General features: G+C 53.2%; 35 protein-coding genes (1 of these 35 running past the window's edge). 5 read left to right on the top strand and 30 right to left on the bottom strand.

The window, feature by feature from the left end; genetic code table 11:
* Together K7397_RS08480 and K7397_RS08475 are read right to left on the bottom strand one after the other, a co-directional pair.
* Window positions 1-199, bottom strand: partial view of an ArsR/SmtB family transcription factor gene (locus tag K7397_RS08480; RefSeq protein WP_223067512.1) — the 5' portion only. The gene continues 128 nt to the left of window position 1, outside the view; the window shows 199 of its 327 coding nt (coding positions 1-199); its start codon is at window positions 197-199; its stop codon lies beyond the left edge, outside the window.
* 143 nt (window positions 200-342) lie between these two features.
* Window positions 343-945, bottom strand: coding sequence for a TetR/AcrR family transcriptional regulator (locus tag K7397_RS08475; protein WP_223067511.1), 603 nt, complete (start codon window positions 943-945; stop codon window positions 343-345).
* 346 nt (window positions 946-1,291) lie between these two features.
* Between K7397_RS08475 and K7397_RS08470 the strand changes: the two genes are divergently transcribed.
* Window positions 1,292-2,776 (top strand): MDR family MFS transporter, encoded by a 1,485-nt coding sequence (locus tag K7397_RS08470; protein ID WP_223067574.1) that lies wholly within the window; start codon window positions 1,292-1,294, stop codon window positions 2,774-2,776.
* Window positions 2,777-2,857: 81 nt separating this feature from the next.
* On the opposite strand, the gene K7397_RS08465 is transcribed toward K7397_RS08470, so the two are convergent.
* The 6 genes from K7397_RS08465 to K7397_RS08440 all read right to left on the bottom strand — a co-directional run bounded on the left by K7397_RS08465 (window position 2,858) and on the right by K7397_RS08440 (window position 7,867).
* Window positions 2,858-4,144 carry a DUF4179 domain-containing protein gene (locus K7397_RS08465; protein WP_223067510.1) on the bottom strand — a complete coding sequence of 429 codons (1,287 nt, stop codon included), beginning with the start codon at window positions 4,142-4,144 and terminating at the stop codon, window positions 2,858-2,860.
* A complete protein-coding gene (locus tag K7397_RS08460; RefSeq protein ID WP_223067509.1) occupies window positions 4,137-4,676 on the bottom strand; it encodes a sigma-70 family RNA polymerase sigma factor in 540 nt (179 codons plus the stop codon). Before K7397_RS08460 ends, K7397_RS08465 begins: the two co-directional genes overlap by 8 nt.
* Before the next feature lie 322 nt (window positions 4,677-4,998).
* Window positions 4,999-5,733, bottom strand: coding sequence for an SDR family oxidoreductase (locus K7397_RS08455; RefSeq protein ID WP_223067508.1), 735 nt, complete (start codon window positions 5,731-5,733; stop codon window positions 4,999-5,001).
* A 19-nt stretch (window positions 5,734-5,752) separates the two neighbouring features.
* Window positions 5,753-6,952, bottom strand: a complete 1,200-nt coding sequence (locus tag K7397_RS08450) for an MFS transporter (protein WP_223067507.1) — start codon at window positions 6,950-6,952, stop codon at window positions 5,753-5,755.
* A gap of 79 nt (window positions 6,953-7,031) precedes the next feature.
* Entirely contained in the window at window positions 7,032-7,418 is a 387-nt protein-coding gene (locus K7397_RS08445) for a MerR family transcriptional regulator (RefSeq protein ID WP_223067506.1), read from the bottom strand.
* 59 nt (window positions 7,419-7,477) lie between these two features.
* The gene (locus K7397_RS08440; RefSeq protein WP_223067505.1) at window positions 7,478-7,867 is read right to left on the bottom strand and encodes a winged helix-turn-helix transcriptional regulator; all 390 of its coding nucleotides are present in this window, start codon (window positions 7,865-7,867) and stop codon (window positions 7,478-7,480) included.
* A gap of 116 nt (window positions 7,868-7,983) precedes the next feature.
* Here K7397_RS08440 and K7397_RS08435 point away from each other — a divergent pair, with 116 nt between their 5' ends.
* Window positions 7,984-9,006 (top strand): zinc-dependent alcohol dehydrogenase family protein, encoded by a 1,023-nt coding sequence (locus tag K7397_RS08435; RefSeq protein WP_223067504.1) that lies wholly within the window; start codon window positions 7,984-7,986, stop codon window positions 9,004-9,006.
* A 108-nt stretch (window positions 9,007-9,114) separates the two neighbouring features.
* Here the strand turns inward: K7397_RS08435 and K7397_RS08430 are convergent, their stop codons facing one another.
* Window positions 9,115-12,246: an S-layer homology domain-containing protein gene (locus K7397_RS08430; RefSeq protein ID WP_223067503.1), complete on the bottom strand. Its 3,132-nt coding sequence runs from the start codon at window positions 12,244-12,246 to the stop codon at window positions 9,115-9,117.
* Window positions 12,247-12,528: 282 nt separating this feature from the next.
* On the opposite strand from K7397_RS08430, the gene K7397_RS08425 reads away from it, so the two are divergent.
* Window positions 12,529-13,902, top strand: coding sequence for a hypothetical protein (locus tag K7397_RS08425; RefSeq protein ID WP_223067502.1), 1,374 nt, complete (start codon window positions 12,529-12,531; stop codon window positions 13,900-13,902).
* Between the two features lie 318 nt (window positions 13,903-14,220).
* Here K7397_RS08425 and K7397_RS08420 read toward each other — a convergent pair whose 3' ends face one another.
* Together K7397_RS08420 and K7397_RS08415 are read right to left on the bottom strand one after the other, a co-directional pair.
* Window positions 14,221-15,333 (bottom strand): NADH:flavin oxidoreductase, encoded by a 1,113-nt coding sequence (locus tag K7397_RS08420; protein ID WP_223067501.1) that lies wholly within the window; start codon window positions 15,331-15,333, stop codon window positions 14,221-14,223.
* A gap of 105 nt (window positions 15,334-15,438) precedes the next feature.
* Window positions 15,439-15,771, bottom strand: a complete 333-nt coding sequence (locus tag K7397_RS08415; protein WP_223067500.1) for an ArsR/SmtB family transcription factor — start codon at window positions 15,769-15,771, stop codon at window positions 15,439-15,441.
* A 547-nt stretch (window positions 15,772-16,318) separates the two neighbouring features.
* Here K7397_RS08415 and K7397_RS08410 point away from each other — a divergent pair.
* Window positions 16,319-17,011, top strand: coding sequence for a transposase (locus K7397_RS08410; RefSeq protein WP_223067499.1), 693 nt, complete (start codon window positions 16,319-16,321; stop codon window positions 17,009-17,011).
* 96 nt (window positions 17,012-17,107) lie between these two features.
* Here the strand turns inward: K7397_RS08410 and K7397_RS08405 are convergent, their stop codons facing one another.
* A complete protein-coding gene (locus K7397_RS08405) occupies window positions 17,108-17,701 on the bottom strand; it encodes a TetR/AcrR family transcriptional regulator (RefSeq protein WP_223067573.1) in 594 nt (197 codons plus the stop codon).
* Window positions 17,702-17,954: 253 nt separating this feature from the next.
* On the opposite strand from K7397_RS08405, the gene K7397_RS08400 reads away from it, so the two are divergent.
* The gene (locus K7397_RS08400) at window positions 17,955-19,202 is read left to right on the top strand and encodes an MFS transporter (RefSeq protein ID WP_223067572.1); all 1,248 of its coding nucleotides are present in this window, start codon (window positions 17,955-17,957) and stop codon (window positions 19,200-19,202) included.
* Window positions 19,203-19,288: 86 nt separating this feature from the next.
* On the opposite strand, the gene K7397_RS08395 is transcribed toward K7397_RS08400, so the two are convergent.
* The 18 genes from K7397_RS08395 to K7397_RS08310 form a co-directional block, all read right to left on the bottom strand.
* On the bottom strand, window positions 19,289-20,035 hold the full coding sequence (locus K7397_RS08395; RefSeq protein ID WP_223067498.1) for a 4'-phosphopantetheinyl transferase family protein: 747 nt from the start codon (window positions 20,033-20,035) through the stop codon (window positions 19,289-19,291).
* Complete coding sequence (locus K7397_RS08390; protein ID WP_223067497.1) at window positions 19,998-21,323, bottom strand: MFS transporter; 1,326 nt, start codon at window positions 21,321-21,323, stop codon at window positions 19,998-20,000. Before K7397_RS08390 ends, K7397_RS08395 begins: the two co-directional genes overlap by 38 nt.
* Before the next feature lie 30 nt (window positions 21,324-21,353).
* Complete coding sequence (locus K7397_RS08385) at window positions 21,354-21,980, bottom strand: TetR/AcrR family transcriptional regulator (protein ID WP_223067571.1); 627 nt, start codon at window positions 21,978-21,980, stop codon at window positions 21,354-21,356.
* A gap of 67 nt (window positions 21,981-22,047) precedes the next feature.
* Window positions 22,048-22,815, bottom strand: coding sequence for an ABC transporter ATP-binding protein (locus K7397_RS08380; RefSeq protein WP_223067496.1), 768 nt, complete (start codon window positions 22,813-22,815; stop codon window positions 22,048-22,050).
* A gap of 15 nt (window positions 22,816-22,830) precedes the next feature.
* Complete coding sequence (locus K7397_RS08375; RefSeq protein WP_237690779.1) at window positions 22,831-25,149, bottom strand: ABC transporter permease; 2,319 nt, start codon at window positions 25,147-25,149, stop codon at window positions 22,831-22,833.
* 32 nt (window positions 25,150-25,181) lie between these two features.
* Window positions 25,182-25,928: a thioesterase II family protein gene (locus tag K7397_RS08370; protein ID WP_223067495.1), complete on the bottom strand. Its 747-nt coding sequence runs from the start codon at window positions 25,926-25,928 to the stop codon at window positions 25,182-25,184.
* A 15-nt stretch (window positions 25,929-25,943) separates the two neighbouring features.
* Window positions 25,944-26,777: a hypothetical protein gene (locus tag K7397_RS08365; RefSeq protein ID WP_223067494.1), complete on the bottom strand. Its 834-nt coding sequence runs from the start codon at window positions 26,775-26,777 to the stop codon at window positions 25,944-25,946.
* Entirely contained in the window at window positions 26,770-27,036 is a 267-nt protein-coding gene (locus K7397_RS08360) for an acyl carrier protein (RefSeq protein ID WP_223067493.1), read from the bottom strand. The genes K7397_RS08365 and K7397_RS08360 overlap by 8 nt, the downstream gene beginning before the upstream one ends.
* Window positions 26,999-28,099 carry an HAD-IIIC family phosphatase gene (locus tag K7397_RS08355; protein ID WP_223067492.1) on the bottom strand — a complete coding sequence of 367 codons (1,101 nt, stop codon included), beginning with the start codon at window positions 28,097-28,099 and terminating at the stop codon, window positions 26,999-27,001. Before K7397_RS08355 ends, K7397_RS08360 begins: the two co-directional genes overlap by 38 nt.
* 15 nt (window positions 28,100-28,114) lie before the next feature.
* The gene (locus K7397_RS08350) at window positions 28,115-28,966 is read right to left on the bottom strand and encodes a 3-hydroxyacyl-CoA dehydrogenase family protein (protein WP_223067491.1); all 852 of its coding nucleotides are present in this window, start codon (window positions 28,964-28,966) and stop codon (window positions 28,115-28,117) included.
* A 35-nt stretch (window positions 28,967-29,001) separates the two neighbouring features.
* A complete protein-coding gene (locus K7397_RS08345) occupies window positions 29,002-30,321 on the bottom strand; it encodes an aspartate aminotransferase family protein (RefSeq protein ID WP_223067490.1) in 1,320 nt (439 codons plus the stop codon).
* A 46-nt stretch (window positions 30,322-30,367) separates the two neighbouring features.
* The gene (locus K7397_RS08340) at window positions 30,368-31,318 is read right to left on the bottom strand and encodes an ACP S-malonyltransferase (protein ID WP_223067489.1); all 951 of its coding nucleotides are present in this window, start codon (window positions 31,316-31,318) and stop codon (window positions 30,368-30,370) included.
* Window positions 31,315-32,487, bottom strand: a complete 1,173-nt coding sequence (locus K7397_RS08335; RefSeq protein ID WP_223067488.1) for an acyl-CoA dehydrogenase family protein — start codon at window positions 32,485-32,487, stop codon at window positions 31,315-31,317. The genes K7397_RS08340 and K7397_RS08335 overlap by 4 nt, the downstream gene beginning before the upstream one ends.
* Window positions 32,484-32,738 (bottom strand): acyl carrier protein, encoded by a 255-nt coding sequence (locus K7397_RS08330; RefSeq protein ID WP_223067487.1) that lies wholly within the window; start codon window positions 32,736-32,738, stop codon window positions 32,484-32,486. The genes K7397_RS08335 and K7397_RS08330 overlap by 4 nt, the downstream gene beginning before the upstream one ends.
* Window positions 32,735-37,024 carry a beta-ketoacyl synthase N-terminal-like domain-containing protein gene (locus tag K7397_RS08325; protein ID WP_223067486.1) on the bottom strand — a complete coding sequence of 1,430 codons (4,290 nt, stop codon included), beginning with the start codon at window positions 37,022-37,024 and terminating at the stop codon, window positions 32,735-32,737. The genes K7397_RS08330 and K7397_RS08325 overlap by 4 nt, the downstream gene beginning before the upstream one ends.
* Entirely contained in the window at window positions 37,017-53,735 is a 16,719-nt protein-coding gene (locus K7397_RS08320) for a non-ribosomal peptide synthetase/type I polyketide synthase (protein WP_223067485.1), read from the bottom strand. The genes K7397_RS08325 and K7397_RS08320 overlap by 8 nt, the downstream gene beginning before the upstream one ends.
* Before the next feature lie 64 nt (window positions 53,736-53,799).
* Window positions 53,800-54,282, bottom strand: coding sequence for a DUF6790 family protein (locus tag K7397_RS08315; RefSeq protein ID WP_237690778.1), 483 nt, complete (start codon window positions 54,280-54,282; stop codon window positions 53,800-53,802).
* Window positions 54,283-55,533: 1,251 nt separating this feature from the next.
* Window positions 55,534-56,772, bottom strand: coding sequence for a hypothetical protein (locus K7397_RS08310; protein ID WP_223067484.1), 1,239 nt, complete (start codon window positions 56,770-56,772; stop codon window positions 55,534-55,536).
* Window positions 56,773-57,671 lie beyond the last annotated feature (899 nt).

Raw genomic sequence — 57,671 nt, 5'->3', positions numbered from 1 at the left:
GACCCTGTTTGTTCTCTTTGACGATACCTTGAGCTTTCAGCTTCCTCAAATGTTGGCTGACGCCTGGCTGGGAGATATCCAGAATGTCGACAAATTCGCAGACACACCATTCCCGTTCCTTCATGAGGGATAACATCGTCAAGCGTGTCTTGTCTCCTAAAAGCTTCAACTTTTCAGCCGCATCATGAAGCCGCTCCATACATGCCCCTCCTTTAACAGCTTAATTATATAATCGTATGCTTATATAATAATTTTATTTTCTATTAAAATCAATCCGAAATAAACAACACAAATAAACGCACCGAAAGGAGCGTTGACTTGTGTACTTCTAAGAAAGAAATTTCAATCTGGATACTGCGAAAAATAATGCTCAAATAAAATATCGATTTGTTTATCCACAGGAATACGCTCTGGAACGTCCGAAATATCTTTAATGCGGCGGGTCATCAGGATCGGGAAAAAGACAGCGGAATTGAGGTGCATCATCATGATCATAAGAACTTCCGGATCTTTCTCTCCTGTAATTTCCGTGAGAATCGCTTCAATTTTGTTAATTCCCAACGTTTTCATATACTTCATGTATTCATATTGCGATTCAAAGTATACGTTTCCTTTTCCAAGCAGCTCCTGCAGCAGGTCAGGCACATCGAGTATGGAACCCGCGTATTTCTTCATGAAGTTTTTCAGTCTTTCCTTTGGCGGGATGGACGTATCATCCAATATTCGAAAGTGTTCTTGAAATGCACTGAGAAGCACTTTTAGAGCTTCATTAATCAATTTATCTTTTGAACCAAAATAATAATTAATCAGCGCAAGATTTGAATTCGCACACGAAGCAATTTTGCGCAAAGTTATATTATTAAGGCCTTCCGTTTTAATAAGTTCCATAGTTGCATTCAAAATATTTTCTTTTGTTGTCAGGTCTTTATCGGAGCTATTGAACATATTGCAACTCTCCTAGCTGGTCATTCAGAGAAATTTGGTTATGTTAAATTATGAATTTAACTGTGTTTAATCCAACATAATACTCATATTTATGCGATGTCAAGATAAACGCTTGCTTCTATGGTATCGAAAAATTGCCAAATTTATGGCTTCAACATTTATGTTGACAATTAATTCCGGGAGCGATAACGTATGTATTAAACAACGTTTAAATCAATGATTAATTATTGCGAATGAAGGCTTGATGCCGAATTAACGGGGAGGTGAATTCTTTTTCGTACAACGTAAATCCCTGATTTTTCTAATTTAAGGTATCTTATAAAGAGAAAGCGGTGTGAGAAAAACCATGTCTGTTCCAACTGTACAGCAAAACTCCGTCCAGCCGGACGAATTCTCGATTAAGACAATCATTGGGCCGTTACTGGCCATCATTGTCGGCATGATTATGGTTATTTTGGACAGTACCGTAGTCAATGTTGCTATACCCAAATTGGTTGATTACTTCAAGACGGACCTTAAAACCATTCAATGGACTATTACGGGGTACACCTTGGCATTATCTGCCGTAATTCCGCTGGCCGGTTGGATGACGGATAAATTCGGAGCAAAACGAATATTTCTAATAACAATTACTTTGTTTACGATAGGCTCCGCCCTGTGCGCACTTGCACAAACGCCGGAGCAATTAATCATTTTTCGTGTCTTGCAAGGTCTTGGGGGAGGAATGGTTTCCCCGATCGGGATGGCCATGGTCTTCAAGCTTGCCCCTGCGGACAAGAGAGGTTCCATCATGGGTGTACTTGGCGTGCCAATGCTTTTGGCGCCGGCGCTTGGACCTGTACTATCCGGCTGGCTGGTCGATTATGTCAGCTGGCATTGGATTTTCCTGATTAATTTGCCGATCGGAGTTATTGCCATATTGATTGGAATGAGGTTCCTGCCTAAACCTGAACGCCATCAAACGCCGCATCTTGATATTATAGGGATGATTATTGCTCCAATTGCCTTTGCCATGCTGACTTATGGTGTTAGCGAAGGGGGAACCAGTTGGACTTCAAGTTCCACGATTACAGGACTAAGTATTGGCGGAGGAGCCTTGATTATTTTCATTATCGTTGAACTGTTGCAAAAACAGCCATTGCTCGAGTTGCGCGTTTTTCGTTCTTCCGACTTTACGCGCGGCATCTTCTTACTCTGGATTGCTCAGGTTGCATTGTTCGGTTCGATGATTTTAACGCCTCTGTATCTGCAGCAAGTAAAAGGATATACCGCTCTGGAAACAGGCTTGATCCTGCTTCCGCAAGCATTGGCCTCGGCTGTCTTCATGCCGGTCGGAGGACGATTGTTCGACAAACTGGGGGCCCGCCCTCTTGCTTTTACGGGACTCGGCATTATCTCCGTTGCCTTATATCTTTTCTCGCGGATTACGGTCGATACCAGTTTGGGAATGATCTTGCTGTCTCTAGGTTTAATGGGATGCGGCATGGGGCTGACCATGATGCCGCTTAATACTCATGTACTGAATGCCGCCCCGCCTAAATTGGTAAACAGGGTGACACCTTTGACCACAGCTGCCCAGCAGGTCGTCGTTTCTTTTGCCGTGGCCGGCTTGACAGGCTATTTGACTTCCCGAATCAATAGCCACATGACAGAAATCGCCCAAGGGCATACCCCAGGTCAGGCTCTAACTGCCGGGTTCGGGGATACGTTTTTTCTGGCGACATGCCTGGCCATTGCCGGCTTTGTCTTAACTCTTATTCTTCGCAAGCCGAAAGTACAACCGCAGGAACAGCCCAATAAAGCAGGGGCGGCCGTGAAAGTGGACTATTAAACGTAATCGCGATTTGAAGCACGAACAAAACCTCCAACACCACCGGGATAGTGGTTTTGGAGGTTTTTGGTCCAATCCTATTCATTTTACTTTGATATGAATGTTGCCCTGGATACGGGCCGGATAATCATCGATCTTGAGCGTCAAGGGACTTAAGTAAACATCTCTGGGAATATCATACTGGATATCCTCATTTGAAAATCCCATCTGCGAGGAATGAAACTCCTTGCCGGAAGCATCCGTGAACAGGCTTGAGAAGACACTGTACCTTCTCCCTTCATCAAGCGAGTCATCCTTGTGGAGCCGGAAATGCAGAACCGTATCCGTCATCCCCTCCAAGCTTAAACGGTCATCCGGTTTGGTTAGCAGCCGCTTCTTCTTCAGGTCGATCTTGACCTCGAGTTTGTTTTTGTCCAGCGCGCGCATGCTGCCTCCCTCAATGTACAATTCCTTGGGTTTCAGAAAATAATTGCTTTGGAAATACAAAATGATCGAGTCCTCGCTTTTGTGCGAAGCCGTTACGCCATTCATGATCGTCCCAAACTTTTCCCCGTGCTCATCCACGATTGCGATATCGTCAAAGCTCAATATTTTCTTTGTATTGTGCGGATCGAAATTAACCTCGACACCGATCCGGGTCGGATAAACCGTCATCGTTCCGAAAGTGATCCGCTGCCCTTCCACCGTGGCCGATTGGTTGATCGCATAGGTTTCCTTCATGCTGCTTAATTTGCTTTTGTCTACCGGTATCTCGAACTTCCATCCCGGATCCGCCCTTGCCTCTTTCGCTTCACCCATGCCCAACAGCCGCAGGTTCAGCCTTAACCGGTCAGGAACGGCAGTGCCATCCTGAAAGGAGAAGTCAATCTGTCCCTGCTTGGTCTTCCAGTCTTCCCGAACATCAGTGCTGCCATAGCTGACGGAGTATCCGTCAAGCCAGTTGCCTGCTCCATCTTCTAGTTTGACACCATTGATATCCACATTGCCTTTCAGGGCAGCCTTGTTGTTAAGCGTATAGAACAGGATGACCCGGGATTCGTCCGCCAGCATGCCGTCCATAACCAGTTCAATTCCGTCTTTCTCCTGAGACATGCCCAACGGTTCGATGAAATCATTTTTGAGGGCAAGCTGCAGCCCCTTGTCGTAATGAAGCATCTCGACCAGCGCCTTCAGACCCGGGATGCTCCCGACATATGCCGCCACGGCCGGAGAGAAGCGCACGGACAACAAAGCGGCCAGAATGAACAAGCAGCCCGTTCCTATGGCAATCCGCGAGCGGATTCGCTTCTTTCTGTACCTGCGCCCCTTCTCGATTCCCAGCAAGATAGCGCGATCCATCTCTTCAGGTATCCTTATTTGTTCAGTCATGCCGTTCACCGTCCTTAACCAGTCGAAGCCGCAATCCCCGCAGCGCTTTATGCAGCCAAGTCTTGATAGTACCCTCAGGGTGATCCATCCTGCGGGCAATTTCCGTAATCGTCAAATCCTGATAATATTTCAGCCGAATGACCTGCTGATAAGGATCTACAAGCTTGCTGACCTCCGCTTCGAGCAGCACCTTGTCCAGATAAGCCGATTCATCGTTATGCTCGTATGCAGACTCTTTCCCGCCAAGCAACTCTCCCGCAGCATACCGCCTGCTTCTCCTCTTCCGCTCGTCCGCGCAATAATGAAGGAGAATCCGAACGATCCAGGTGCCAAAATATTTGGGTTCCCTAAGCTTGCCAATCCGCAAATAAGCCCGGTAAGTGACCTCCTGCATCGCTTCAAGAGCGTCTGCCTCATTTCCCAGACAGGCGAATGCAATTTTGTACATCTGCACCTTATGCCTTTGCATCAGCTCGTAAAATGCGGATTCGTCGCCTCCTTTGGCCGCGGCGGCCAGCTGGTCGTTATCCATATAACCCCTCCCTGCCTGCCGTCTTAATCAGGCCTCTTGTTGCTGACTATCTTATTATTAGACTGGGAACCGGCGCAAACGGTTTTAGCGAAATTGGCGGCACATAGATGAGCCGCATACATAATCGGCTGCAAAAAGTAGTTCCGGCCCGAGGGCTGCCTGCCAAGAGAAAAGGAGCTGTCCTCCAGTAGCCAAAAACTACCTTTGAGACAGCCCCTTATTTTGACGGATATACAAAAAAAGCTTATTCGTGGCTTTGACACAGCGTATCATTGTAACTCTTTCCCCACTCGCACATCACTTCCAGAACAGGGATCAGCTTTTAGACAAGTCTGGCCCCGCCGTCAACGGTCAGCGTTATTCCTGTTGTATTGGCGTTCTCCATCAGAAACAATACCGCGCCCGCAATATCATCCGCTGAGGCAATGCTTCGAACCGGCAGCGTAGGGGCCGTTTGTTCAAACCAGGCTTGCTTCTGTTCCTTTGACATCCAATCGTGCATAGGCGTGTCGGTGTACCCCGGAGAGACGACGTTCACCCGCACCGGTGCCAGTTCAACGGCTAAAACCCGGCCCAAATTTTCAAGCGCGCCATGCACAGCGGAAGGCACAGCCGCCCCCGGTACCGCCTTATCGCCGAAAAATCCCGTGGTAAGCGTAATGGAGCCTCCTTCCCGAATCAGTGCCGCCCCATAGCGTACGGCCAGATACGGGCCCCAAAAACGGCTCTCGAATTGTTCTCTGGCGTTGGAGGTTTCGATTTCCGCAACCTTGCCGAGACCATGCTTCATCTCCCCCGCCGTTATGACAAGATGATCGAATTCCCCTGCTTCGGCAAAAAAAGTACGGACATCGTCCTCCGACCGCAAATCCAGGACCGCTTTCCGCACGATCCCCTTCAGGCTTTCAGCCGCTTGTTCCAGCCGTTCTGCCGATCGCCCGGCAATCGTTACCTCCGCTCCAAGCTCCGCAGCTCGCCTGGCCGCCGCCAGTCCGATCCCGGAGCCCCCGCCAATCACGATTATGCGCTGCCCTTGCACTAAACTCCTTGTACTCATGAGATTGGTCTCCCTTCAATTAATTTAATTGAGCCGCCCTTATTCCATCGTCGTTCGGCATGCGTTTCGCGCTCCATATCGTGACGGTTGCCGCTGCGACCATAATCGCCGCGAGTGTCCAGCATAAAGCCGCGAATCCAAAAGGCATAAGTGTTGTAGCCATAATGGGGCCTAAGCTGGCTCCGACAAATATAAAAAATCCGTAAAGCGCGATGGCCATCCCCCGGGCTCTGGCGCCGAGTATTCCAATCCGGGAAACGATCGAAGGCACGGCCAAAGCGATTCCCGCTACGAAGACAACCGTCGAAGCAACAAGCAGCGGTATCGGAGCACTCGACAGCACCGCTTCACAAGCCAGACCGGCCGCTGCAACGAGAAAGCCCGCTGTCAGGACGTAAGCCGCCCCGAACCGCCGAATCCATGTCCCGCAGAACAATGCGCACACGATTCCCAGCATGCTGATCAGCCTGATCCATAACAGTTGCCCGGCTTCCAGGTTTAAATGCTTCACCGCGTATTCGTTCAAGCCCGTGTACATCGCGACAAAGCTCATCAAGATGCTTATCGCTGCCGCGTAAGCCACTAACAGCGCCGGAATTTTAACCAGGATGCGAAAATGATCCAAAACGGCCGGGCGAGTCTCGGTCCGGACCGAATCCGCTTTTCCTTTTGGCAGCCAGATCGAGACGATAATAAGCAGGGCGTATACAGCGCTCAAGCCCCCGAATACCGCGGCCCACCCCCATTTTGCAGCAACTTGTGCAGAAAAGATCTGACCGATCGCGCCCGCAAGCAGAAAACCGCTGCTTATGTAAGAGATGACGGACGGTCTATGGGATGCAGGGATTACGTCGCTTACGTAAGCCAGAGCCACAGGCGGAAACGAAGCGGCGAGAAAACCTTGCACGGCTCGAAGGGTAAGGAACATCGCAAACGAGGATGCGAACTCGATTAATATGCTGCATACCGTAAGAAGGACGAGTCCGGATAATATCAAATACTTTTTGGGAACCCTGTCGGACAATGTGCCGAAGAATAGATTCCCGACGGCAAAAGCCAGGCTGAATGCGCTGCTTGCCCAAGCCGTCTGAACCTGGCTCACACTAAATGCGGCGCCCAGATACGGAGTCAGCGGAATCAACACGTAGAGCAGTGAAACCACGGCAATCCCCGTGATGGTCAGGACCGCCGCCGTATAGGTCAGACCAAGTTTTTTCATCAGAAAAGACCTCCTTCTTACACTAATATGACGTTGACGTTAACGTAATGGTATGGTGAAAAAAATGGAGCGAATTCGCTCATGACGAAATTTCATCGATCATAAGCTGAATCCGGGCCATGCTCGCCACAATCTCTTCTCTGAATTGAGCCAGCGCCTCCATTTTTTTATCGGTTTCCTCCAAATGCTTCGCCAGAATTTCCAGCACTTTTTGCTTCCCTTTAATCATCGTCGGCTCTTTAAAATACAAATCGATAACGGACTGAATTTCTTCCAAACTAAGGCCCAGTTTTTTGAGCATATCGATTTTGTACAGACGCTTTAAAGAGTCCTCCGTATAATAATGAAATCCATTGCCTTGTTGCTCGACGTTTCCGAGTAATCCCAGCTGTTGATAGTGGCGAACAGTCCGAGGCGTGACACCGGCTCTGCGAGCCAGCTCACCGATCAGCATTTTTTGCTCCATTTGAACCCCCAACCATTACGTTAACGTTATTGTTAGTATAGAGAGTGAAATCCGGATTGTCAATCTTGCTCTTGTGCATTTATGTGGTCATAAGCTCTTCTTGCCTGCTCCACCAGCGGATAATGGGCGTTCGTCCACTGTCTGAAGCCTCGTATGTGGGGCATCAGCGTTTCAGCGAGCGGGGTAAGCTCATATTCGACCGTCGGGGGCACCGAAGGAAGGACACTCCGCTTGACAAAACCGTCCCGCTCCAACTGCCGCAGCGTTTGGGTCAGCATTTTTTGCGATATCCCCTCTATGCGCTTTCCGATCTCTCCGTAACGCATTCTTCCGTCATCCAAAGCGTGCAGGACCAGTACGGTCCACTTGCTTGAGATGATTTCGAGAACTCTTCGATAACCGCATGCGGATATCGAAAGATCGGGTTTGAATACCGCTTCATTGGCCATTCATGTTCTCTCCTTCCGCACCAAAAGGTTTGTTTTGCACCAAAAAGTGCCTCCTTACTTAATTTTAGTTATTGCATTATTGTGTGTCTATACCCAAGTAAAGGAGAGATTTCACCATGAAATCCTTTGTCATTCAAAATGGCTTCGGGCTGGAGCATGTGTCGCTGGCGGAACGTCCGGTACCTGTTCCGGGACCGGGAGAAGCATTGATCAAACTGCGGGCGGCGTCGCTCAATTCTCGGGACCTGGGCGTGGTTGGCGGGTTTTACTTCCCTAAGGATAAGCTTCCGCTCATTCCTGTTTCGGACGGCGTGGGCGAGGTCGTGGCGTTGGGGGAACAGACGGCGCGGCTGGCGCGGCTGCGAATCGGCGACCGCGTCAACGGGACATTCTCGCAGCGCTGGATTTCCGGCGATCCGACGGAGGAATGGCTTTCCGGAACGCTCGGCGGACCTCTGGATGGCATGCTGACCGAATATGCCGTCCTGCATGAAGACGGGCTGGTACGCGTTCCGGAGCATTTAACGGATGAGGAAGCCGCAACGCTTCCCTGTGCAGGCGTGACAGCATGGCAGGCACTGGTTGCAGCAGGCCATATAAAAGCCGGCGACACGGTTCTCGTGCAAGGAACCGGCGGCGTCTCCCTCTTTGCGATCCAATTTGCAAAGATGCAAGGCGCCAAAGTAATAGTAACATCGAGCAGCGACGACAAGCTGGAACGCGCGAAACAGCTTGGCGCCGATTTCGGTATCAATTACCGCACAACCCCTGAATGGGACAAAGCAGCGCTGGAGTGGACTAACGGGCGCGGGGCCGACCACGTTGTCGATCTTGGCGGGGCGGCTACGCTGAACCGCTCGGTTGGAGCCGTCCGGTTTGGCGGACGGATCAGCCTCATCGGCATCCTGTCGGGTGCGGCGGTGGAAGACTTTCAGCTTATTCCCGTTTTCCAGAAAAGAGTCCGGCTGCAAGGCATTAACGTCGGAAACCGCGATATGTTCGAAGCGATGAACAGGGCCATCGAACATATCAAGCTGCGGCCCGTCATCGACCGCGTATTTCCGTTTGAACAATCGATCGAAGCGCTAAGATACTTGGACAAGGGGACGTACTTCGGAAAAATATGCATCAAATTTTGACTGGAAACTTTCTCTTGTTGTCCCAACCCAGGCCCAAGCGTAAAAAAAGCGGCACAGCTGTGGATCGTCTTCCATAGGAGCGATTCGCGCTATGCCGCTTTTTTTCATCTATTGCTGATCCGTTTGAATCTGTTCGCTTAATGAGAGCATCCGGAGCAGCAGTACGGCCGCTTCCGCTCGGGTAACCGCTTCATGCGGCGCAAACCGGCTGCCGCTTCTGCCAATCATCAATCCATTCTGCTGTGCTGCCGCCACTTTATCCTTCGCCCACGCCGGAATGCTGTCCGCATCGGCAAAGGCTAAGCCATGCACGGCGACCAGTCCCAGAGCGCGGGCCGCTATAACCGCCATTTCGGCGCGGCTGACCTGCGCATTTGGACGAAATGTACCGTCCGGATAGCCGTTTACAATGCCTGCCTTGATGGCCAGTCCCGCCTCGGCGGCCGCCCAGGAAGGGATATCGTCTTGAAAAGGAAGGCTCACCCCTTCCCCGTGCAGCTGCAGGCCACGAACCAGCATGACCGTGAACTCCAGGCGGGTCACGTGAAGGTCAGGACGAAACGTGCCGTCCGGATAGCCGGTCACCAGACACTTTTGCGCGGCTTGTTCGATATCCTTCGCGCCCCAATGCCCTTTAATATCGGTAAAAGCGATAGCAGATACGCGGCAGGCAGCAGCGGCCCGGGTCACTACAACATGGTAGCTCTTGCTTGATCCGTTCTCAGCCGTAACCGTGATCCGGATCTCGTTATCCCCCTCATTCAGGGGAATCGCTCCCGAGGGCTGGCTGCTCTTGACGGGCTGTCCATTGACTTGCACTGTTGCCTTTGCGTCCGCTGTTTCCGGTGTGACCGTTACGAAATCGACGTTACCCGCGACCTCTGCCCTATAGCTCGTAATGTCAGGCGTAAAATCCGGTGTTAATTTCGGTGTCAAGTCCCCGGCCGATAACTTCAATCCGCGCAGATCGGCATTATTCGATCTCACGTATTCCCGTTCCTTTGGACTTGGACTGCTCGATGCGGCAGCCCGAATCACATTTACCGTGTATACGTTGGCCGATCCGTCCTCAGCCGCAACGGTTATCGTAAAGACGTTATTTCCTACTGATAACTGCGGATCGCCTTCCACTTTTACAGTCGAGGCCGGGTCATACACCGCAGCCGTTACCGTCACATGGCTCCTTCGATACGGTAAATTGTAGGTGTAGCCGGTTACAGTCGGTTCAAAGCCGGGCAGCTCCTCTCCGTCAATAAAGATGCCGCTTAATGTCGCATTGCTGCTCATCGGGGCGGCCCGTACCACATTCACCGTATATACGTTTACCGATTCGTCCTCCGCCGTAACGGTCAACTTGAAGATGTTATCTCCTACCGCTAACTGCGGATCGCCTTCCACCTTCACAATCGAGGCCGAATCGTACACTACAGCCGTTACCGTCACATGATCCCTTCCATTCGGTACGTTGTACGTGTAGCTTGTCACAGTCGGTTCAAAGCCGGGGAGCTCCTCCCCATCGATATAGATGCCGCTTAAGGTCGCATTGCTGCTGGGAATCCCCTTAACCTCCACCGTTTGTGAGCTTGTCACTCCATTTACCTTGGCAGCTGCTGTCAGGGTGACCTTTCCCGGCGACGACGGTGCCGTAAATGTAGCATGAAAATTCCCGTCTTGATCCGTTGTGACGGTATTGGGTTCGAAGCTCCCTGCGTCCGCCTCCAGGTTGAGGTCGGCCCCGAAGACTGCTTCACGATTGCTGTCATATACGCTGCCGGTGACCGAAACCTGACCGCCCGGCACAGTACTGTCCGGTACACCCTCCAGCGTGATCGCCGCGGGAACCCGGAACACTGGCGTCTCTGCCGGATAGCTGACCCGATCATCCTTGCTCGTTGAAATACCGAATTGGTTAGGCAGGTAGTTCTCTCCGTCAGGATTGATCATCCCTTTGACGGCGAGGGTTACGGGTGAAGATGCGTCAATATTGACCGGAGTCGTGACCGTTACAGCGCCCGCCCCAGCCTGTACGATATCTACAGCAGGCTGCCCATTAACGGAATAAGCGGAGGCCTGTTCCGGGAAATGCGTTCCCGAAGGCGCCCGGAGCGTGATCGTATCGCTGCCGCCCGTTAGTCCGCCGATCGGGCTCGTATTAAAGCGGGCGGTCCATACCGCGGTTCCTCCTGCCGCATTAATATCCGATTCGATCCGGACATGAGTGACCATCGGCAGCTGCGCTGTCCAAACCTCTCCGTTGACCAGCACCAGCTGCTTCCGGTCATCGTCCAGCGCCATGGCCAAGCCTGCCCTTTTCACCGGCAGCAGGCCTGGGACTTTACTCCAGGAGTCACCGTCCCAGCTCCAGGTTTCGTCGGTTGATTGCCCCCTTAACATCCCGCCAAACAAGCTTACGTTGTAACCGTCATATGCCGCCCCCATATAACTTCGGGCAGAAGGCGGATTGGTCGGCTGTTTCTCCGTCCAATTTGACCCGTCCCATACCCAAGTATCGTTATAATAATTACTGTGCTTCGTATCGTCTCCACCGAACAGCACCACTTCGCGGTGTGCCCCGTCATACACCATCCCCGAAGCCTGGCGCGGACTGGGAGCGTTCTCAGGAAATTTTTGAATCCAATCCGTTCCGTTCCACACCCACGTTTCATTGACGACATCGCTATTGGCGATCATGCCCCCGAACATGACAACTTCTCCATTCGCCCCGTCATAGGTGATGAGCGGACTATCGCTCGGAGTCGGAGTATGGGCGGTTATTAACCTCTCCCACTTTTTCCCGTCCCATTTCCATGTATCGCCCAGCCTATTGTTGTCTTGGCCAAGACCGCCAAACATCAATACATATCCATGAGCTTCATCGTAGACCATTCCGGGATAGGCCCGGGCGGATGGCCAGTTAGCCGTTCCGGCATCGGTCATACCGGGAGGCGTCACATTTGTCCAAGTCTGATGGTCGCCGTCCCAAATCCACATTTCATTGAAGCATTTGTCCCTGCAGAGGTAGCTTGTGCCGGGAATGCCTCCGAACAACCCGATTTGCCGATTGGCTTTGTCGTACACGATTCCCGGGAAAAATCTCTCCGAAGGGATCGTTCCACTTACCTTCGTCCAACGATACGTCTCGCCTGCATCTGCCGCGAGCGCCTGCGTGGGCAGCAGCGTTACTGCGCCGATCCAGAGAGCCAGCAACAGGATCAAAAAACGGCGGCTCATGGCCATCATAGTTTCACCTCCTTTATTAATCCGTACGATTATTACTTTAAAGGATAAAAGGACATTAACAATCACCCTCCGGGTATAGAGGGGGATAGATTTTTAAACATTTTTATTTGAAATTCAGTTCGTTTCGTTGGCCCCCTGAATCGTCTCGTGCATCTCGCCGCCGATAGATAGAGGCGCACTATTCCATAGGCCATAAAAAGTTCCGGTCCATGCGCCTATCAGCCCAGTTCCGAATATACTGCACCTAAAGAACGTTTGGTAAAGCTTGAGGAGGGTATATTCATGCAAAATATAGAGACATCGCGGCCGGACGGGACCGGAGCGATAGCCTATACGTCTAACCGCGGAGGGACTTTTGAAATTTGGCTCTATCTGCCATTGACCGCTTCAACCTATCCGCTTACCCGCGGGATCGGAGAAGATTTTTCCATTCCTTATTGGTCGCCGGATAGCCGGAAAATAGCCTTTATCGGGAAACGCAGCCTCATTTATCTGGTGGATGCGAGGACAGAATCCGTGGCACAAATCGATCAGATTGAGCCGTTCACACTCCTTGACTGGTCACCGGACAGCCGGCTGCTCAGTTATGTAAAAGACGGACGGATTATCATTTACAATACGATCTCCCATACCAGCAGCACGATCTTTCAGGAAGGGGCCTCCGATGTCCAGTGGTTTCCTTCAGGCAGAGAGCTATTGTTTGCCGCGCCGGATTCATCCGGGATCAGCCAGCTCTACCGAATAAACCTAGACGGAACGAATAAAAGACAGCTGACCCGGAACACGGAAGGCCCGATGCATAACGTCAGACTATCGCCTGACGGCAGATTCGCACTCTTCACTTCGCCCGGCGTCAGCATTTCCATCATCACGACGGTTGATCTGGCTTCGGGCCAAACCTACACGCTGGAAGGCGGACCGCTTGCCAAAAATTATTTTCCGGAATGGTCCCCTGATTCTTCGCTGATCGCCTACAGCGCTACCGCAATGTCTCAAAATACGTATTATTCTCTCATCCAAACCGATGCCAAAACGGGCGGGCAGATGCGGACGCGGGCCGTCTCGAATTGCTTCGCTACCCCTGTAACCTGGTCCCCGGACGGAAACCGCATCGCTTATTTATCCGGATGCGGAATCCAAGAACCGGCTAGTCAAATGTGGGTTGTCGATCTTCGTAATCCGGTGCCGTTCAAAATCGTTGAAGGAGGACGCATTTCGGCCCTGCAGTGGTCCCCGTCTGTATTTGCCTTCCCGAGGTTTAACTTATTCGCCAGTCCAACATACCGGGTATCGTTCTTCTATCCGGCAGGCTGGCGCAAAGTGACGGAGGAACGCTACGAAGGACCGGACGGCTTTTTCCAAATTTCCGCGATCTCTTCAGAGGATCCACTGAATGAAGTATGCCGTGCGGAAGCTTTTCACCCTTTAAGGCCCTACGGCTCCTCCCCTCGAATCATAATGACAAGGATCCAATCCCAGGAAGCCTGCTTCATATTCCCGTCGGCCGACCAACCGGCAGAGATGAGAAATCAGGCCGCTCTGATCGCCAAATACCCTCGCCCCGTTCCGATCCAAGGGACCTTCTACCAATATTTCGTCCTGTGGGCGGACCGTGAACACATCGTGGCGCTGGCCCGAGGGCTTAGGTTTATTTGAGACATATATCTCGGGCACGTCATCAGCGGCCAGCTGAATTTGGTATGGAACGAATGCAATGCGTTTGCCCCCTCATATCTCTGCCTATCTGAACGGCAGGAAGAACTTTGCCCCGACATCGGTACCGGCCCCGCTATATCGCCATGAGTGATGAAAATGAAGCCGAGGATGCGGTAGTCCCTGCCCGGAAAAAAGCGGCTCCGCCTGCATAACGCAAGGCAGAGCCGCTTGTTTATATTGAAAAAGGCCTTTTCGGACTAAGGTCCGAAAAGGCCTTGATACTTAAGCAGGCTGTGCTGCCGGGCACTCAGCGCCCGATCAGTTCAGCGTGGCGAGAGACTCCCGCGTGAACGGCAGCAGTTCTTCAGTTCGGCCGTCGCGGATCTTGGCCGCCCAGGCCGGGTCGCTCAGCAGCGCGCGACCTACGGCGACGAGGTCGAACTCTCCGCGCTCCAGACGCTGGAGCAGGTTCTCGATGCTGGCAGCCTTCGCGCCCTTGCCCTCCTCGAACAGACTTGTTAAATCGGAGTCCAAGCCGACGGAACCTACGGTAATAGCCGGCTTGCCGGTCAGCTTGCGCGTCCAACCCGCCAGGTTGAGGTCCGAGCCCTCGAACTCCGGCTCCCAGAAACGGCGCGTAGAGGCATGGAAGATATCGACGCCTGCCGCAGAGAGCGGTGCTAGGAAGCGCTCCAACTCCTCTGGGTTCGCTGCCAGCTTGGCGCCGTAATTAACCGGCTTGAATTGGGAGAAGCGGAAGATTATCGGGAAGTCGGGGCCGACCGCGGCTCGCACCGCCTCGATAACCTCCACCGCGAATCGGGTACGGCCAACCAGATCGCCGCCATACTCATCCGTGCGCTTGTTGGTGACGTCCCAGAAGAACTGGTCAATCAGGTAGCCGTGCGCGCCGTGGATCTCTACCGCGTCAAAGCCGATGCGCTTCGCGTCGGCAGCGGCCTGGGCATAAGCCTGCACGAGACCGCGAATCTCTTCTACCGTCAGCGGCTCCGATACCGGCTCCCCGGTTAGGCTGAGACCCGACGGCCCGATTGGATCGTCATTCGAGTCCGGGAATTTCTCCCTCTCCCGGGCCGTGCCGGTATGCCAGATCTGCGGAGCGATTTTGCCGCCGGCTTCATGCACTTCGCGGACGACGCGGGCCCATCCTTCCAGAGCTTCCTCCCCGTAAAAATGCGGCACGTCCTGGTCAGCCGCCGCAGCCGGATGGTTAATGACCGTTCCTTCGGTAATGATGAGGCCGACGCCGTTTTCCGCTCTCCTACGGTAATATCCGGCCACGCCGGGACCTGGAATGCCTTTCGGCGAAAAGCTGCGGGTCATCGGAGCCATGACAATTCGATTTTCAAGCTTCAGTCGGCCGCCTTCAAAAGGCTTGAACAGAGCCGCCGCTGTTTTGGATACAGTCATCTTATTCTCTCCTCCTGTTTAGACAAGGATTATACGTTCATCTATAAATATAAATATATAGATTAATAAATGTAAATGCAAGCCATTTGGAGAAAATTTTTGGAGCTACTTCTTTTCGGCCTGCAACCTGGCGGCAAAGTCCTCCAAAAAAGCCGTGATCGCCTCTTCATTGCGCCTGTAATAAGTCCATTGGCCATAGCGTCGGGACTCCAGCAGTCCGGCCTTCTGCATGGAGGACAAATACGAAGAGATAACCGACTGCGTCAGACCGGATTTTTCCTGAATGGTTCCCACGCAGACGCCGCCCGGGAACTCTTCTTTGATGACTGTCGGCAGATTCTCGTTCATCTGTTCCGGCTCGCGCAGCCAGCAAAGGATGTTGAGGCGGGTCTCATTAGACAGAGCCTTCAGCACTGCAAGCATATCTTCATTTTTCATGACTTAGACACCCATTCCTTGTTGTTTGTTCCAGTATATCAAAAGTTCCGCTCATGAGAAAAAGATTCAGGGACAATTGTTGTACAGAGGGAGCCAAACCAGCATGAGCAAAAATCTCCCGGATAAAGGGTTCACACCCTCTCTTCGGCATGATGAAGGGGCTACCGGCTAACTTCCGAATTGGAATCGGCAGCTATTCTATTTTACGCCAGAAAAAAACTCCAGGGGGAGATGTGATTTTAGCGGTTCTAGGCTTGGCGATTCTCTTGACATCGCTAGCGTTTTTGCTATATTTCTATCTCATTCATAGTGTAGGTCCAGTGAAAACACTCAGTATCACATGTTTAGTAATCTTGGATGGCCAAGGCTTATTTTAACGTGATGCAACGAGAAGCCCCCTCCTCTATAGGATGCGGGATGAATCGGTGCCTTCTGGCTTACGCAATAAAAAAAACATTTGGATTTAAATCCCTTCCCTTACAAAAAAAACGAACATATGTGTGGTATAATAGAAAGGAAACATTTGTTCTGAAGGGAGGGCGATACTTTGATTCGCGTGCTGAAAACCACATTCCGTGTCAGCTCAGAGGATCGGGACCGATTGTTTGCTTGCAATCGCATTTGCGCACAAATTTGGAACGATTGTCTCCATATCGCTAAAAGTCACTTTTTGGAACACGGGAAGTGGATCAATCGGACAGAGCTCCAGAAAGCGACCAAACGGAAATATCCGATCCATAGCCAGAGCATCCAAGCCGTATGCCATAAATACTTGGATGCGAGAGACAATGCGTGTGAAGCCAAACGGAAAGGACACTCTCATATCCGTTACCCTTATCAAACAAAGAAGCATTATCCAACGAAGTGGGCGGCAGATGGGTTTACAGTCCATGAGAACGGACGTATCGAACTTTCGCTGGGCATTCACGAAGGCAAACGTCGAAAGCCGATTGTCGTCTGGGTTAAACGTATTCCAGCCGGTGTAGCCAAAGAGATTGAACTGATCTATGACCGCGGTTTGCAGCTTTGCATCGCCTATGAGGACGGGAAACAGCCTGCCGAGGTGAAAGGAATGCAAATGGCAGCCGTGGACCCTGGGGAAATCCATTCGGTTGCAGCTGTGACGGAAGCGGGCGATGGATTGATCGTGACTGGACGCAAGCTGCGCAGTATCAAACGGCTGCGAAACAAGAAGCTTAAGGAACTGCAGGACCGGGCCATGGTTATACCATGTTGCTGAATGAACGTAAGGTTCTGTACACCGTTCCTTGGAACAGTTGTCGATAACAGATAACCTGGGTGGCAGGAGCCGGACGCTATTCAGAAGCCGCCACCTCTACAGGTGGGGGAGGTTCACTAATGACAATACCGCAGCTACAGAATTATCTACAAAAGAGCGCTCTGGACGAGATTTCATCAACACGGTGAGTCCAATTAATGTAGTGACCAGCGTCTGTGCTAACAGCTTAGCATTTAGACTGCTTTCAAGTTCACCTGACCGGATCCCTCGGACAAGCGCTTCTTGAAATATGACCGTAAGATACATCTGATGCTCCCTCGTAAGGATTTCAAATTTCTCATCGTGAGGAGCCAATTCAACCATTGTATTAATGCAAAAACATCCCTTGTGCTGACTTTCTTTGTATTCCTCTTCCACCAAATCTTCAAAAAATGCTCGAATTGCTTCTTTTACAGATGGATATTTTTGAAGCTTTGTTCGGATGTCAGATGCATGTAAGTTTGTATATTTTCGCAATGCAGCTTCAAACAACTGTTCTTTGTCCCCGAAAGCCGAGTATAGACTTGGGCGTTGTATCCCCATTTTGGCGGTTAAATCGCTTAATGATGTAGCCGCGTATCCTTTCTCCCAAAAAAGCTGCATAGCAGCATCCAATGCTTTTTCCTCATCAAATTCACGCTGCCGAACCATTCTATTTTCCCTCTCTTCAAAAAAACAAAGTTTCTTCGCCAACGAATCCATCTTTATATACCGATCAGTATGTTATAATCTTATTTGATACGTATAAATTTGTCAAATCATGATCATTTTTCAGTAAGAGAGCAAAAAAAATTACGCAAATCACTTGACCCTAAACTTTCCAATGGTTAAAATGATCGAGAATCTTTTTGTACCAATCGGTATATTATATTACCAAGCAAATTTAAGGGGGATGCAGATCATGATGAACGCTGAAGAAAAAACAACCATGATTGCCGAGCATCGCGATGATCGGTTACAATCGGGATCCAGCAAAGCTATGCCTCGCTATATGGCACTATTGTTTGCAATAGCTTGCGGAATGGCTGTTGCAAACATATACTTCGCTCACCCGCTGCTGGGCGCTCTATCCAATGAATTCAGGATTGGTCACTCCACGATCGGAATTGTGATTACCATTACTCAAGTCTGTTATGCACTGGGATTACTGCTGCTAGTTCCGCTTGGCGATTTATTGAATCAACGCCGGTTGATTATTGGCCAAATCCTGATGTCCATTGTTGCTCTAATTATGATTGGAACCGCCCCCTCAAGCATAGTACTTTTTATTGGTCTGGCTGCGGCAGGAATGTTTGCCACTGTTACACAGACGCTCGTCGCATACGCATCTACGTTGTCTCCTCCAGCAGAGCGTGGACGGATAGTAGGTTTTGTTACAAGCGGAGTTGTCATAGGGATTCTCCTTGCACGAACATTTGCCGGCATATTGACTGATCTGGGCGGTTGGCGTTCGGTCTATCTTACCTCTTCTGCACTCATGCTCTTCATAGCTGGTTTGTTATACCGGGAATTACCGGATTTGGGGTACAAGCGAACGTCTATGTCCTATCCGAAGCTGCTGCGCTCTGTTCTCTTGTTATTCGTACAAGAAAGGATCCTGCGTATTCGGGGAATACTGGCGCTGCTGATTTTTACTTCCTTTAGTATTCTATGGACTTCATTAGTGCTGCCTCTTAGTGCCGCGCCATATTCTCTTCCCCACACCGCGATTGGAGCGTTTGGACTGGCCGGCGTTGCCGGAGCATTGGCAGCTGCGCGAGCTGGGCGTCTGGCTGATCGGGGATTAGGGCAATGCACAACCGGCATAGCGCTTGCTTTATTGCTAACATCATGGTTCCTAATCAGATTGACCGAACACTCCCTGCTCGCATTAGCAATTGGCGTTATTCTTCTTGACCTGGCTGTGCAGGCCGTGCATGTCACCAACCAAAGTATGATTTTTACAGTACGTCCCGAAGCGAGAAGTCGGCTTACCGCTGCTTACATGATTTTTTATTCTATTGGCAGTGCGACAGGTTCAATTATTTCAACTCATATTTACGCAAACTATGGATGGAACGGAGTATGTTTATTAGGTGCGTCTGTCAGCGCTGTTGCTCTTTTGTTTTGGGCAATAACCTTCCAGTTAACAAAGCAGGAATTAAAGAAATAATACCTGGTAGTGCCCGTCACGATCGCCTTGTTATAGGTATGACAGCGCCCCGCCTGCGTCATTCCATGCCGTAAAACCGGACATTCCTAGGACAGAAAGGTCTCGACCAGGACTTCGATATCCAACGTTTCGACCGTACAGCCGCAAATCGGGAGGGTCGAGCAGACCGTCGCATAATACCCGTTATCCCAGCACAGGGGGGTAAAATACCAATCTCGTTCTCCTGCCGAAAGCTGTTGAATCAGCTCTCCGTTCACAACTGTCGTGAAGCTGTCCAACGGGATGCTTAATCCCTTGCCGACGGCCTTGATATAGCTCTCCTTGTAGGTCCATATCTCATAAAATTTGGCGATGGTTTGCTCTTCCGACGGTTGATTCCTGATAAGCTGATACTCCTCGCCGGAAAAAAAACGTCTCGCCAGCTCCGGATCGATCGGAGCTGTCCTCTCCACATCGATACCGATCGCCTGCGTGCTGACCGCAGCTACGACCCAGGTACCGGCATGGGATATATTGAATTCCAGCGTCGAAGTCGGCTGCAGAAGGAAGGGCTTGCCGTAGCGGTTGCGCGTAAATACAAGGTCGGCCTGCGAAACGCCAAGCGTCTCAGCAATCATCGTCCTGGCAAGCAGCTCCCCGGCCAAACTGCGGAACCGGTCCTCCTCAAATACGAACCTGGCGGCTTTCTCATTTCCGGTCCGCCGGATCAGCGCTTCCACCTGATGCGCGGGGAAAGCTGTTATATTCACTGCGTTTACTTTAACCACGGCCCCTGCCGCGGAAGACAAATATATATTATTCATGGGCAATCGGCGAAGGATCCGTCGGAACAATATGGATCCCATCCTCCAAAGATTTGATGGATCTCAGGCGGGAGGTAATTCCCGCAATCAGCATCACAAAGATGCCTGCAACAATGAACAGCAGCGCGATTCCCCGTCCCTGCCCAACACCGATAATCGAGCCTACGCTTGAAGCCAGCGCTCCTCCTTCCACCAGCAGGGGATTAAAGATACGGTCGGCCAAAAAGCCGGCCAGGCAATAGGCGATTACAAAGCCGATCTGCGACAGAATGCCGATGATCCCCCAGACTCTTCCCTGCGTATCGTTCGGAATGTTTTTGCGCACCAGCACATCTGCACTCGTATTGACGAACGGAAGCGAGCCCAGAAAGAGAAATCCGGCAAAGATAATGAAATAGATATTCGTGGACACCCCCAGTAATGAAAAGGCCAATCCGGATAAAACCAGGCCGAGAACGAGCATAACGGCGTATTTCCGCGTAATGGTGAACACACCGATGCACAGACTGCTGATCAGCATACCGATCGCACTGACCGACTGGAAGGTGCCAAGCGTCTTGGCATCGGAAAACGACAGGATCATCGGGCCAATCAGCGTCTCCAGGAAGCCGAGATAGAAGGTAATGACCGAAATGATCGTAACCAGCAGCAAGACCCCTTTGTTGGTCCGGATCGTATGCCATCCATCCTTCATCTCCGACAGCCATGGCTTGTTGTCTGAAGGATCCCGTTTGACCTTCATGCTCTTTCGGATGACCAATACGGCAAGAATGGCGATCAGGAAGGTCAGAATATTGATGATCATGATCGTCTCGATCGTCGTTACGCTGAGCAGAATCCCTGCGATAATCGGTGAAAACAGAAACTTGGAGGATTCAGCCAATTGGACCAGACCACTGCCCTTGGAGAATTGCTCCTCTGTCAGCAGATCTGTAGCCGAGGCCTTATAGGCCGGGCTCTGCAGCGCGGAGAATACGGAGCTGAAGGCGATGCCCACGTAAATATGCCAAAGCTCCGTGATGCCGGTCAGCATGGTCGACAAAATAAAGACCAGACCTAGCGCGGAGCCCAAATCCCCGACAATCATCATCGTGCGCCGGTCAAAACGGTCCGCGAGAACCCCCCCGATCGGTCTGAGCAGTATATTCGGCACGAAGGAAAACAGTGTAATCAAAGCAACGCTGGTCGCCGTATGCGTCTTCTCAAAGGCATAGACCCCAAGTGAAAAGGCCGTTAGGCCCACACCGATCATCGAGATCAATTGCCCGCACCACACGGTTAGAAATTTGCCAAACGACTTCTGTCCGGTTTGTTCCATCTTCCCATTCCCCTTTCCTATTCCAAGTGATTAGTTTTGAAGCAATTCCGCCAGATAGGAAAAGCTGCCGGCCTCCGCGCCCAAGGTTCTCTCCAGGATATAAATAAAAGCCTGGGCCTTCCGTACCATGTCCTCCTCGCTCCACCTAAAAATGCCTCGGTCCAGCAGAAATTGCGATGATACCAGCAAAAATTCCACCACCTCCTGGGGGGCCGGCGTATGAAAGACCCCTTCCTCATTTCCTTGCTCCACAACACCGGCTAAAATCGGACTTAACCGGATAATGGTCTCCACCAGACTTTTTTGATGCATTTCCACATTGCTGACGTGGTGGAGTTGCTCGATCATGTCACTTTTATGGCCGGAATCCTGGTTCTGGAACACGATAATCCGAAACAGTTTGTCATGCGCGTTTAGTTCCGGATCAGCCGCTATGCGTTCCGCCGCCGCGACTCCGTTGTTAATGAACCGCGTGACAATCGCATCCATCACCTCTTCCTTGGATTGAAAATGGTAGTAAAACGTTCCCTTGGCGATGCTTACCTCCTGCAAAATATCAAGTATCGTAGTTTTCGCATATCCTTTCGACACAAACAATTTCTCTGCCGCGTCCAGAATTTCGCTCCGGCGTTCGGCGGGACTCTTCAGCACCCTCATAGTGTCCATACTCCCCCTTTTCAGGTAGACCGACTGTCAGTCTATAGTGGTCCTATAAAGGCTATCGCTAGAAACCCATCTCCCCTAGCCATTGGTTCAGCTTGCTTTCTCGCTGCTTCAGATCATCCTTGCCCTTCGCATACTTGCCCAGGGAATAATTGGCCACCAGCCTGCCATCCACCATGAACAGCACGCGCTCGGACCGGGCCGCCACCTTCACATCATGCGTGACGAGCAGAATCGTAGTGCCGGCGGCATTGATATCTGCCAGTATCTCCATAATTTCCTGAGTTGAACGCGAGTTCAAGGCTCCGGTCGGCTCATCGCCAAACAAAATATCCGGATTGTTGATCAATGCCCTGCAGATAGCCGCTCTTTGCAGTTGTCCTCCGGAGACCTGGGTAATATTATGGCCGGACAGTTCTTCGATTCCCACCTTCTTCATCAGACCGACCGCCCGCCGATTGATGGCTTCCCTGCTGCTGCTCTTGGCCAGATAGGCGGACAGCACGATATTGTCCAGAATATTGAGGTTCTTCAGCAGATGAATGTGTTGAAAAATAAAGCCCATCTTGGTCAAACGCAGCTGAGCCAGCGCCTTCTCCGAACAGGAGGTGATTTCCTTGCCGCCAAAGTATACTTTTCCTCCGCTTACCTGATCCATGCCGCTGATGCTGTACAGCAGAGTCGATTTCCCCGAGCCGGAGGGGCCCATTACGGAGACGAATTCTCCTTTGTCCAGCTGCAGATTAATGTCCTTCAAAATGCTGCTTTGCTCATTCCTTGCGGTCACATAGGTTTTGTTCACATCGCGGGCTTCCAGAATGGTAACCATGGTTATCCTCCTTATTCAACAATCATCTTGGATATGCTGGATTCTTTCATGGATTGAATGCTTGCCAGCGTCGTCAGTATGACCGTCGACCGGGCAGAGCAGGTAAGCCTGAACCGGGTTGACGATGAATGCGATCTTCGATGCCCCGAAGAACGACATAATCCCGCTGATCAACATTTGTCCCACCGTATTGGACAGGACCGTGCCGAGCAGGATACCGGTTACCAGCACCGTCAGCGACATCGTTACGTACTGGAGCTTGATGCGGGACAGTGCAAAGCCGAGGCTGCGCAGAATGGCAATTTGGCCATTGTCCTTGGAAATCAGCATTTTCAAAAATAAAGAGGTGATCAGGATCGACACGCATACCGCTATGGCAAGCGCCAGCACAGTGACCAGCTTCAACTGGCTGATTGTGCCCCCGAGCGTTTGATGCAGATACCCTTGCAAATCCGTTACCTTAGCCGGATAGAACGCCTGCTCATACTCCGAGATTTTGTCGGCAATCTTGACGCCGTCCTTCACATCCAGGCTGACAACATACCATAATACAGCCTCTTTATTATATGGCAGCAGTGCTTTGGCCGTTCTGCCTCCGTTCGTGACATCCTGGTATACTCCGCTGACCGTCATCGTTTTCTTCTGTCCATTTACGATCAGCACGACGGTATCGCCCGTCTTTTTGCCCATTTCTTTGCTGTTGGCATAGGAAAGGGCGAGCTCATTCTCGCGATTCGGAGCGGCGCCTTCCGTATAATCCAGAGGAAAAATCGTAAAATCACCGGTCTCAACACTCAGGTTATCCAGTGCTCCCTCGCTGTTCAGTACCTTGAACTGGCTGGTCACCAGCGGCGAATAGGCGGCTGCGTCCTGGTCGGCCTGCACATACTCCAGCAGTTCACGGTATCTTTCCTCCACATCCTCCGAATGACGCAAATCAATGCGGATATCGCTTTGCCCGACTCCCATATAGGAAACAAAGCTCGGGGCCTGGATCGTATTCAGGAAGTTGACCGGCACAATGATGATGAAGGAACTGACGATGAACACGAATAACAGCAGACGGAACATTTTCAAACGCTGAACTACATCCTTCAGGCCGAGAAACACCGGTACGGAGAACCAGCGGCTGCTTGAAAGACGAAGGCGGTTCCGGCTGATCCGCGTCTCTCCCAAATTTCCGGAGCGCAGCGCCTCCACCGCCGAAATATGGTTGAACCGTCGCAGCACCAGCCGGCAAAAAAATACAACCATAGCGAAAATAACGCCCACAAACAGCAGTGCCACAATCGGCTGGAGCAGCGTCCGCGGGGCTGTGCCCATATAGAGCATAATATTGGCCATGAAGAACCGCTGCACGATGAACGACAGGAAATAACCGATCACGCCGGCCAAGGCGGCCATCACCACGTATTTCATCATGTACAGCCGCTTGATGTCCCGCTGGCTGATCCCGATCGCCTTCATGACGCTGATTTCCCGGTAATCCTCCTCGATCGTCGCCAGCATCGTAAAACGGATGCACAGGATGGCGATCACGTTCAAAATCAGGCTGACCAGAATAATGACCGCGGCTACCACTCCGTCCGTCAAGGCATTAAGCATCTTGAACAGATTGTAGTCAACCATCGGTCCCTGCTTGGGCAGATCGGAGGCCTGATATTCGCTGGCAAAGGTGCTGATGGCACCTGGATCGTTTAAGCGAAACTCGATTAAATACTCGCGCTCTCCGGTGTCGTGCCGCAGCAGTTGAAAGTCGCCCTCACTCACGACAAACCGTTTGGAGTGAACAATCGATGGATTCATTTGCGCATCCCGCACAAAATCGGTAATGGTGAATTCCTTGGTGAAAGTCCCGTCCGCAATCCGGATTTTGTCGCCTAGTCTCAAGTTTCTTTGCTGCATATAATAGACCGGCACGGCAATTTCGCCGTCCCCGACCCTGATAATCTCGCTGTGCAAATTGAGCAGGAAATCAAAGTCCCTATTTTGCGTCACAAAATCGTTGTCCATTACGCTGTTCTTCTCGGACTCGGCACCCATGTATATATTCGAGCCGTCGATATTCACCATCTCCACGACCTGATGGCTTTCGACCAGAGCGCTTTCTTTGGCAAAGCGGCTGATCTTCTCCCGATCCAGCTCCCCGGCATGCATCTGGACAAAATGCGGAGTCCTGGCTTCCGAGAATAGATAATTGATCGAGCCGACCAATTCCATGATCATTTTCGCTCCCGAGGAAACGAGAAGCGCGGCCAGCAAAATAAAAATAAACAGGGCGACGCTAATTCCTTTTTTCCTTAAAAAATCGTTTTTCAACATTCTGGCTAACATGAACTTGGGCTGCTCCTTTCTGGAATCACTAATCAACGGCTGGTCTGAGCAAGCAAACGTGCCAAATGATCGGCCACGACTGCCGGTTGGTACATCACAAACATATGGGAGCCGTCCTTGATCGGGATCAACTGTATTTCGTTCGCAAAATACCTCACCCAACCTATAGCCGATGAAAGAGACACGGTTCTGTCCCGCTCCCCCCAAAGATAATAAGCCGGAACGGCCAGCGGTGCATGATTGAGGGTGGAGGAAGAATACAGCACCTTAAAATCCGCGTGAATGACGGGAAGAAAGTAACCGAGCAGTTCCCTTTCGCGGACCAATTCCTCCGGCAGCCCGCCATACGAAATCAGTTGATCGATCAGCCGATCGTCCGGCAGCTCATGATACCGCGTCTCGCCACACTCATAGGGAGGGTTGCAGGCTGAAAGCACCAGTCTGAACGTCGCGGCATGGGGATGCTCCCCGGCTAGGAGTCTCTCAGCCGTAAAATACGCCACAATCCCCCCCAAGCTATGCCCGAACAGCAGGCATCCAGGCTTGATTACATCAAGGAGCGCTTCATAATAAAGCTGCAGCATTGGCTCTATGTGTTCCAGCGGTTCACCTCCTCCCCGTCCATGACCTGGGGGATTGAACGCCCACACCTCAACATCATCGGGCAGCTCTTCGGCCAGCCCCTGAAAGGAGCCGGCATAACCGCCGAGATAGGGAAAACAAACGAGTTGCTTGCTTCCCCTGCCCTCCTTTAACTTCTCCAGCAGCACTGTTTCCACAGAATGCTCCCCCCATCAGGACTCAACATATGCTGGGAAGGTCTGCAGCGTATAGTCTACCTTCCTACGCTTGAATACGACATGAAGCACGGCGGCTGCGAGCAAGAAAAAGGCGAACTGCATAAGCTGGACCTGCGGGTTAAAATAATACAGCTTGATTTGGCTTCCGGTAGCCACCAGCCAGAATGCCAGCAAATAAAGCAGCAGATTTCCTTTGGTCGCATTGAAGATATAGCTTTGGAACACGATAAAAGCCATCAATTGAATGACATAGTACACATAAGTCGTCGTAGTCCCGAAGGAAGAGATCAAATACCCTGGGAGCACCCACAGCCCGAACAGCAGACCCGTCAGCAGGCCGCTGATGATGTTGCTTTTGAATTTCCCCTGCAAAAACGGAAGCAGAAAGCCGATCCAGCCGAACAGCCCGCCGATCAGACCGGTCTCCTTAAACAGATTCAGGAAGCCGATACGGATCATTTCAGGTACACTATATGTGTTTTCCGGAACCGTTATACCGAACAAGAGGGAGCCGAAGTGCATCGAAAAGGCAAACAAAATGCAGATAGCGACAATAATCGGAATCCAGTACAGGTCCTGCTTTCTCGGCAGCAATTTGGCGAACATTCCCTTCAGCGCGCTGCCGCCGCCCATCAAATAGCAGGTAATCAAGCCGGCGATCGATGGCGAATACAAGGCGATGATCGCGAGCGGATGCATCAAGGTCAGCTCCCCGGTAATCGGCACGATCCAATCTGCAAAGAAAATGAAGAGGCAGGCAATTCCATAGCACATGCCAAAGGAAATACCCAGGAACAAATAGAGAAACTTATTAGAAGATTTACTCATATATAGCTCCTTTCCGGCTCAATTTACGTTCTATGAGCGCATGCAGATTGTTGATCGTGCTGAAATTTTTCAAATCCAGGTCTTCGTTCTCGATCTCGATGCCGAACCTCCTCTCCACGTAATCGACTAGACGCATGGCAAACAGGGAATTGACAAAGCGCAGCTCAAAATAATTGTCATCGTCCGACAACACGGCCCCCTCATGCTCTAGTGAAAGATTCTCACCGATAAATTTCCGGATTTCCTGACGATAATCCATAAACTTCCCCCCTTGGCCCGGCGGACTCTGTCAGTACACGGACCTCAATATATTTCGGGAAATTCCCGACTTGCTGCAGGTTATGGCGGAATACATAATTACCTTCTCCATCCGACGATTCCTCTTGAAAGCCGGAGAACCTGTAGCTGATATTCATCATCCGGTTTCGGCCGGTATCTCGGAAATCCGCCAGCAGCGTCTTTACATGCCCTTTGGCCTCCCGCATTACGTAGGTCAGCAGGACGCTCCCTGCTCCCCGCGACATGACGCGGCAGGACATGAGCAGCATCTTCAGTCTCCAACAGGTTTCCTGCATGTGAATCAGGACAAGTCCAATTTTACCGTAGGTGCCGTATTTGTCCTCCAACTCGCAGACCAACAGTTGATGCTCGGTGGAATGCATCAGCACAAACAATTCATCATAGCTGTAGGTCTTGCCGGTGGCATTTAACTGATTGGTGCGCACCGTCAGTTCTTCCGCTCGCTGAAGGTCCTCCTCGGTGGCCGGATGGATGGTAAATTTCATGCCGAGCGTAGCCAGGAACTGCTCCGAGGGGCCTTGATACTGCTCCTCCGCCCGCTTCCTGAGATAGTCTTGCTGATACATCTGTCGTCGCCGGGCGGAATCGGCGGTAATGAATCGGGGCATCAGCCGCGGATCGTCCAGCAGTGAGATGTACCGGTCGGCATGCAGACAGTTCACGGCAGGGTGAACCGCCTTCACCTCCTCCAGTTCAAATTCCTGGTCATCGATAAACAGAATCGCGTCCATGCCGATATTGATATTGCGCTGGATATTTGCAATCGAGGAGGATTTGGCATTCCAATGGATCTCGGGATAGATGAAAAATTGCTCGAGCCCCAGCTCCTCAAGCTTTCCCCAGGCTGCCCCATAATCATTCTTGCTGGCGATCGAGTGCAGAATCCCGCGCCGATCCAGCGTTTCGATGATTTCCTTGATCCAGGGCCGAAGCTGCACATCCGGCGTTTCCAACAGCACATGATCCCAGATCGTATGGTCCAGATCCCATACGATACACTTGATTTCCTTCTTTCGCTCCACCCGCGCCCCTCCGTCCTAATAATCGTAAAAGCCTCTTCCGCTCTTCCTGCCCCATTGTCCTGCATCCACCATTTTCCGCAGCAGGGGGCAGCATCTGAACTTGGGATCATGGTAGCTGTGATAGAGCACATCCAGTGATTGAACAACTGTATCAAGCCCGATCAAATCGGCCGTCTCCAGCGGCCCCATCTGATGGTTGAAGCCATGCTTGATTATGGCATCCACCTGCTCGGCGGTAGCGATCCCGTCCTGGACGATGAAGGCCGCTTCATTCATCAGCAGATGCGACAGGCGGTTCGAGACGAAGCCGGGCAAATCGTCGATCACCACCGGCTGTTTGCCCAGCGACTGCAGGAACTCAACCATCCCCCGCTCCGTCTGCTCCGACGTATGGTAGCCTCTGATAACCTCCACCATAGTCTTGACCGGGACGGGGTTCATCAGATGCACCCCGATCGCCCGGGACGGATCTGCCAGGAAGGAGGCCAGCTTGGTAATGGAAATGCAGCTCGTATTGATCGCAAAAAATGCGTCTGCGCGGCAAATTTTCGCTAAGCGGGCACATTCGTCGGATTTACCATTTACGTCCTCCGTGGTGTTCTCGATAATGAGATCCGCCTGGGCGATCTCCTCGTCATCGGCGCACAGCGTGATGCGCTCCATAATAGCAGGAAGCGGAACATCCCCGTATCCCTTGTTCAAAAAGCAGGCCGAACGATATTCGCGCCGGATGACGCTGGGCGCGCGCTCAAGGGCCGCCCCGCTGATGTCCTTCAGGAACACTTGATGCCCAGAGCGGGCGATGTCGAGCGCGGTGGCGCAGCCCATAACCCCGGCCCCGATGACGGCAACTGTCCAACTATTCATTTTTCTTCTCCCTTCCCGGCTGGAGACCTGTCCTGCTAGGCAAGCTCGTCCAACCATTCCTTCGCCTCGGCCAGTGCCCCTCCGATCCGTTCGCGGAACCAGGCCACATCCTCCATTCCCAGCATAATATTCGGGTACATCCGCGAAACCGTCGATACGAGAATGCCGTACTCGGCCAGTTTCTGATGCAGCAAAATATCCAGCGACATCAGTTCGAACGTATACTCCGAGGGATGCTCAAGCGGCTTGTTGCAGCAGTGGTAGGAGGCACAGCCCGGAGGACCCTGGATCACCAGCGGCAGGCCGATTCTTGACGCCTCCTCCCGGAAAATATCGTGGATCATCGTTATCCTCTCATTCATCTGCGCGAGCGGCAGTCCGTCATGCTGACCCAGCAGCTCAAGTGTTGCTTTGACCGCAGCGGTCCCAAGCGGATAGCCGTTAAACGTTCCGGCATGAATCACTTTTTTGTCGACCAACAACCGCATGATCTCTTCCTTGCCGACCAACGCCGATACAGGTACGCCGCCGCCGGCGATCGCCTTACCCAGCGTAGTCAGATCGGGCATCACGCCAAAGTGCCGCTGGGCTCCCCCCAGTCCCATGCGGAATCCAGTGATGATCTCGTCAAAGATCAAGACGATTCCATGGTTGTCGCACAATTGCCGGACCCTTTGCAAATAACCCGGTGCCGGCATCACTCCGCCTCCGTTGATGCAGACCGGCTCCATAATCACGGCGGCGATGTCGTCCCCCTGGTGGAGAATCAGTTCCTCCAGCGCCTCCGCATCATTCCAGGGAATCAGATAGGACTGGGTTTCCATTGCATCCCTAGCCCTGCCCTGCGTGCCTTTCAAATCGCCGAAATAATCGGCCGGAATCGGCAGGCCCTTTTTTGGGGACCGGCCTCCCATAATGTTGTCCGCATTGCCGTGATAATGCCCCTCAAAGCGGACAAAGCGGTTCTTTCCCGTCCAGGCACGTGCCAGACGCAAGGCGTTTTGAACGATTTCGGTGCCCGAGAGCCCGAACCGGATCATTTCGGCGGAAGGAACATAACGATGAATCAGTTCGAGCGCCTCCGCATCCATATCGCAGTGGCTGACCGACAGCACTCGATCGATGGTCTCTTTCAAGCGCTCATTGTACTCCGGATGGCCGTGTCCTACGATCAACGCCCCGAAGCGTGCGTATAAATCCAAATATTCGTTGCCGTCCAAATCCGTAACCCGGCTCTTGCTGGCTTTCAGGAAATGAATCGGCGTTTCTTCCCATGGAAGATGAAAATTATAGTGAACGCCGCCAGGCAGCCAGCGCTTCACCCGCTGGTTATAATCCGTCATACCCGTGATCAATGGAACCAACTCCCTTCTTCATCGTTTTTTTGTCCGGCTCCGAGCTTTATACCAGAGCCTGCAACAGCCGCTGCCGGTCTGAGGTTTCATCAAAGGCGTAACCGTCCGGAACCCTTGAATTTTCCCTCAGTAGGTTGCGGACAATCACGCCGGGCCCAATGTCTACCCACAGATGCACGCCCCGTTTCAGCAAATGCCCAATTGCCTGGTTCCAACACACCGGGCGAACCAGTTGACTGCTCAAGAGCGGCGGGATCGCCTCCGCCGTGGTGACCAGCTCGCCTGAAACCGTAGACCAGACCGGAAATGCTGGAGGTTGAAAGGTTAAGGTGGACAGCGCCTCATCCAGCTCCGGCCGCATGAATTCCATAAGCTGGCTATGATAGGGGGCATCCTCCTTCATCGGCATCATGCGAAACGGGATCAGTTCGCCGCCATAGGGTTCTATCGCTTCCTCCAGCAAGCGCAGGCCACCGGCGGTCCCGGCCACGATGAATTGCCGCGGCGAATTATAGCCCGATATCGCCACATATTCGCGTTCGTCAGCCCGCAGCGAGGCCACGACCTGCTCCAGTTCGCTCTGGGGCATATCGATCACAATGCCCGCTCTGCCTTTGCCTTCCTGAACCGCGCGCTTCATTAGCGCGCCGCGCCGCTGTACATAACGAACGCCTTCGGCGAACGGCAGCGCGCCCGCAGCGATCATCGCAGAAATCTCACCCAGGCTATGCCCGGCGGCATAATTTGGGCTTGCGCACGTCTCTCTCGCAAACAATCGGTACAGCGCATAGCTCGCGGTGACGACCGCAGGCTGGGCGATGTCCGAGCGGGTCAGCTCCTCCAGTTTACCTTCTAGCACATGCCTGCGCAGGCTAAAACCAAGGGCTTCATCGGCCTCCGCAAAAATTTCAGCGACCATGGGATCGGTGGAAATCAGCTCCCTGCACATACCGAGGTATTGACTGCCCTGACCAGGGAACAGGATCGCGATGGTCATCTTTTACTCCCCCGTTTGAAATACTCCCTAAGCCCGTAGTGCGAAATCATTTCCTGCTGTATTTGCGAAGAGCCTTCGATAATTTCAAGCACCTTGGCTTCGCGATACAGCTTGGCGACCGGATACTGATCCGTGATCCCATTTGCCCCATGAACCTGCAGTGCATCGTTCACGACTTCCACGGCCATTTTGGAGGTGAAGTATTTGGCGATGGTTGTCTCGATCGCCGCATCCGGACTCCTGTCCCTTCGAAGCTCGCCCGCTCTCAGGCAGAGCGCTCTTGCCGCATGCACCTTGGTCACCGCATCGCCGATCATACCGCGGATCAATTGAAACTGGCTTAGCCTTTGCCCAAACTGCTCCCTGCTGCGGGAATAGGTGACCATGGCGTCCAGCGCTTCCTGGGCGATGGCCAGTCCCGCCCATGCGATACTGTACCGCCCGTGATCGAGCGCGGTAGAAACGACATATTCAAAGCCGCCATTCATCCGCCCGATCACATGGCCTTTCGGCACCTTCACCTCCGTCAGATCGATCTCGGCCAAATAGGTATCTCCTCCGGCCATTAATCCCTCTACCCGCCGCGTCGCAACGCCGTCAAAGGTCCGCTCCACCAGAAAGGCCGTGCTTTTCCCGTTGTTCGCCGCCAGCACCACAAACACATCGGCCAGATCCCCATATGTAATCCATTTCTTCCGGCCATTCAGGACGTAGTGCCCCTCCTCCTCGCGCCACTGCGTCCGGATGTTCTTCGCATCCGAGCCGATATCGGGCTCAGACAAGGCAAATGCCCCGATCCACTGGCCGCTTGTAAGCCGGGGCAGCCAGAGCGATTTCTGCTCGGGCGAGCAAAAGCGCAGCAGCGTCTCGGATACCAGCGAGGTGTGCACGGTGAGCAGGCTTCTGACCGCCGGGCTGGCCTTGCCGAATGCCTCCGTGAACAAGCCGTAATATACCGGATCGAGCCCCAGTCCCCCATATTCCCGCGGAAGGGAGGCAGCTAAATAGCCGTGATCCGCCAGCTCGCGGATTAAGCTTCCGGGAATCCCTTTCTCCGCTTGAAACAGTTGGACGCAGGGACGAATCCTATTGCGGACAAAGGCCTCCGCTTCCTTGACAATCGCCTCCTGCTCCGTGTCAGCGCTCAATCCTACAGTACCGGCGTTCATTCCGCTACCCTCTCATTCAGACAATCGCTCAGATACCCGGCAAAATCGGCGATCGTCTTGTATTCAAACAGGGCAACCGGACTGATGTCGATGTCCAGGCGCTTTCGGGCGCGATTAATGATTTTCAGCGCCTGAACCGAAGATACTCCAATCTTCAGGAAATTCAGCCCTTCGTCAATGTCCTCGGGCTGTTGGTTCAGCACAGCGGCAATTTCCGACTTGATAAACGCCTCGATCTCTTCTCTTGTCATACGATCCCTCCGCTTTTTTCCTTATTTCCTTTCCCGATCCAATGGGCGTGAGGCTCGAACGGATAGGCGGGCAGATGAACGATCTGCCCGGTTCCGTTCGGATGAACCGCCTCCCAATCCGGCTCGGCACCGAGGACGTACAGTTGCCCCAGTGTGCGCATGATCTGGCGGCCCAGTGCTTCTTCTTCTCCGAAAGGCAGATCAATCACGGCGGTTTGCTCCGCCACCTCCCCCGGCAGCCGCCCCGGTGGCAGACCGATAGCGAGTACAATATCCGCCCGGAGCATGGTTTCCGTCTGTCCGTCTTCCTCGCCCCAAGGCTCTCCCGCGATGCACTGGTTCATCAACCCGGGCCAATCGGTTGGTCTGTCGAGCAGCGGTACGAGCGACGCTCCGGATCGAAGTCCCTGAACCCGCACAATGCCCGGCATTACCTGCATTAACGCGGAGAGATACGCGTGCCAATACACGAGCCGAAGCATCTTCGCCGCCATATCCGGCGCCGCGCTGTCAGCCGTCTCCAGCGCAGCCCCGACCTCCGCGACCCCATCCAAAGATCCCCTTGCGCCAGGAGCCAGCGGGTCCGCTGCGGCATTCCAGATATCGCCGAGGATAATGCCTACACGGGCCGGGCGGCTCCGAAGGGCTTGTCCCTTGACCCATCCCGAGAAGACGAGCGTCTTGCCGCCTACCTCGGCTGCGAGACAGGCCGCACGGTAACGGTAGTGCTTCCGGTAACGGTTCCGCGTATAGCAAAGATCAGCGGCATGCACCTGCCCATGCTGTTCAAGATAACCCTCGGTGTTCGCGATCAGCCGCTCCAGTGCGCCAGGGGTTTTGGCCGAAAAGGTCAGGATCTGTTCGCCCTTAGGGCGGTGAAGTGCTGCAGTCTCCTGCCATTCCTCAAGGACAATATGCGCGTTCGTCCCTCCCAGGCCAAAGGAGCTGATGCCCGCTTTGCGCGTATGCCCGGCCGGCACGGTCCATTCCCGCACCTCGTCCACGATATAGAAGGGGGACTTGTCCAACTGCAGCGCCGGATTCAGCTCGTTCATATGCAGACTGGGAACCAGCCGCTTGTGCTTCAAGCATAGCAGTACCTTGGCCAGGCTCGCCCCGCCTGAAGCCGGGAATAAATGACCGATATTCGTTTTTACAGAACCGATGCCAACCGAGACGCTCTGATCGGCCCCGCTCTCATTGAACAGCCGGGTCAATGCATGGACCTCGATTGGATCGCCGATTCTCGTGCCGGAGCCGTGCGCTTCCACGTAGCTGACCTCGATCGGATTCAGGTTGGCGTCCCGGCAGGCTTCCGAGAGCACTTCATACTGGCCTTGCGGATTCGGAGCCATAATGCCGAGCGAATAACCGTCGTTGTTAACGGCGGAGCCGCGAATGATCCCGTAAATCGGCTTATTCTCCCGTACGGCCGATGCGAGCGGCTCCAACATGACGGCCACCGCGCCTTCTCCAATCACCGATCCGTCCGCGCCCCTGTCGAACACCTTGGTGTGCTTGGTAGACGAGCAAATGCCGGCCTGCCGGGACAGGGAATGGACTGTAGGCGTAGCCAAAATGTTGGCGCTCCCCACTACGGCACCAGCAACCTGGCGGTCCCGGATGGCCGACGCGGCATAGTGCAACGCCACAAGGAAGGAGGAGCAGGCGGTATCAATCGCCAGAGCGGGACCGGTGAAATTGTACAAGTGCGAAATTGTCGCCGCCGCAATATTGGACATATTGCCCACCATCGCGTTGGGATGAATCCATTGCGTTCCGTTTTGCTCGATATGCTCCGCCACCAGACTGTAATAGGTGCTGGGGTTTAAGCCGACATATACACCGATATGCCTCTTCTCGTCCTCCCCGGCGAGCATCCCGGCATCCTCCAGCGCTTCGTAGGAAACCTCCAGCAGGATTCGCTGCTGCGGGTCCATGAAGGCAGCCTCTTCCGGCGTCATTTCAAAGAACTCATGATCGAAACGATCCGGGTGTGCCAGTTCCCCCAGCCAATCGTCCCATTCCGGCCGTCCGGACAGTTTAGCACGCGAGGGGCTCACCCGGACGATACTGTCCTTTCGGCCCAGCAAATTGGCCCAAAACTGCTCTTGCGTGGAGGCGTCCGGCAAACGCAGCGCCAGCCCGGTGATCGCCACTGCGTGATGGATATTCAAGCTGTTGTTTAGGCGCCAGACACCCGCAGGACAATTCGCTGACTTCGGCAGATCCTGCAGATACTCGGCCATTTCGCGAACCGTGCGGCAAAAGACAAACAGCTCTGAACCAAGCTCCCGGCCAAGCCGTTCGGACAGGCCGCCGAGTACCTGATAAGCGCGGATCGAGTTGCCTCCAAGGGACAGGAAGGGAGCATCCCGGTCAATCCCGTTCGCCGGCAAGCCGAGTGCTTCCGACCAAGATAGCCGGATCAATCTTTCCAGCTCCGCTTCAGTCCGAGCATTCGGCTTCTCTTGACGCATCTCCGGACTCGCCCTTATACGGTCCTCTTGAGGTTCCTGCGGAAGCTCCGTTTGCCGCTCCCTAAGCAGGGAACCTATCTCCTTAATATCGCGAGCAAAGTCACCGTTCTCATAGCCCTGCTGCAATACATACCGCTGAACCTTGCCGCTTGTCGTCTTGGGAATCGACTTGATCGGCAGCACGTGAGCAGCCTCCAGCCCCAGTTCGGTCCGCAGGAGGCGGATCACCCCTTCGCGAATCGGCAGAAATCGGTTGTAATCCGCTTTGTATTTGATGAATACCAGCAGTTCCTCCACCTGCATCCTGCTGTTGAAATGTCCGGCCACGGCCAGATTGCCCCTCGGAATCCCCTCCAGCCGGTAAATGACCTCCTCCAGATCATGAGCGAAATAATTCTGCCCGCGAATAAACAGGATGTCCTTCATTCTTCCGCTGACAACCAGAGACTGGTCGGCCATAAAGCCAAGGTCTCCCGTACGGAGCCAGCCGTCGACAAAAATGTCGTTGTTGACATCGGGCAGATTGTAGTATCCCGAGGTAACCGATTCGCCCCGAATCTGGATTTCCCCGACCTTTCGTTCGTCCAGGGTGTTCCCCTCTTCATCCGCGATCCGGATTTGGATACCTGTCATGGCATAGCCCTCATGCACGAACTCAATCGCATCCGGCTCATCGGGATCAACCACCGGAATGGCCATCCCCTCATTCACAAGCTTGGACCGGTAGATCCGCTCAACGCGGGGCTCGCTGCCCACTCTGGAGGTGCAGACGCCGACCGTGGCTTCCGCCATTCCGTACGCGGGAAACATCATGTTGGACTTGTAGCCGCATACGGCAAATTTCTCCGTAAATCGGGCGGTGACTGCCGTGGAGATGGGCTCCGCCCCGTTCAGCGTGATCCGCAAAGATGACAGATCCAGTGTCGACAGCTTGGAATCGGGAACCTTTTGAACCATCCAGTCAAAGCCGAAATTGGTGCAGCAGAACCATTTTCCCCGATGCTCGGTAATTTTCCGCAGAAACAGATATGGCGAGCGGACAAAAGTATACGGAGACATCACCATAATGTTCGCCGCGCTCAGGATCGGGGTCAGATGCTGGCCGAACAGGCCCATGTCGTGGGTATGCGGAAGCCAGGTAAAGACGTTGTCCCCTTCCTCCGAGCCAAGAAAAGTCTTGCAAGAAATGCTGTTGGCGATAATGTTGTGATTCGTCAACTGCACACCTTTGGGAATTCCCGTACTTCCAGAAGAAAATTGCAAAAACACAATGTCCTCGGACCGGGTCCAGAATATGTCCGCCTGCTTCGCCCGGTCGCCATGCAATTCTTCAACCGAAATCAGGTTCAGGCCAGCAAACGACGGGTGTTCCCGCAGCGCTTCATAGCGGTCGCGGTAAGCTCCCTCAACGATAACGACCGGTTTGTTCAGCACCTCCCATACCCTGGTGAACTTCAACAGACCGGTTGACCCCGGCTCCCAGGACGTCGGCGGGCTGATCGGGGCGGCAATGATGCCGCCCAGCATGCAGGCCCAGAACACGCGAAAAAATTCGAACGATTGATCGATCTCCAATATGGCGATGTCCCCCGGCTTTACGCCCTGCTCATGCAGGCGTAGCAGATAGCTGCGGGCATATTCCACAAGCTGAGGATACGATTCAAAATACTCTTCCCCGGAGGAATCGATATACGTGATCCCTTTCTCCGGATGGGTCGAAGAGATATGCATGATCAGCTCCGCCACGGTCGCATATTGCTCCGGCACATGCAGCGGAGGTCCGTATTGAATAGCCTTTTTAGACATTTTCAACCTCCATCGCTTGATATTGAATTCGCAGCTTGGCCCTCCGGTCCACATGCTCGGCTATGGATTGCCGCATGCGCTCTATGTTCAGTCCCGCAGCAGACGACACCTCTACATAGAAGCTGTCCTCGTCGTAATGCATGACTAGCTCTATTCGGGCCAGTGCGCTCCGGCTGCGAAGCTCGTCCGCTTCCGGCACCTCGATACGATGCTCCTTGGGAATAAACCCTTGGAAGTTGAACAAAATCAGTTCGTTGGGACTCCCGTCCAGCTTGAAGGCAGAGCCGAGCAATTCGCGGATCTTCCCATACCGCTCGGAGAGCGAGCGGTCATGTACCAACGCCATAAAGTTGACCGCATAGCGCCGGGCGTAATCCAGCCGATCCGTGACATCGGCTTGCCGAATATCCGGTCCGGCTACTAACGGAATGAGGTCCAAAAACTCGCCGACACAATGATAGAAGCGGGCATCGCGGTAGCTTCTGCCATAGTTTACCAGCGCGATCGGAAGCTCCTGCAATTCGGCGTATCCCGCGATCGCACGTACGAATTGGTCCAAGACTGCCCACCATTGTTTCTCCAGATCCGTTTCGGACAGCGGCATTTGAATCTGCAGCTCGCACGGTTCGCATCCCGCAATCGCTTCAAGACGGGTGAGCATCCGGCGGTTGTCGGCCTCCCAGCGCCGCAGATCATAACGACCGACGATTTCCTCTTCATCCACGTCAGCAGGTCCGGCTGACAGCAAAGCCACATAGTCCCGATATTGCAGCGGCGTTCCGGCAGAGGCGGGGGCTTCGCCGGAATCGGTATTTCGCACCGCCGGCGGCTCCTCCAGTTGCCGTTGAATCACCTCGGCGCTCATGCCGTCGAAGACCATATGGTCAAAGCCCCAAATGACCTGATGCTGATCGAAGCGGGTGCGCAGGATACCCACTCTCCAGGGCAGCTCTCCCCGACGGCAGGGTGCGAACAGCATCGCTCTCCGCAGCTTCTCTTCAATCATATGCTTCGTATCCTCCGTGTACTGGCGCAAATCGATATAGGGGATATACTGCGTCAGCAAACCGGCAACAGAAAAACAATCATATTCCTGCCAGAACAGCTCGTCATCCTCCCAGGCAAAGCTGTGAAGGAGTTGATGCCGACCGACGGCCTCCACAACCCGCCGCTTCACCTCGTCCTCTTCGAGCTCCCCGTTCACGGCAGCTATAAATCCGCTGAAGCGCGAGCCCATCGCGGCATGCGCCCGCTGTACGGGTGCAAGCGGGAATCGTGCAAGCTGTCCGGCAGACGCCATGAAGTCAGAGATCATGGTGCATCCATACTGAGCGTGGCTTACCAGACGATCGACCTGATGTTCGCCCAGCGAGATCGGGGAAATCGGCCAAACGGCATCTGCTCGCCGCTGGGCAGGCGGATATGACTCCGTCTTGGCTGATTCATGCTTATTCACCGCCAGCACGGAAGCGAGCTTCTCCGCCGTGGGGTACCGGAACAGTTCGTTGATCTTGAGACGAATGCCCCTTTCGGACAGCAGCTTCACCAGCGCAATGCCCTTGATCGACTGTCCTCCGTGCCGGAAGAAATCGTCGGTAACCCCGATGCGCTTGTGCCCCAGTACCTGCTGCATGCTGTCAAGGATAAGGCGCTCCATCTCCGTGGATGGACCGTTTGGCCCTACTGCGGCCTCCCCCTGCTCACTCGGCGCGGACAATGCTTTGCGATCGACCTTCCCGTTCGGCGTTAGCGGCAGGCTCGCCACGCTAATCAGCCGTTCGGGAATCATGTATTCAGGCAGGCTGCGCTGCAATTGTTGCCGAATTTCAGCAGGGCCCGGGGTCTTGCCGCCATAAGTCGTATAGTAAGCCGCTATATAGAGACTGCCTGTCGAATCCTTGGCGGAAATCGTCACCGCCTCGCGAATGCCATCCAGTTGTCTGAGACGATTTTCGATTTCCGACAGTTCCACCCGGAACCCCCTGATCTTCACCTGGAAGTCATGACGCTCCAGAAAAACGACCGCGCCATCAGGCAGCCGTCGAACCAAGTCTCCCGTTCGATACAGCCGGTCTCCCTCCACAAATGGATTGGGTATGAAGCGCTCAGAGGTCAACTCCTTAAGGTTTAGATATCCCTGCCCCACTCCCGCTCCACCGATGTATAGTTCGCCTGCCACCAGAGGAGGGACGGGCTCGCCATCCGCATCCAGCACATACAGGGTTGTGTTGGACAAGGGATAGCCGATCGGCGCCACATGGAGATCGCCTGTTCCGATATCAAGCGGAAAATAAGTGGCGATAAACGTCGTCTCCGTCGGACCGTAGACATGAAGCAGTCGTCCCGGGCCGATATACTGCAGCGCTCTGCATACATGCACAAGTGAAGCGGCTTCCCCTCCAAACATCACTTTCCTGACATTCGCCAGACAGGTAACATCCCAGTCAACCAGCATATTAAACAAAGCAGTAGTAATGAAAAAGACAGTAATGCCCCGCTCCCTGATGCAGTTGGTCAATTGCTCCATGTCGATCAACATATCCTTGTTGATCAGCACCAGTCCCGCGCCGTTTAGCAGTGCACCAAAGATGTCGAAAATAGAGCCGTCGAATGCATAATTGGAAAGCTGCAGCAGGTGATCGTCCGGTTGAACCGTGATGAAATTGCTCGCGCGCATCACCTTGACCACATTGCGGTGACTGATCAGCGTCCCCTTCGGCCTCCCTGTCGAGCCGGAGGTATAGATCAGATAGGCGGTGTCCGTAGCCGTAGGTGAGGACGCACGGTCGGGGTAGATCCGCTCCGCTTCATAGACCGCATCCGGACTATCGAGCTCCAGAACTGAAGGAAGGTTATCCCATCCCGCGATGCTTTGGGCATGCGCTTTTTCCGTCAAAATCAGGCAGGCTCCGCTGTCGCGCAGTATAAAGGCTACACGTTCCTCCGGATATTTGGGATCTATTGGCACATAGGCACATCCTGCCTTGAGTATTGCCAGAATGCTTATGATTTGCAGCGGTCCGCGGTCCAATAAAATAGCCAGTCTCGAGCCCAATGACACGCCTTGATCAACCAGTCGCCCGGCAAGATGGTTCGCCCGATTGTTGAGCTCCGCATACGTCATCTCCCGCTCGTCCCAAATCAGAGCGGTGCGGCCGCCGTGCTGCTGCGCTTGCGCAGCGAATAACTCCGCCAGCGTGCTGTCCCGCGGATACGCTCTCTCCGTCGCATTCAGCTCATACAAGAGCCATTCGCGTTCGCGCGGTGTCGTTAGCGTCAACTCCCGCAAGGTCTGTACGCCGCCGGACACCAATTGGGACAGCAAATACTGCCACTTCTCACTGTACTGCTCTATGGACTCGTGCTTGAATAAGGCCGCATTGTATTCGATGTTCAGGCTGTAGCGCCGATCCTTCTCCAGCACCGTCCAGGTCATGTCAAACTTCGTATCGTTCACGTCAGGGTTCCAGGGTTCCAGCGTGAGATCTCCGATAGCCAGCTCCTCGGTTCCCATGTTCACGTAGTTCATTGCAATATCGAATAACGGGTTGCGGCTTGGATCCTTGGGCAGATCAAGCAGTTCAACCAACAGCTCATATGGAAAATCCTGATGCTCATAGCAGGCGATCAGCTTCTTCTTGATCGCTTGAAAATATTCGTCTAGAGTCCATTCCTTTGCCACCTGCGAGCGGATTGCCAGCATATTCACAAACATGCCGACGATGCCGTCCAGCTCGGGATGCCGACGCCCGGCAACAGCAGTGCCGACGACCATGTCCGTCTGTCCCGTATATTTCCACAGCAGCAGCTTCAACGTAGCCATGAACAGCATCGAAGGCGTGATTGCCCGCTCGGCGGACACCGCATTTACCCGTTCGCACAAGGACTCGTCCAGTGCCAGGGTGACTTGCCCTCCGTTGAAGGAGAGATTGCGCGGCCGGTTGAAATCAGTCAGCAGGCTTAGCATCGGAATCTCGCCTGCGAACTGCTCCTGCCAGAACCTTTTGTGCGGGGCAAATTGCTCGCTTTGGAACTGCCGATTCTGCCAGGCGGCGAAATCCTTGTACTGGATCGTCAGCGCCGGCAGTTCCTCTCCCGCATACAATGCGGCGAACTCCCGCAGCAGAATGGCAATGGAGGTCTGATCGGAAATCATATGATGCATGTCAATGAACAACGCATACCGCATCTCTCCAAGGCGCGTCAGCTTGACGCGAATCAGCGGCGCCCGGTACAAATCGAACGGCTGAACGTAATGCCGCATTTCTTCTACAATTCTGTCTTCAGTCGATTCCAGCAGTTCAACCGCCGATGGGACCTGCTCCTCGACCCACTGGACGATCTCTCCGTTAACGATGCCAAAACGGGTCCGGAAGGCTTCATGGCGCTGTACCAGCGCGTCGATCGCTTTGGTGAATCTGTCCGTGTCCAGCTCTCCCGTAATGATATAGAACGAAGCCAAATTGTAGGGCAATGCCTCCCCTGTCATTTCATGGACAACATACATTCGTTTCTGCGCCGAGGACACTTCGTAATAGGGCTGCTGTCCAAGCGCCGAAATTCCGCAGTCCCCGGATCGGGAGCTTATGCAATGCTTGATCAGCCAGTCCGCCATATCGGCGAAGACCGGCCTATTGAATATCTCGTCAAGCGGCATTTCCACGCCCATTTCCTGCTGAATACGGGCGGCCAGGGCGATCGCCTTCAAGGAATGCCCGCCAAGCCCGAAGAAATTGTCCTCTTCGTTGGCCCCGTCGCAGCCCAGCAGCTCCATCCAGAGAACGGAAAGCTTGCGGACAACATCGCCCGGATCAAGCACCGTGTGGTCACGCAGCGCCTCTGCTCGCGACTTCTGGCCCACAGCGCTTTGGGGAGCTCCCAGCATATGGTGCAGAGAGACGTCATGTTCATGAACGATACGGTCGAACGCATAGGTAGGCAGGGCAATCTTCCTCCGGTGTTCTTCTCCATTCAGCGCCGTCCAGTCGACTTCTGCGCCCAGGCACCATAGTTGCCCGACCATGCGCAGCAGGTACACATCATCCTCGTACGTCTCCCGCTCCGGACGAAGCAGCGATACCGCATTCCAGGACGGCGGAGCCGCCGAGCGTTCCAGGTTCGCCTCCGTCTCCGTATGCTTATAGGAGCAGATAAAGATGGGCGGCTCGCCGCCAGCGTTCTCCCATGAACAGGAGCTCCATTGCGGAAACAGCGGGGTCCGGCGGGGGAGTCCGACAAGTACATCCAGCAGTTCCCGATATTCTTCTTCCTCCGTACGATCTCCTTTCGTCAATGCTGCCGTCTGTACGCCCGGCTTAGTCGGCCAGGCGGCAGGTCCTGCTGCATAAAGTGCTCCAACGGCATCTTCCAGGGAAACTTCGCCGGTAACCGTCCATCCGCTCAATTCGCCGATTCCCTCGCCCAGCACGGCATCTGGCAACAGCCCGGACTTCATCAATGTGTTAGACAAGGCGTAATGAATGGCAAACATTAGAAAGAGCGGGGTCATCCCTTCCTTCGCACTGCCGTAAGCGATCGCCTGTCTGACCGCATATTGCTCGGCCGGATCCAAGCAGGCCAGCACTTCATCAAAGTGGGCACGGAACAGACGGGATACGCGGCTCTGGTGCATCGAGGCATACAGTTGCTTCGCCATGCCAGGATAGTTGTGGTTCGCCCCGGACAAGACCAGAACGAGCGGCCTTCTGCTATCCGGCACGCCTTCGTCCGGTCCGACCACGTAATCCGGTTCCCCATCCGGCATGATTCTGTTCACCACGACCAGCGCCTTGCGGTAATAAAAGGCGGCCCGGCCGGTCTGAAGCGTCCATGCAGCATCTGAAAGCTGAAGGTTCGGAGACCGCTTCAAATAACTCACTACTGCACCGGTAGTCCGATCAAGCGCCGTTTTGCTTTTGGCCGAGAAGGGCAGCAGGCTTATCGCCTCCTGCAGCCCGCCCCTTGGGGAAACAGGCGGCTCCTCCAGAATCACATGCGCATTCGTGCCGCCGATGCCAAAGGAACTGACACCCGCCCGCAAAATGCGATCTTGCTCGGCAATCCTCCTGGCTTCCGTATTAACATAGAACGGACTCTGCCGGAAATCGATCATAGGGTTGGGCTTATCGTAGTGAATCTGCGGCGGCAGTACGCGATGATACAGCGTCAGGACCGTCTTGATCAATCCGGCAACTCCTGCGGCCGCATCCAGATGGCCTACATTAGCCTTGACCGAGCCAATGGCGCAATAGTTCGTCTTGTCCGTATTCCATGCATGCTTGAGCGCCTCAATTTCAATGGGATCTCCAAGCTTCGTTCCGGTGCCGTGGGCCTCCAGATATACAATTTCCTCTGGAGCCACGCCCGCCTTATGCAGAGCGGACTTGATGACTTGAGCTTGTCCGGCTACGCTCGGAGCGGTGTAGCCCGGCTTCGCCGTTCCGTCGTTGTTGACAGCCGATCCTTTGATGATCGAATAGATGCAATCCCCATCCCGCAGCGCGGCCTCCAGCGGCTTCAATACTACGATTCCGCAGCCATTGCCGCTGACCGTGCCGGAGGATTGAGACGAGAAAGGACGGCAATGTCCATCTTTGGAATAAATCATGCCCTCATGCCATACGTAGCCCTCGCGCAGGGGGTAGGAAATCGAGACACCCCCCGCAAGGGCCATGTCGCATTCCCCCCCGGACAAAGCTTGAACCGCCTGATGAATGGCCACCAGGGAAGTGGAGCAGGCTGTCTGAACGGTAAAGCTCGGACCCCGGAGGTTCAATTTATGCGCAACCCGGGTCGCCACATAATCCTTCTCGTTCAGGGTCATGGCCTCAAACGCGTTCACCATGTTGCCTGAGTGTCCCAGAAATCTCGTCATCCACGGCAGGCTGAGCCCACTTCCGGCAAACAAGCCAATCTGTCCTTCATAGGTATAAGGGTCGCAGCCCGCATTCTCCAGCGCCTTCCAAGCGCATTGGTGCAGCAGGCGGATCTGCGGATCCATCGTATTGGATTCCTGATAGGTATAATTGAAGAACGGGGCATCAAAGTACTCCGTATCCTCCAGAACGCCCTTAGCCTTGACATAGTGGGGATTAGTCAGATCGGAGACGCTCACCCCCGAGGCAAGTAAATCCGCATCATCAAGCCGCTCGATCGCGTCGACCCCGTCCAAGAGGTTCTGCCAGAATTCCTCGATATTGGCAGCTTGCGGGAAGCGGCCCGCCATCCCAATGACCGCAATATCCGCCGCGCGCGACTGTGAATGGAGAGGAGCCCCCAGGGAAGCTGTACCCTCCGCAGATATCGGCGCGACGTCCTGCTTCGCAGGAACGAGCGTCGGTCCGGCGGGCGATGTCTTCTGATGCGGCGATACCCGTAAAGCCGGCTCCGCAAAAGTCGACCGCTTTACGGCATCCTCTTCGTGCAGGCTTTTCACCAACGAAGAAATGGTCGAATGCTCAAACAGCTTCACCAGCGGCACCGACCGCCCCAAATAGGCGTTCAGACGATTGTTGATCAGGATCAGTCCAAGCGAATTGCCGCCAAGATCGAAGAAGTGATCATGCACGCTGACGTTTTCCAGGTTCAATACGTCCTTCCACGCTTCGATCAGGATACGCTCCAGCTCCGTTCCCGCGGAGATCCGGACGTCGGCTTCTTCCTGCACCGGCAGGGGAGACGTCAACATCAAGGCGTTCCGATCAATTTTGCCGTTGGGCAGCACGGGCATGTCGGACACCATCACCACATGTGCGGGCACCATATAATGCGGGACCCGCTCTTGCAGCCAGGCCTTCAAAGCCGACGGGTGCTCCTGGCCAGCTTTCTGCCCCGCCTTCAAACAATAGAACAGGACAAGCTGTTGTGATCGGGGCCGGTCGCCCATCACCTTGGCCACCGCTTCGCGAATCCCGTCATGGGACAAGGCCAACTGCTCCAGCTCGGACAGTTCAATCCGGTAGCCGCGCAGCTTTACCTGCGTATCCAGTCTGCCCAGCAATTCAAGCTCGCCGCCAGGCAGCATTCTGGCACGGTCGCCGGTTCGATACAGGCGCTCTCCCGGCACATCCGGGCAGGTTACAAACCTTCGGGCCGTTTCCGCTTCATTATTCAAATATCCTGCTGCCAAACCTCGGCCGCCGATATGCAATTCTCCGTATACGCCGACAGGCTGCAGCTTGCCAGCCTCATTCAAAATGCATGACCGCGTATTGGCAATAGGCCGGCCTACTGTGATATGCCGCGCTGTCGTCAACTCCTTCACCGTGGACCAGATCGTCGTTTCTGTCGGACCATACATGTTGTAAATGCTCGCCGCCGAACGCTGTTGCAAATCATGCAACAGCGGAAGCGGGAAATTCTCCCCGCCGCTCAAAATACCGGTCAGTTGCCGAAGTCCTTGAGCGAATTCAGGATTTTCTGCAAAGGCCTTGATGCGCGATACTGTGCTCAAAATATGGGTTACACCGTATTCCACAATGCGCTTGCCCGCCAGTGCAGGATCAAGCTGCTCGCATTCATCGGCCAGGTAAAGGGAGTGTCCCGTACATAACGGGGTGATCGATTCAAAGGCAAAGATATCGAACGACGGCGTCGTCACGCTGATTACCCGGTCCGAGTCCCGCCGAAATATTCGACGTTCCCGCACATCCTCCACAAAATTCACCAGCGAATCCTGGCGAATCATCACGCCCTTAGGCCTGCCTGTCGAGCCTGAGGTAAAAATCACGCACGCCAGGTCAGCGGCAGTCGCTGCTTCGAGCTCCGGATTTGCCTCTGCGCGCTCATCTCGTTGCTGCGGATCGTACACCAGCCTCAGACCACCGAAGTCGATCCGGTCTCGGGTCGATGCCGAGCAGATAAGCATTTTCATACGGCAATCCCCGATCATCTGCAAAATGCGCTCGTCCGGGAAGCCCGGATCGATCGGAACATAGGCGGCCCCCGCCTTCATCACCGCGAGCATCGCAATCAGAAGCCCCTCATCTCTCCGGGACATGACGCCGATCAATTCATTACGGCGCACGCCTTGGTCAATAAGCTGCCAGGCCAGCACATTCGCCTTTTCGTTCAATTCGCGGTAAGTCCATGCGCGCCCCCCGGCAACAATCAGCGCAGTCGCATCGGGCTTTGTTTCTACCTGGCGCTGGAACATCCCTTGAATCCGCAGCGAGCGGTCGTAATCCAGCTCCGGGCCGCTGCCCTGGCGAAGAATCGCATGTTTCTCATCTGCAGGAAGCAGGTCGATTTCGGCGATGGTCATCCGCGGATTTCCAGCGACACAACGCGATATCTCCAGCAGATGCCGGATCATCCTCCGGGCGGTTTCCTCGCAAAATAGATCGGTGGCATATTCAACAAAGCCCTCGATAACCCGCTCCTGCTTGTTCTCTTGACAGGTCAACACCAGATCGTAGGTTGCCGTTCCCGGATCCGTGCGGTGCGAGCTGAATTGCAGTCCATTCAGCTCCAGATCATGCAGCTCCATATTCTGATAATCAAAGCAGACGTCGAACAGCGGATTCCGGCTGAAATCGCGCGAGACATGCAGATCGCGAACCAATTCGTCGAACGGATAATCCTGATGTCCGAAGGCTTCCAGCGTATGCCGCTTCAGCTCACTCAAGTATTCCGTGTAGGTCTTATCCGCCTTGGGCTCGCTTCTCATCGCCAGCATGTTGACAAACATGCCCGAGATTTCCTTCCATTCTTCCTGTGTTCGGCCCGCGACTGGCGTGCCCACCACGATGTCTTCCTGTCCGGAGTAACGCGCCAGCAGTATCGTCCAAATGCTCAGCATAACCATATACATCGTGGATTCGGAGGCACCTGCCATTTCAGTCAGCTTGGAGGTCAGAGCGGAATCCATGGCAAAATAGATACGTCTCCCCAGACGGCCTTTGTGCGCAGGACGCGGAAAATCCGTTGGCAGTTCGAGAACCGGCAAAGGGGAGGACAAACGGTTAAGCCAGTAATCGCGCTGCCCGGCAAGCTCCCCGGACGCCAGCTTCTCCTGCTGCCAGACGGCATAGTCCTTGTACTGCAGACAAACTGGCAGTGAATGGCCGAAATACAACGCATTGAAATCTCGGGTGATGATTTCCACCGACGTACCGTCGGCGATAATATGATGAATATCGAACAGCAGCAGATGGGTGTCCTCGCCGCTCTTGACCAGCTCTACTCGCAGCAGCGGCGCCCGGGACAAGTCGAACGGACGCACCCGTTCCCGGATCAGGTCATCGATTTCTTCGCTGCTATCTATTCTCCGCTCCGTATAATCGATGGACACTTTGACGGAAGATTGGATGATTTGAACGGCTTGACGGTCCCGAATCTCAAAGGTGGTTCTTAAGGATTCATGCCGCCGAATTAATTGCTCCAGCGCCCATTCTACCCGCTCTCGATCCAAAGGCCCGTGAATGATCGTGACCGAGGGCAGATTGTACGCTATACTTTCCGGAGCCAGCATCGCCAAGGCAAACATTCGCTGCTGGGCCGAAGACAGCGGATAGGCCTTGCGCGGAGCGGCCTGCAGGATGCCTGAGGAACGAACACCCGAAGGTTCCTGACTATTCAAGTAGCTTGCCAGTTCCGCCGGAGATGGATAAGTGAACACCTCGGAAATGTCCGCCTTCCGGCCAATGAGGTGCCGAATTGCCGATGACAGGCTGACCGCCTTGAGCGAATCCCCGCCCAGCGCGAAGAAATTGTCATCAGGCTGTATGGTCTCAATGCCTAAAACCGTTTTATAGGCCGTCAGAACGGCCGTCTCCAGCTCATCTCGGGTACTCGGGAAATTGGCCGGCTCCGTCTCCCGCTGCTGCAGATCTATGGCGCTTGCGGGCGCGCACCCGAAGGAAGGCGCGATTTGCGTATGAACCGGGAAATATTGCATATCAAAGGCATAGGTCGGAAGCGATGCCTTCAGGCGGACGGCCTCCCCCTTCAGCGCCTGCCAGTTGGGCCTCAGCCCTGCGCACCACAGTTCGCCGAGCTTCTTCTCGACATAGACCTCATCATGCTCGGTCTCCTGCGGATGACGCAGCATATTGATCATCTCGTGCGGCGCCTGATGGGCCGCATGCTGCCGGGCCATTGCCCCCAGAGTTCTGCCCGCTCCTACCTCGATGAAGACGGCATGTTCCTGCTTCAACACCTCGGCCAAATTGGAGGCAAACTGTACAGGCTGTAAAATATGCTTGGCCCAATAGGAAGCCGCTGTCATCTCCCGGGGCTGAGCCCATGTACCGCTTATATTGGATTGCAGCGGGATTTGCGGCTCCCGCAGAGCATAAGCAGCCAAAAAATGCCCAAATTGTTCGGCGGCATCCGCCATCATTGGGGTGTGAAAGGCGTGCGAAGTCTTTACGCGAATCGTTCTCCACCCCAGCTTCTCTGCCCTTTCTTCCAGTCTCCCGATCGCCGAGAACGTACCGCCCGCAACGCAGGAGCCCGTCGTATTAACCAGTGCCAGCCACGCCTCCGGCTCCGATTCCAATTCCAATTCCCGATTCACTTCTTCCGCATCCGCCATCACGGCCAGCATGACGCCCCCCGGCTGCCGCTGCATCAGTCTGCCTCGCATCCGTACGATAGCCACGGCATCGCTTAGATCGAATACCCCGGCAACTGCTGCGGCGGCCAGTTCGCCTATGCTGTGGCCGATCATGCCGTCAGGCCGAATGCCGATATCGATCAGCGACTTGGCCATAGCGTAGCTGGTCATAAACAAAGCGAATTGGCTATATTCGGTCTGATTGATCGCTAGCGGTTCCTGGTGCCCATAGACCGTTGCGAGCATCTCCTTCCGCTCCCCTTCCGGCAGCAGATCCAGCACCTGATTCACATACTGCCTGAATAATCCGGCCAGTCCTGTCGTGCGGGAGGACAAATAGAGATCGCGTCCCATGCCCTGATACTGGCTGCCTTGGCCGGGGAACATGAAATATACCGGGCGACGCACTGCTTGTGCCTTGCGGACAGGCGCATCTTTCAGCCTTTTTAATACTCGCTCCGGATCATCCCGCCAGCTATCGTCGATTACCAGCGCTTTGCGGTAAATGAACTCCCGCCGGCCCGTCTTGAGGGTCCAGGCTGCATCCGATACCGATTGCTCGTGATGGTGCAGCAGGTAGTCAATGACCCTGTCGGCCGTTTCGTGCAGCGAAGTCTCGGACTTTGCCGAGAAAATCAGAAGATTCACGTCATCATCCGGACTGCTTGCTTCCATCCTGGGCGCCTCCTCCAATATCATATGGGCATTGGTTCCTCCGACCCCAAACGAGTTGATCCCTGCGCGCAGCGCGGCGGTCCCGCCGTCCACAGGCTTCCACGGCACCCCGTGGTCATTCACCTTGAACGGTGTATTCGCAAAGTCGATCTTGGGATTCGGACGGCGATAGTTCACGGTGCCCGGAAGATAACGGTGCTTGAGGCTCAGGGCCACTTTGATTAGGCCGACAACGCCCGCCGCCGTATCCATATGTCCAACATTCCCTTTCACAGAACCAAGATGGCAAAATTGCTTGCGGTCAGAAGCGAAGGCTTGGGTCAGCGACTCTACTTCGATTGGATCGCCAAGCAGTGTGCCGGTTCCATGCGCTTCAATATAGGTGACCGATTCGGGATCGACCCTCGCCACACGGTAGGCTTCCCGGATGACTTCTGCCTGACCTTCGACGCTCGGCGCTAGAAAGCTTACCTTTTGGCTTCCGTCATTATTAATCGCCGAGCCCTTGATTACCCCGTAGATATGATCGCGGTCTTGAAGCGCATCCTCCAGACGCTTCAAGACGACAATCCCCATCCCGTTAGAGAATACCGTGCCGCTCGCATCCGCATCGAAAGGACGGCAGTGCCCGTCGGCTGAGAACATCATGCCCTCTTCGTAAAGGTATCCTCCCTCGTTGGGGAGCTCTACCGTGATGCCACCGGCAATTGCTATGTCGCATTCTCCGACGAGCAGGGACTGGCAGGCCAGATGAGGCGTAACCAGAGACGTCGAGCAGCCCGTCAGCGCGGTAAAGACAGGCCCTTTCAGATTCAGCTTGTATGCAATTCTCGTAGCCAGAAAGTGGTTCGTGCTGAGAGTGAACGCCTGATACTTGTTGCTGTAGTCACCCTCGCCAAGCAGGGCGGACCTGTACCATTCAAAGTCATCCGATCCGCCGAGAAATACGCCGATTTTACCGACATCCGCCTCAGGAACGCAGCCCGCATCCTCCAGCGCCTCCCATACCCCCCGATACATCAGGCGGAATTGTGGAGACATCATCCGTACTTCGGACGGCGTGTATTCAAAGAATCCCGGATCAAACTGATCCACTCCTTTCACACGTCCCTTGGCCTTGACATAATCGGGGGAACGCAGGAGCGATTCAGCGATGCCTATCTCCCGAAGCTCCTCATCACTATAGAAATAGATGCTTTCCCGCTGCTCGACCATATTGCGCCAGAAATCATGCACCGTATCGGCGCCTGGAACGTGAATGGACGCTCCGATGATGGCAATTTCCTGACGATGAATGGTGGAAGAACGACGGAATAAGGTCTTCCTGTCGACAACCGTCTCCGGCTGCTTGCCCGCTAGTTGGGCCGCGAACTCGCGAAGCTTCGGATATTGGAAGAACGCCGTAATCGGCAATTCCCGTTCGCTATGAAGGTTCAGCTTGTTGTGGGCCTGAATCACCGATACGGAATTTCCGCCGAGTTCGAAGAAATCATCCTCCAATCCGACGGCTGGAACCGCGAGCACCTCGCTCCATACGGCGGCCACCAGTTTCTCCGACACGGTCACCGGTTCCGCGTAGCGGACGGATGGCTGTTGTCGCATATACTCCGTATCGGCGATCAGTGCGTTACGGTCGATTTTGCCGCTGCTGTTGTGCGGGAACTGCTGCATATGCACAAAATAAGAAGGAATCATGTAGGCCGGCAGCGATTTCGATAAATGCTCCTTTAGCTCGGCAGATGCGATCTCTCTTTCGGATAAATAGTACACACACAGTACCGCCGGCTTGCCGCTCGGCTGCTTCACGACCGCGGCGGCTTGTACAACGCCCGGAAATTCGGCCAGTACATTTTCGATCTCTCCCGTTTCCAAGCGCACGCCCCGGACTTTCACCTGGAAATCGATTCTTCCTAAATATTCGATGGTTCCGCTGGGTAGCCAACGAACAAGATCGCCCGTACGATACATGAAGCGGAAATGCTTTGGGTCCACGCCTTCCTTGAAAAAGGGATTGGGGACGAACTTCTCGCCGGTCAACTGCGCCATATTCAAATATCCCCGCGCGAGGCCAACACCGCTTAGGCACAGTTCTCCTTGAATGCCGACCGGCTGGAGTGCACTCCGGCTTCCCACCACGTACCATCTCGATTCATTTAACGGATAACCGATCGGTACCGGAGCAGGGCTCTCGTAACCGCGCAGCGAATGGTGCGATACCCAGATTGTACATTCGGTAGGGCCATAGACATTCTCAAGGCTCGCCTTCAAATCCAGGCTGTTGAACTTCTGGATCAAATCCGGGGTTACTGCCTCTCCGCCCACGCAAACCCATTTGAGAGAGTTCAACTGGGCAACATCCCCTCTTATCTCCAGCATTTCAAGAAACAGCCGAAACAGGGTCGGAACGAAATTGATATGTGTAATTTTGTTCACGTATACTTGTTCGGCAATCAACTGCGGATTTTTCTCGCCCCCCGGCTCAAGGATGCAGAGAGAGCCCTCGCCCATAAACCAGCCGAACAATTCTGTAGCGGATACATCGAAGGTGAACGCCGTTTTCAACAGGTAGCGGTCATCAGCTTTCATGGGAAAACGCCGGTCGAGATCAAGAAGTGTATTGACCACGCTGTGGTTCTCTATCATGACTCCCTTGGGCTTGCCTGTCGAGCCGGACGTGTACATGATATAAGCCAGACTGTGCGGATCGAGGGGCTCATCCAGGTTTCGGTCATCGCCTTCATACAAAACACCTCCGTCCACGAACAGCATTGACACCTCGCCGTTTTCCGGAACAGGGCACTGCCGGGAAGTGATAATCGTGGAAATGCCAGCGTCTGCGATAATATAATCCATGCGCGCTGCCGGGTACTGCGGGTCAATCGGTACAAAGGCACATCCCGCCTTCAAGATTGCCAGCAGGCTGATAACCAGGTCGGCAGAGCGGTACAGTTGCACACCAACCGCTTCCTCCTTCCGCGTCTTGCCACGCAGAATATGCCGAGCCAACTGGTTGGCTTTGGCATTGACCTGCGCATACGTCTCTTGCCGTTCCCCCTCAATCAAGGCGAGGCGATCCGGATACCTGCGAACCTTCTCATGAAGCACCTCCGCAATATGCCGGGGGTGATACGGGAAATGAGAGGTACGATTAAAGTCCTGAAGAATCTGTTTCTCCTCGTCCTCCAAAAGCAAATTGATCTGCTCGATCGGCAGGTCAAGCTGCCGGGCAACGCCAGCCAATAACCGAAGAAATCTTTGTCCCATCAAAGCTATGGACGAGTCCGCGAACACATTCGTTTTATATTGAAGTCTGATCTGGTTGCGTTCCGGTGTCCGATGGAGAATAGCCATTAAGATGCCTGGAAAAGTTACCGCATCCTGATCCAGCAGCACCGTCTCCAGCGGATCCGGCTCTTCGTAGGCGTCATAGACTAATGAAATATCAAAAATAGATGGAGAACCGGGCATTGGCAAGAGCTTGCTGTCGCGCATCATTAAGTTGTTGGGGTAGCCGATGTTCTTGTACGTGCCAATCAGCTCTGTTGAAACCTGCTGTAAAAGGGATGAAAACGTTGAGAGAGGGGCGATCTTTAGACGTAGGGGAAGCATGTGCACAAAGCAGCCGATCGTTTCCTCCAGCGCCGTGCCTGGTCTGTGTGTAAAGGGTGAAGTGAAAATAATATCCTCGCTGCCCGAGTATTTATGCATGAGCACCGAAAAGGCTGCCATAAAAAACATATAAAGCGTGACTTCCTGCTCCATTGCCGACTGATTGATCTCCTCCAGCAAGGATCCGGGAAGATCGAACCGCATTTCCCTGCCTACCCCCCGGTCACGATGCCGAACGGGGAAGTCCGGCTTCAGGGCCAAAGGCTCGGCGCCTTTCAGCTTGTCCAGCCAATATGCCTTTTGCTTCTCGTATTTGCCCTTGGACAGCTTCGCATTCTCGTTATCCATGTAGGTGGTAAAGCCCTTGTCCTGCAGGAGGGCAACAGGTTGATGGTGCAGCAGGCATGTATAGAAATGCAGCAATTTGGTCTTGAACAATTCCAGAGACAATCCGTCGCAAATGATATGATGGATGCACAGCACAATCACGTGCCGGGCTTCCTCAAGCTTTACCGCCAGAATTCGGAACAACGGTCCCTCGTTCAAGGCAAACGGCTTGCCGATAACCTCCTTTATGAATTCCTGGAGCCTAAGCGGCACCTCGCCATAACCGTCCAGGTCGTGCTGCTCCAGAAGGCATTCCATCTGATCATCAATAGCCAGCACGGGCAGACCGTCCTGCATTTCCAGACGCGCCCTTAACACCTCCTGCTCGCTGGTGAGCAAACGGAGCGCATGTTCGAGATACGTGATCTGCAGATTCTCAATTCTTATTGCCGCTGAAATATTGTAGGATGTCGGATCATCAACTTGGCAGTCAAAGTAAATTCCTTTTTGAGTCTCGGATAATGCCACTCTTTTTGGAATCAATATCCCTTCCTCCAATCCTGTCATCTACTATTTAGGACATGAGCATTTCAAATTTCCTCCTAATCTATTGCATTACCCATATTCCTCCTGCCCAGATGGAAAGTGCTGTGATAAAAGCCTGATAGAAGATATCCATAATAATATTGCCGATACTGATTCCATCCGCCTTGCGATTTTTTACCATTTCATACGTATGGGACCATAGACCGCTTAATCCGTATATGTACATAGTAACCAAAACCCCGATCCAAAAAGGACCCTTGAACCAAATTGCCATAATGCCCATGACTCCCAACCCTACCTGAGAAAAGCCGTATTTCACCTGGAACGGCCCTCCGGGCCATCCGAGCTGTTTGGCCGTCTGGTCAGCTCGAAAAATATTGATGATACAGCCAATCAGCCCTACCAATCCAAAGGTAACTATAAACTGGTGCAGCAGCAAAACCCTGCTAATTTCACTCCAGTCGTTGGGAAAACCCAATGAATACAAATGCACTACCCCTGAAATAATACCCAGCAGCCACAGCACTAAAAACCACATATCCATTCACTCCCAGCATCCGACTTAATTGACGAAAACATACAAAATTAACCAATATTCTATTTACCAAAGATTATATTCCCTTGTTCAAATTTGTCAATCTATATGAAAAAATATATTTCGTATATTTTCAGCATATTATTCCTATATATGTTTTCTATGTTTAATTTAACTTATTTTCTGGATTTAGTTCTACGGTTAGACCTGTGTCCTGATTCAACAGGTAACTCTACCTACCATGAAATTCCCTTGCCGGTTTCGCGTACAGTAATGCCTAAATCCCATAAAATACAGGGTATCCTGCCTCGGTGTACTTTCCTCTCAGTAAGACTTCCACAAAGTGGTCGAAGCTTCCCACATTTTGTAGGCTTGTTAAGCTCTACCCAAAAAAATTTGGAACGGTCGGACCTCCTTGTTCCCATAAAATCTTTGTCCTGAACGGCATTTCAGGCAATACATGCTTTTTTGTGCTTTTAAGAAACAACCCTTCATTAAACTGTTAAATCATTCACATTAGTACAAATATTCTCTTTTGTGGTCGAACAAAGTGTGATGACCATAAAACTGCTGATAGCGGGCTGTCTGCTGTATCCCCTTAAGACGATTAATGGCTTCGCCCCTTGATAACAAAGGGCGAAGCCACTCGATTTAATTTGTTTTGCTGTGGTCCTAAGATGTCTTAATTCCATTTTATCGGAGTGCAAGGAAAAGAACGGGATAAGGGGGAGTCATGGAGGAGTTTAAGCCGGAGTTCAAAGCTTGAATAAAGACCATTATCCCTGTTCTCTAACCCATCCAACACCTTGCCACGCTTGAGTTTAGTCCGAGTCGATCTAAAAGTAATATTCGAGAGCAACCCTTCGTTATCCTACCCGCGGCGGACCGGGATGCATAAGAAAAAGCCGAGCAAATGTTCGGAAATGTCCCGGCATCTACTCGGCTTTGATACGACTTTTAGTCTTAGACTGGAATTGTTGATCTTGTGCGCTTTTTTGAATTCTAAATCGGCTGCTTTTAATAATTAAGTACTAGACTGACCTGTTTAAAAATTTCAAAGGCTTCTATGATCTCAAGGCAGACTCCGCCAGCGTCCCTACTCCGGTAGCTCCGCAGCAGACCATCGACATTATTAAGATTCGCACCCATTCGGGGAATATTACGATCAATTAAACAAATAGACAGCTGCGGCCGGTTCCCGGCGAACGGCAGCCAGCCCGGTCCCCCTAAGGGGCCGGGCTGGCGATTTATTAGCTGCCGTCACGGATTTACGATGATTTTGTCCATGCCGATAAATGAAGCCGGGCTGCTTTCATATTTCAAAATGGCGTAACCTTCGTCTACCTTGTAGACGAGTTTCGGATCATAAACAAGGCTGTAATAGCGGCTTTCCTGTTTCTCGATCCGCCCCTGCCACAGTTCCTTGCCGCTGCTCTTTACGCCTGTTGCAATAACCGTATGGTAACTGAACGGAGCCCCTTCTCCCGGGCTGCTGGTCTCGTTGTCGATCCGGATGAAAATTTTATCTTCCGGAATATAAACTTCATTTATAGCGTAATCCTCTACCGCCTTTACAACCTTGAGCCGGTTGCCCAGAATGATCGTAGACTTCGTCTTCGCGCCTTCCGGGCCGCCTTGTCCCGTTACGGCGATCCGGTCATGCTCCAGCTTTTGGACGGTTAAGACTGATTTACCCCCGCCCAGTTCCAGCCCGGTTCTCGTCACTTCGTTTCCGTCCCGATCCCACTGTACGGCTTCCTGGCCGTTTACAGTGTCCAGCACTGCATAGAAGCCATCCTCGCGGCCCGCCAGCCATCCCGATAACGTCCCGGTCTCCTGTTTCTGCCACAGCGGCCCCCCTTGGTCATTATATTTGTAAATCGTAAAGGTCTGCCCAGAGGCAGATTGGGCGGATACAAGAAATCCTCCGTCTGGGAGAGTCTCGAGCCCTACCCTTGTATCAATGTAATCCAGAGTGTCCGTATCCAGCGCTTTGCTCCACAGCGTCTCTCCCGCCGCATCCAGACGGTAAGCCGTAATTTCATTACCGCCCTCGCGTTTAAAATGATGAATGAGGAACAGGGTGCCCCCGTCAGCGGTTTCCCGGATGACCGCTCTGCTCGGGCGGGTCCTGTCTATGCCGCTGTCGATATAGAACGTATCGCTCCAGACACTTTGGGAGGAGGTCATTTTTCCGAAAGTCACCCACACCTGCTGCGATTCGCTGTCATCATACCGATTGATCATCAGCAGACCGCCATCCCGGGTGGGCTGAATGTAGTTGCTCTCATATCCGCTATCGTCAAAGATGCCAAACGAGGGGCCCGGTTCGATCAGAGCCTGTTCAGGTGCTCGTTCGGGTGCGGCCTCTGCCGGAACGGGGGCAGCCATTAAGCAAGCAAGTAAAGATAAGACCGTTGCGGCGATCAGGCTGCGCTTCATGCGGGAGCTGGAGGGCGCCGAATTTTTAAACTTGGCTGGCCATGCTTGCAGATTCATGAGTTCATCTTCCTTTCAGCGTATTATGATTCGGATAGGTGGTACTTACCCTTATCGTATCATCCGAAAGGAATGTGCGTACATAATTTTTACAGTAAATGAATAAATTTACTCCTATTGTTCGATCTCACCCGTTCCTCCTTTGGTACCGGATACCTAGAAGGCCGGCCGCTCCTCTGCCCGTTAGCATAATGACGAGTCTAAGACTTTATTTTCATCTGACACAAATTATGTCCCGAAAATAAAGTGGTATCGCCACACCCCAACCATCTCAACTCGCTCAAACCCTTGTCCTGACTGGTTTTTTCCGCCCTTCTTCTTCAATTGTCCGACCACTTGAGCAAATTAAAGTCGTATCAAGGACAGGGAAAAGGCCTGATCGTAAGATCACAGGAATCGCCTGAGTGAACGTAGGGAGCAATGCCTGAATAAATGCGTGAATAAAGCCTGAGAAACCTTGAAACGCCTGATAAAAAAAAGCCTCTGAGATATGATTCGAGAAGAACCCTGCTTTCTCCTTATCCTCTCCCCTAATTCTTATCCCCTGCCATAAAAGAAAAGCCAAGCAAATGTCAGGAAATAATCCTGGATCTGCTCGACTCTTATACGACTTTTAATTACTCAATACAACTTTATTGTTCAAAGAAAATAAAGTATTAGACTGGAGTTGCTGATCTGACGCGGTTTTTTGGTTACAAAATCGTCAGGTATTGAGAAATAAGTTTTAGACTAATGCCTAAACTACATTAACCAGAAAATAATATCGAAAAAAGAGTCTGTAAAATAGTTTGTGTAAACTCCTAAACCCAGTAAAATGGAAGTCATAGAAAGGTTGGGAGAATACATGGGACTTTGGTCAAAAGAACAACTACGGGCTTTCATTAAGGAGAATAACCTGG

Origin of the sequence: Paenibacillus caui (assembly GCF_019904135.1) — a bacterium.
In the GTDB taxonomy this organism is placed as follows: domain Bacteria; phylum Bacillota; class Bacilli; order Paenibacillales; family Paenibacillaceae; genus Fontibacillus; species Fontibacillus caui.
The sequence above is the reverse complement of the archived record's forward strand: the minus strand, read 5'-3'. Positions and strand labels throughout refer to the sequence as shown.

Excerpts from the sequence above, each read along its gene's own strand:
- K7397_RS08475 (WP_223067511.1), bottom strand. The coding sequence starts at position 945 with ATGTTCAATAGCTCCGATAAAGACCTGACAACAAAAGAAAATATTTTG.
- K7397_RS08470 (WP_223067574.1), top strand. The coding sequence starts at position 1,292 with ATGTCTGTTCCAACTGTACAGCAAAACTCCGTCCAGCCGGACGAATTC.
- K7397_RS08465 (WP_223067510.1), bottom strand. The coding sequence starts at position 4,144 with ATGACTGAACAAATAAGGATACCTGAAGAGATGGATCGCGCTATCTTG.
- K7397_RS08460 (WP_223067509.1), bottom strand. The coding sequence starts at position 4,676 with ATGGATAACGACCAGCTGGCCGCCGCGGCCAAAGGAGGCGACGAATCC.
- K7397_RS08455 (WP_223067508.1), bottom strand. The coding sequence starts at position 5,733 with ATGAGTACAAGGAGTTTAGTGCAAGGGCAGCGCATAATCGTGATTGGC.
- K7397_RS08450 (WP_223067507.1), bottom strand. The coding sequence starts at position 6,952 with ATGAAAAAACTTGGTCTGACCTATACGGCGGCGGTCCTGACCATCACG.
- K7397_RS08445 (WP_223067506.1), bottom strand. The coding sequence starts at position 7,418 with ATGGAGCAAAAAATGCTGATCGGTGAGCTGGCTCGCAGAGCCGGTGTC.
- K7397_RS08440 (WP_223067505.1), bottom strand. The coding sequence starts at position 7,867 with ATGGCCAATGAAGCGGTATTCAAACCCGATCTTTCGATATCCGCATGC.
- K7397_RS08435 (WP_223067504.1), top strand. The coding sequence starts at position 7,984 with ATGAAATCCTTTGTCATTCAAAATGGCTTCGGGCTGGAGCATGTGTCG.
- K7397_RS08430 (WP_223067503.1), bottom strand. The coding sequence starts at position 12,246 with ATGATGGCCATGAGCCGCCGTTTTTTGATCCTGTTGCTGGCTCTCTGG.
- K7397_RS08425 (WP_223067502.1), top strand. The coding sequence starts at position 12,529 with ATGCAAAATATAGAGACATCGCGGCCGGACGGGACCGGAGCGATAGCC.
- K7397_RS08420 (WP_223067501.1), bottom strand. The coding sequence starts at position 15,333 with ATGACTGTATCCAAAACAGCGGCGGCTCTGTTCAAGCCTTTTGAAGGC.
- K7397_RS08415 (WP_223067500.1), bottom strand. The coding sequence starts at position 15,771 with ATGAAAAATGAAGATATGCTTGCAGTGCTGAAGGCTCTGTCTAATGAG.
- K7397_RS08405 (WP_223067573.1), bottom strand. The coding sequence starts at position 17,701 with ATGGTTCGGCAGCGTGAATTTGATGAGGAAAAAGCATTGGATGCTGCT.
- K7397_RS08400 (WP_223067572.1), top strand. The coding sequence starts at position 17,955 with ATGAACGCTGAAGAAAAAACAACCATGATTGCCGAGCATCGCGATGAT.
- K7397_RS08390 (WP_223067497.1), bottom strand. The coding sequence starts at position 21,323 with ATGGAACAAACCGGACAGAAGTCGTTTGGCAAATTTCTAACCGTGTGG.
- K7397_RS08385 (WP_223067571.1), bottom strand. The coding sequence starts at position 21,980 with ATGAGGGTGCTGAAGAGTCCCGCCGAACGCCGGAGCGAAATTCTGGAC.
- K7397_RS08380 (WP_223067496.1), bottom strand. The coding sequence starts at position 22,815 with ATGGTTACCATTCTGGAAGCCCGCGATGTGAACAAAACCTATGTGACC.
- K7397_RS08375 (WP_237690779.1), bottom strand. The coding sequence starts at position 25,149 with ATGTTAGCCAGAATGTTGAAAAACGATTTTTTAAGGAAAAAAGGAATT.
- K7397_RS08365 (WP_223067494.1), bottom strand. The coding sequence starts at position 26,777 with ATGAGTAAATCTTCTAATAAGTTTCTCTATTTGTTCCTGGGTATTTCC.
- K7397_RS08360 (WP_223067493.1), bottom strand. The coding sequence starts at position 27,036 with ATGGATTATCGTCAGGAAATCCGGAAATTTATCGGTGAGAATCTTTCA.
- K7397_RS08350 (WP_223067491.1), bottom strand. The coding sequence starts at position 28,966 with ATGAATAGTTGGACAGTTGCCGTCATCGGGGCCGGGGTTATGGGCTGC.
- K7397_RS08340 (WP_223067489.1), bottom strand. The coding sequence starts at position 31,318 with ATGACCATCGCGATCCTGTTCCCTGGTCAGGGCAGTCAATACCTCGGT.
- K7397_RS08335 (WP_223067488.1), bottom strand. The coding sequence starts at position 32,487 with ATGAACGCCGGTACTGTAGGATTGAGCGCTGACACGGAGCAGGAGGCG.
- K7397_RS08330 (WP_223067487.1), bottom strand. The coding sequence starts at position 32,738 with ATGACAAGAGAAGAGATCGAGGCGTTTATCAAGTCGGAAATTGCCGCT.
- K7397_RS08325 (WP_223067486.1), bottom strand. The coding sequence starts at position 37,024 with ATGTCTAAAAAGGCTATTCAATACGGACCTCCGCTGCATGTGCCGGAG.
- K7397_RS08315 (WP_237690778.1), bottom strand. The coding sequence starts at position 54,282 with ATGGATATGTGGTTTTTAGTGCTGTGGCTGCTGGGTATTATTTCAGGG.
- K7397_RS08310 (WP_223067484.1), bottom strand. The coding sequence starts at position 56,772 with ATGAATCTGCAAGCATGGCCAGCCAAGTTTAAAAATTCGGCGCCCTCC.